The sequence below is a fragment of the Pseudomonas boreofloridensis genome (assembly GCF_030580795.1).
In the GTDB taxonomy this organism is placed as follows: domain Bacteria; phylum Pseudomonadota; class Gammaproteobacteria; order Pseudomonadales; family Pseudomonadaceae; genus Aquipseudomonas; species Aquipseudomonas boreofloridensis.
Genome location: NZ_JAUQOQ010000012.1, coordinates 1 through 56,373, shown reverse-complemented (window position 1 = coordinate 56,373; position 56,373 = coordinate 1). Strand labels below are relative to the sequence as shown.

The 56,373-nt window shown below is 63.8% G+C and carries 50 protein-coding genes, 1 rRNA gene and 4 pseudogenes (1 of these 55 only partly in view); 20 read left to right on the top strand and 35 right to left on the bottom strand.

Annotation, left to right across the window (positions count from 1 at the left end; translation table 11 throughout):
* The 4 genes from Q6A47_RS15505 to Q6A47_RS15490 all read left to right on the top strand — a co-directional run.
* A protein-coding gene (locus Q6A47_RS15505; protein WP_304484727.1) for an autotransporter outer membrane beta-barrel domain-containing protein crosses the window boundary here: on the top strand, positions 1–1,509 show its 3' portion. 735 nt of this gene lie to the left of the window's left edge; 1,509 of the gene's 2,244 nt are visible here — the last part of the coding sequence; its start codon lies beyond the left edge, outside the window; its stop codon occupies positions 1,507–1,509.
* 200 nt (positions 1,510–1,709) lie between these two features.
* Positions 1,710–2,609: a chemotaxis protein gene (locus tag Q6A47_RS15500; protein WP_039575360.1), complete on the top strand. Its 900-nt coding sequence runs from the start codon at positions 1,710–1,712 to the stop codon at positions 2,607–2,609.
* 88 nt (positions 2,610–2,697) lie between these two features.
* Positions 2,698–3,009, top strand: a complete 312-nt coding sequence (locus Q6A47_RS15495; protein ID WP_039575358.1) for a hypothetical protein — start codon at positions 2,698–2,700, stop codon at positions 3,007–3,009.
* Positions 3,006–3,740 carry a YkgJ family cysteine cluster protein gene (locus Q6A47_RS15490; RefSeq protein ID WP_029614605.1) on the top strand — a complete coding sequence of 245 codons (735 nt, stop codon included), beginning with the start codon at positions 3,006–3,008 and terminating at the stop codon, positions 3,738–3,740. The genes Q6A47_RS15495 and Q6A47_RS15490 overlap by 4 nt, the downstream gene beginning before the upstream one ends.
* 21 nt (positions 3,741–3,761) lie before the next feature.
* Here Q6A47_RS15490 and Q6A47_RS23035 read toward each other — a convergent pair.
* Positions 3,762–4,757, bottom strand: a pseudogene (locus Q6A47_RS23035) (methyl-accepting chemotaxis protein); the annotation flags it as partial.
* A gap of 306 nt (positions 4,758–5,063) precedes the next feature.
* Positions 5,064–5,345, bottom strand: a pseudogene (locus Q6A47_RS23030) (PAS domain-containing protein); the annotation flags it as partial.
* A gap of 305 nt (positions 5,346–5,650) precedes the next feature.
* Here Q6A47_RS23030 and Q6A47_RS15480 point away from each other — a divergent pair.
* The 3 genes from Q6A47_RS15480 to Q6A47_RS15470 all read left to right on the top strand — a co-directional run bounded on the left by Q6A47_RS15480 (position 5,651) and on the right by Q6A47_RS15470 (position 9,096).
* Positions 5,651–5,875: a hypothetical protein gene (locus tag Q6A47_RS15480; protein WP_029614603.1), complete on the top strand. Its 225-nt coding sequence runs from the start codon at positions 5,651–5,653 to the stop codon at positions 5,873–5,875.
* Positions 5,876–6,128: 253 nt separating this feature from the next.
* Positions 6,129–7,409: an OprD family porin gene (locus tag Q6A47_RS15475; RefSeq protein WP_369811515.1), complete on the top strand. Its 1,281-nt coding sequence runs from the start codon at positions 6,129–6,131 to the stop codon at positions 7,407–7,409.
* A gap of 187 nt (positions 7,410–7,596) precedes the next feature.
* On the top strand, positions 7,597–9,096 hold the full coding sequence (locus Q6A47_RS15470; protein WP_039575355.1) for a sensor domain-containing diguanylate cyclase: 1,500 nt from the start codon (positions 7,597–7,599) through the stop codon (positions 9,094–9,096).
* Here Q6A47_RS15470 and Q6A47_RS15465 read toward each other — a convergent pair.
* A complete protein-coding gene (locus tag Q6A47_RS15465; protein ID WP_029614600.1) occupies positions 9,093–9,569 on the bottom strand; it encodes a ferritin-like domain-containing protein in 477 nt (158 codons plus the stop codon). The two genes, Q6A47_RS15470 and Q6A47_RS15465, sit on opposite strands and share 4 nt — an antisense overlap.
* A gap of 218 nt (positions 9,570–9,787) precedes the next feature.
* Between Q6A47_RS15465 and Q6A47_RS15460 the strand changes: the two genes are divergently transcribed.
* Positions 9,788–10,009 (top strand): DUF3820 family protein, encoded by a 222-nt coding sequence (locus Q6A47_RS15460; RefSeq protein WP_039575351.1) that lies wholly within the window; start codon positions 9,788–9,790, stop codon positions 10,007–10,009.
* 7 nt (positions 10,010–10,016) lie between these two features.
* Here the strand turns inward: Q6A47_RS15460 and Q6A47_RS15455 are convergent, their stop codons facing one another.
* Genes Q6A47_RS15455 through ptsP form a run of 3 tightly spaced genes read right to left on the bottom strand, consistent with a single transcriptional unit; the run spans position 10,017 to position 15,556 of the window.
* Entirely contained in the window at positions 10,017–11,756 is a 1,740-nt protein-coding gene (locus Q6A47_RS15455; protein ID WP_304484724.1) for a PTS fructose-like transporter subunit IIB, read from the bottom strand.
* Positions 11,753–12,703, bottom strand: coding sequence for a 1-phosphofructokinase (pfkB, locus tag Q6A47_RS15450; RefSeq protein ID WP_304484723.1), 951 nt, complete (start codon positions 12,701–12,703; stop codon positions 11,753–11,755). Before pfkB ends, Q6A47_RS15455 begins: the two co-directional genes overlap by 4 nt.
* Positions 12,704–15,556, bottom strand: a complete 2,853-nt coding sequence (ptsP, locus tag Q6A47_RS15445; protein WP_304484722.1) for a phosphoenolpyruvate--protein phosphotransferase — start codon at positions 15,554–15,556, stop codon at positions 12,704–12,706.
* A gap of 278 nt (positions 15,557–15,834) precedes the next feature.
* Here ptsP and cra point away from each other — a divergent pair, with 278 nt between their 5' ends.
* Both cra and Q6A47_RS15435 read left to right on the top strand, forming a co-directional pair.
* Positions 15,835–16,827 (top strand): catabolite repressor/activator, encoded by a 993-nt coding sequence (cra, locus tag Q6A47_RS15440; RefSeq protein ID WP_295486535.1) that lies wholly within the window; start codon positions 15,835–15,837, stop codon positions 16,825–16,827.
* Between the two features lie 2 nt (positions 16,828–16,829).
* The gene (locus Q6A47_RS15435) at positions 16,830–17,618 is read left to right on the top strand and encodes a TatD family hydrolase (RefSeq protein ID WP_304484721.1); all 789 of its coding nucleotides are present in this window, start codon (positions 16,830–16,832) and stop codon (positions 17,616–17,618) included.
* Positions 17,619–17,636: 18 nt separating this feature from the next.
* Here the strand turns inward: Q6A47_RS15435 and ampE are convergent, their stop codons facing one another.
* The 3 genes from ampE to Q6A47_RS15420 form a co-directional block, all read right to left on the bottom strand.
* A complete protein-coding gene (gene ampE, locus Q6A47_RS15430) occupies positions 17,637–18,467 on the bottom strand; it encodes a regulatory signaling modulator protein AmpE (protein WP_304484720.1) in 831 nt (276 codons plus the stop codon).
* Positions 18,464–19,024, bottom strand: coding sequence for a 1,6-anhydro-N-acetylmuramyl-L-alanine amidase AmpD (gene ampD / locus Q6A47_RS15425; protein WP_029614597.1), 561 nt, complete (start codon positions 19,022–19,024; stop codon positions 18,464–18,466). Before ampD ends, ampE begins: the two co-directional genes overlap by 4 nt.
* 83 nt (positions 19,025–19,107) lie before the next feature.
* On the bottom strand, positions 19,108–21,249 hold the full coding sequence (locus tag Q6A47_RS15420) for a DUF1631 domain-containing protein (protein ID WP_304484719.1): 2,142 nt from the start codon (positions 21,247–21,249) through the stop codon (positions 19,108–19,110).
* A gap of 217 nt (positions 21,250–21,466) precedes the next feature.
* On the opposite strand from Q6A47_RS15420, the gene nadC reads away from it, so the two are divergent.
* Positions 21,467–22,315 carry a carboxylating nicotinate-nucleotide diphosphorylase gene (nadC, locus tag Q6A47_RS15415; RefSeq protein WP_304484718.1) on the top strand — a complete coding sequence of 283 codons (849 nt, stop codon included), beginning with the start codon at positions 21,467–21,469 and terminating at the stop codon, positions 22,313–22,315.
* Between the two features lie 83 nt (positions 22,316–22,398).
* On the opposite strand, the gene trxB is transcribed toward nadC, so the two are convergent.
* Positions 22,399–23,361, bottom strand: coding sequence for a thioredoxin-disulfide reductase (gene trxB, locus Q6A47_RS15410; RefSeq protein ID WP_039575324.1), 963 nt, complete (start codon positions 23,359–23,361; stop codon positions 22,399–22,401).
* A gap of 364 nt (positions 23,362–23,725) precedes the next feature.
* Between trxB and cysZ the strand changes: the two genes are divergently transcribed.
* Both cysZ and Q6A47_RS15400 read left to right on the top strand, forming a co-directional pair.
* On the top strand, positions 23,726–24,475 hold the full coding sequence (cysZ, locus tag Q6A47_RS15405) for a sulfate transporter CysZ (protein ID WP_304484717.1): 750 nt from the start codon (positions 23,726–23,728) through the stop codon (positions 24,473–24,475).
* A 116-nt stretch (positions 24,476–24,591) separates the two neighbouring features.
* Positions 24,592–25,017, top strand: a complete 426-nt coding sequence (locus Q6A47_RS15400) for a hypothetical protein (RefSeq protein ID WP_304484716.1) — start codon at positions 24,592–24,594, stop codon at positions 25,015–25,017.
* A gap of 72 nt (positions 25,018–25,089) precedes the next feature.
* On the opposite strand, the pseudogene Q6A47_RS23210 reads toward Q6A47_RS15400, so the two are convergent.
* Positions 25,090–25,521, bottom strand: a pseudogene (locus Q6A47_RS23210) (methyl-accepting chemotaxis protein); the annotation flags it as partial.
* Between the two features lie 114 nt (positions 25,522–25,635).
* Positions 25,636–26,316: pseudogene (locus Q6A47_RS23205) on the bottom strand (PAS domain-containing protein); the annotation flags it as partial.
* Positions 26,317–26,583: 267 nt separating this feature from the next.
* Between Q6A47_RS23205 and Q6A47_RS15390 the strand changes: the two are divergent.
* Positions 26,584–27,798, top strand: a complete 1,215-nt coding sequence (locus Q6A47_RS15390) for a glycosyltransferase family 4 protein (RefSeq protein WP_039575316.1) — start codon at positions 26,584–26,586, stop codon at positions 27,796–27,798.
* A gap of 23 nt (positions 27,799–27,821) precedes the next feature.
* Here Q6A47_RS15390 and Q6A47_RS15385 read toward each other — a convergent pair whose 3' ends face one another.
* The gene (locus tag Q6A47_RS15385; protein ID WP_304484714.1) at positions 27,822–28,304 is read right to left on the bottom strand and encodes a glutathione peroxidase; all 483 of its coding nucleotides are present in this window, start codon (positions 28,302–28,304) and stop codon (positions 27,822–27,824) included.
* 143 nt (positions 28,305–28,447) lie between these two features.
* Complete coding sequence (locus Q6A47_RS15380; RefSeq protein ID WP_039575313.1) at positions 28,448–28,933, bottom strand: FKBP-type peptidyl-prolyl cis-trans isomerase; 486 nt, start codon at positions 28,931–28,933, stop codon at positions 28,448–28,450.
* On the opposite strand from Q6A47_RS15380, the gene Q6A47_RS15375 reads away from it, so the two are divergent.
* Positions 28,932–29,234, top strand: coding sequence for a DUF3565 domain-containing protein (locus Q6A47_RS15375; RefSeq protein WP_304484767.1), 303 nt, complete (start codon positions 28,932–28,934; stop codon positions 29,232–29,234). The genes Q6A47_RS15380 and Q6A47_RS15375 overlap by 2 nt on opposite strands.
* A 31-nt stretch (positions 29,235–29,265) precedes the next feature.
* Positions 29,266–31,353, top strand: a complete 2,088-nt coding sequence (pta, locus tag Q6A47_RS15370) for a phosphate acetyltransferase (RefSeq protein ID WP_304484766.1) — start codon at positions 29,266–29,268, stop codon at positions 31,351–31,353.
* Positions 31,354–31,390: 37 nt separating this feature from the next.
* On the opposite strand, the gene Q6A47_RS15365 is transcribed toward pta, so the two are convergent.
* From Q6A47_RS15365 to rluD, 6 genes are all read right to left on the bottom strand, one after another.
* The gene (locus Q6A47_RS15365) at positions 31,391–32,128 is read right to left on the bottom strand and encodes a YiaD family glycine zipper/OmpA-like lipoprotein (RefSeq protein ID WP_039575305.1); all 738 of its coding nucleotides are present in this window, start codon (positions 32,126–32,128) and stop codon (positions 31,391–31,393) included.
* A 177-nt stretch (positions 32,129–32,305) separates the two neighbouring features.
* Positions 32,306–32,998, bottom strand: coding sequence for a sensor histidine kinase (locus Q6A47_RS15360; protein WP_304484713.1), 693 nt, complete (start codon positions 32,996–32,998; stop codon positions 32,306–32,308).
* Positions 32,995–34,602, bottom strand: a complete 1,608-nt coding sequence (locus tag Q6A47_RS15355) for a tetratricopeptide repeat-containing response regulator (RefSeq protein ID WP_304484712.1) — start codon at positions 34,600–34,602, stop codon at positions 32,995–32,997. The genes Q6A47_RS15360 and Q6A47_RS15355 overlap by 4 nt, the downstream gene beginning before the upstream one ends.
* A 133-nt stretch (positions 34,603–34,735) precedes the next feature.
* The gene (locus tag Q6A47_RS15350; protein ID WP_295488025.1) at positions 34,736–37,453 is read right to left on the bottom strand and encodes a winged helix-turn-helix domain-containing protein; all 2,718 of its coding nucleotides are present in this window, start codon (positions 37,451–37,453) and stop codon (positions 34,736–34,738) included.
* 186 nt (positions 37,454–37,639) lie between these two features.
* Positions 37,640–38,380, bottom strand: a complete 741-nt coding sequence (gene pgeF, locus Q6A47_RS15345; protein WP_039575297.1) for a peptidoglycan editing factor PgeF — start codon at positions 38,378–38,380, stop codon at positions 37,640–37,642.
* Positions 38,377–39,339 carry a 23S rRNA pseudouridine(1911/1915/1917) synthase RluD gene (rluD, locus tag Q6A47_RS15340; RefSeq protein WP_029614586.1) on the bottom strand — a complete coding sequence of 321 codons (963 nt, stop codon included), beginning with the start codon at positions 39,337–39,339 and terminating at the stop codon, positions 38,377–38,379. Before rluD ends, pgeF begins: the two co-directional genes overlap by 4 nt.
* 147 nt (positions 39,340–39,486) lie before the next feature.
* Here rluD and Q6A47_RS15335 point away from each other — a divergent pair, with 147 nt between their 5' ends.
* Both Q6A47_RS15335 and Q6A47_RS15330 read left to right on the top strand, forming a co-directional pair.
* Positions 39,487–40,506 carry an outer membrane protein assembly factor BamD gene (locus Q6A47_RS15335; RefSeq protein WP_029614585.1) on the top strand — a complete coding sequence of 340 codons (1,020 nt, stop codon included), beginning with the start codon at positions 39,487–39,489 and terminating at the stop codon, positions 40,504–40,506.
* Positions 40,507–40,605: 99 nt separating this feature from the next.
* The gene (locus Q6A47_RS15330) at positions 40,606–40,836 is read left to right on the top strand and encodes a PP0621 family protein (protein ID WP_304484711.1); all 231 of its coding nucleotides are present in this window, start codon (positions 40,606–40,608) and stop codon (positions 40,834–40,836) included.
* A 38-nt stretch (positions 40,837–40,874) separates the two neighbouring features.
* On the opposite strand, the gene thiO is transcribed toward Q6A47_RS15330, so the two are convergent.
* The 5 genes from thiO to Q6A47_RS15305 are packed head-to-tail and all read right to left on the bottom strand — an operon-like array spanning position 40,875 to position 43,900.
* The gene (gene thiO / locus Q6A47_RS15325; RefSeq protein WP_304484710.1) at positions 40,875–41,972 is read right to left on the bottom strand and encodes a glycine oxidase ThiO; all 1,098 of its coding nucleotides are present in this window, start codon (positions 41,970–41,972) and stop codon (positions 40,875–40,877) included.
* Positions 41,973–42,002: 30 nt separating this feature from the next.
* Complete coding sequence (locus Q6A47_RS15320) at positions 42,003–42,392, bottom strand: type IV pilin protein (protein WP_304484709.1); 390 nt, start codon at positions 42,390–42,392, stop codon at positions 42,003–42,005.
* Positions 42,376–42,876, bottom strand: coding sequence for a hypothetical protein (locus Q6A47_RS15315; protein WP_039575289.1), 501 nt, complete (start codon positions 42,874–42,876; stop codon positions 42,376–42,378). Before Q6A47_RS15315 ends, Q6A47_RS15320 begins: the two co-directional genes overlap by 17 nt.
* Positions 42,873–43,538 carry a prepilin-type N-terminal cleavage/methylation domain-containing protein gene (locus Q6A47_RS15310; protein ID WP_304484708.1) on the bottom strand — a complete coding sequence of 222 codons (666 nt, stop codon included), beginning with the start codon at positions 43,536–43,538 and terminating at the stop codon, positions 42,873–42,875. The genes Q6A47_RS15315 and Q6A47_RS15310 overlap by 4 nt, the downstream gene beginning before the upstream one ends.
* Positions 43,535–43,900: a prepilin-type N-terminal cleavage/methylation domain-containing protein gene (locus tag Q6A47_RS15305; protein WP_304484707.1), complete on the bottom strand. Its 366-nt coding sequence runs from the start codon at positions 43,898–43,900 to the stop codon at positions 43,535–43,537. The genes Q6A47_RS15310 and Q6A47_RS15305 overlap by 4 nt, the downstream gene beginning before the upstream one ends.
* A 130-nt stretch (positions 43,901–44,030) precedes the next feature.
* Here Q6A47_RS15305 and Q6A47_RS15300 point away from each other — a divergent pair, with 130 nt between their 5' ends.
* Positions 44,031–44,495, top strand: coding sequence for a GspH/FimT family protein (locus tag Q6A47_RS15300; protein WP_304484706.1), 465 nt, complete (start codon positions 44,031–44,033; stop codon positions 44,493–44,495).
* On the opposite strand, the gene ispH is transcribed toward Q6A47_RS15300, so the two are convergent.
* The 6 genes from ispH to murJ all read right to left on the bottom strand — a co-directional run bounded on the left by ispH (position 44,496) and on the right by murJ (position 51,837).
* Complete coding sequence (ispH, locus tag Q6A47_RS15295) at positions 44,496–45,443, bottom strand: 4-hydroxy-3-methylbut-2-enyl diphosphate reductase (RefSeq protein WP_039575282.1); 948 nt, start codon at positions 45,441–45,443, stop codon at positions 44,496–44,498.
* 14 nt (positions 45,444–45,457) lie between these two features.
* Positions 45,458–45,895, bottom strand: coding sequence for an FKBP-type peptidyl-prolyl cis-trans isomerase (locus Q6A47_RS15290; RefSeq protein ID WP_029614581.1), 438 nt, complete (start codon positions 45,893–45,895; stop codon positions 45,458–45,460).
* On the bottom strand, positions 45,888–46,403 hold the full coding sequence (gene lspA, locus Q6A47_RS15285) for a signal peptidase II (RefSeq protein WP_304484705.1): 516 nt from the start codon (positions 46,401–46,403) through the stop codon (positions 45,888–45,890). The genes Q6A47_RS15290 and lspA overlap by 8 nt, the downstream gene beginning before the upstream one ends.
* Positions 46,396–49,233 carry an isoleucine--tRNA ligase gene (gene ileS / locus Q6A47_RS15280; RefSeq protein ID WP_116887568.1) on the bottom strand — a complete coding sequence of 946 codons (2,838 nt, stop codon included), beginning with the start codon at positions 49,231–49,233 and terminating at the stop codon, positions 46,396–46,398. The genes lspA and ileS overlap by 8 nt, the downstream gene beginning before the upstream one ends.
* The gene (gene ribF, locus Q6A47_RS15275) at positions 49,230–50,180 is read right to left on the bottom strand and encodes a bifunctional riboflavin kinase/FAD synthetase (protein ID WP_116887567.1); all 951 of its coding nucleotides are present in this window, start codon (positions 50,178–50,180) and stop codon (positions 49,230–49,232) included. The genes ileS and ribF overlap by 4 nt, the downstream gene beginning before the upstream one ends.
* 118 nt (positions 50,181–50,298) lie before the next feature.
* A complete protein-coding gene (gene murJ, locus Q6A47_RS15270; RefSeq protein ID WP_039575272.1) occupies positions 50,299–51,837 on the bottom strand; it encodes a murein biosynthesis integral membrane protein MurJ in 1,539 nt (512 codons plus the stop codon).
* Positions 51,838–52,090: 253 nt separating this feature from the next.
* On the opposite strand from murJ, the gene rpsT reads away from it, so the two are divergent.
* Positions 52,091–52,369 carry a 30S ribosomal protein S20 gene (gene rpsT / locus Q6A47_RS15265; protein ID WP_029614579.1) on the top strand — a complete coding sequence of 93 codons (279 nt, stop codon included), beginning with the start codon at positions 52,091–52,093 and terminating at the stop codon, positions 52,367–52,369.
* 123 nt (positions 52,370–52,492) lie between these two features.
* On the opposite strand, the gene Q6A47_RS15260 is transcribed toward rpsT, so the two are convergent.
* The 4 genes from Q6A47_RS15260 to rrf all read right to left on the bottom strand — a co-directional run.
* A complete protein-coding gene (locus Q6A47_RS15260) occupies positions 52,493–54,793 on the bottom strand; it encodes a PqiB family protein (RefSeq protein WP_029614578.1) in 2,301 nt (766 codons plus the stop codon).
* Positions 54,786–55,409 (bottom strand): paraquat-inducible protein A, encoded by a 624-nt coding sequence (locus Q6A47_RS15255; protein ID WP_039575270.1) that lies wholly within the window; start codon positions 55,407–55,409, stop codon positions 54,786–54,788. The genes Q6A47_RS15260 and Q6A47_RS15255 overlap by 8 nt, the downstream gene beginning before the upstream one ends.
* Positions 55,396–56,055, bottom strand: coding sequence for a paraquat-inducible protein A (locus Q6A47_RS15250; protein ID WP_029614576.1), 660 nt, complete (start codon positions 56,053–56,055; stop codon positions 55,396–55,398). Before Q6A47_RS15250 ends, Q6A47_RS15255 begins: the two co-directional genes overlap by 14 nt.
* A gap of 217 nt (positions 56,056–56,272) precedes the next feature.
* Positions 56,273–56,373, bottom strand: a 5S ribosomal RNA gene (rrf, locus tag Q6A47_RS15245); the annotation flags it as partial.

Genomic DNA, 56,373 nt, shown 5'->3' with positions numbered 1-56,373 from the left:
AATGGATCGCGCCTGGTGGGCGGCAACGGCATCATTCTGGAAGTCCAGGACGATGCCAAGGTCGACTTCTCGGTGAGCGACAGCCGCCTGACTGGCGACATCGTGGCCAGCGAAGACGCCACGGTCGACTTGACCCTGGCGGACAACGCCAGCCTGACCGGCACCATCAGCAACGCCAGCTCGCTGAACATCGACGGCTCTTCGCTGTGGACCCTCACCGGCGACTCGAATCTGGACCGCCTGAATCTCGATCAGGGCACGGTGAGCCTGCGCGGTGAACCGGCCAACGCAGGCTTCACCCGCTTGCAACTGGGCGAACTGTCCGGCAGTGGCACCTTCATGCTCGGCGCCGACCTGACCACCGGACAGGGCGACTTCGTCGACGTCAGCGGCAAGGCCAGCGGCGATCACCGCCTGTTGGTGGAGAACACCGGTACCGATCCCAATGCGGCGGTATCCGCTCATCACGTGGTGCACACCGGCGAAGGCAGCAGTTCACGCTTCGACCTGGTCGGCGGGCAGGTCGACTTCGGCACCTATGCCTACGACCTCGAGCAGCGCGGCGACGACTGGTTCCTGGTGCGCAAAAGCAACACCACGACCCCCGGCACCCGCTCGGTGACGGGCCTGTTCAGCGCGGCGCCAACCGTCTGGTACGGCGAGTCCTCCACCCTGCGTACCCGCATGGGCGAGTTGCGCAACGGTCAGGACCAGGGCGGCGGCTGGCTGCGCAGCTACGGCAACAAGCACAAAGTCAGCGCCGGCGCCGGTGCCGCCTACGATCAGACCCAGCAAGGCATCGCCTTCGGTGCCGACATGCCGATCGCCAGCAGCGATGGCCAGTGGCTGATCGGCCTGATGGGCGGCTACAGCCGCTCGAACCTGGACCTGTCCGGCGGGACCTCGGGCAAGGTCGACAGCTTCCACGTGGGTGCCTACAGCACCTGGCTGGCCGATGACGGCCTGTACATCGATGCGTTGATCAAGGCCAACCGCTTCCAGAACAGCTCTGACGTGCGCATGAGCGATGGCCGCAAAGCCAAGGGCGACTACAGCAACAACGGGGTCGGTGCCACGGTTGAGGTGGGCAAGCACTTCAAGCTCAAGGACGGCTGGTTCGTCGAACCGTACACCCAACTTTCGACGCTGTGGATCGATGGCGCCGACTACACCCTGGACAACGGCATGCGCGCCAATGCCAACAGCGCCAGTTCAGTACTGGGCAAGGTCGGCAGTCATGTCGGGCGCAACTTCCCGCTCAAAGACGGTGGCTTCGTACAGCCTTACGTGAAGGTCGCCGCTGCCCATGAATTCGCCCGCGACAACCAGGTGCGGGTCAACGGCAACAAGTTTGCCAATGACCTCTCCGGCAGCCGCATCGAACTGGGCACCGGGATCTCGGCACAAGTGTCAGACACGCTGCAGGTTCAGGCCGGCTTCGACTACATGAAGGGCAAGCACATCGAGCAGCCCTGGGGCGTGAGTGTCGGCGTGCGCTACAACTGGTGACGCGCCAGTCCGAGGAGTGCGGGTTCACCCGCGCTCCCGATCCTCGGGCGCGGGCAACGCCACTTCGATACTGATTCATCGCGGGCCACCGCCTGGTCTTCAAGGCCGCGGCCCGCATTTATTTTTCGCCCCCTCAAGCCTGGCCGCGCCAGGCCGATAAGCTGGGTATCCTCCCGTTTCGATACTCCCGAAGGTTGCCCATGGCCACGCCCAATGCCCGCGCGGACGCATTGTCCCTGCTGCTGTTCACCCTGCGAAGCGGCAAGCTGATGGCGATCAATCTGCTCAAAGTGAGCGAAATCATCCCCTGCCCGTCGCTGACCAAGCTTCCCGAATCCCACCCCCACGTCAAAGGCGTGGCCACCCTGCGCGGGCAGTCGCTGTCGGTGATCGACCTGTCCCGGGCGATCGGCGAGCAACCGCTGGCCGACCCGGACGGCGGCTGCCTGATCGTCACCGACATCAGCCGCTCGCGCCAGGGGCTGCACGTCCAGGCGGTAAGCCGCATCGTGCATTGCCTGAGCACCGACATCAAACCGCCACCTTATGGTTCCGGCAACCGTTCCTACATCACCGGCGTCACCCGCGTGGACAACGCGCTGGTGCAGGTGCTCGATATCGAAAAGGTCATCCACGGCATCGCGCCACCGCCGCCCGAAGCCCCTTCCGGCCAGCTCGCCGAGGAAGATGCCAGCCTGCTCGCGGCGGCCAACATCCTGGTGGTGGACGACAGCCAGGTGGCCCTGCAACAGTCCGTGCACACCCTGCGCCACCTCGGGCTGGAATGCCACACCGCACGCAGCGCCAAGGACGCGATCAACGTGCTGCTGGAACAGCAGGGCACCGGGCAGGAAATCAACATCGTGGTGTCCGACATCGAGATGTCGGAAATGGATGGCTACGCCTTCACCCGGACGCTACGCGAGACACCCGACTTCCAGCACCTCTATGTCCTGCTGCACACCTCGCTGGACAGCGCGATGAGCGCCGAAAAGGCCAAGCTCGCCGGTGCCAACGCAATCCTCACCAAGTTTTCCTCGCCCGAGCTGACCGACTGCCTGGTGGTGGCGGCGCGCGCGGTGCATGCGGAAAAACGCTGATACAGTTGGCGGCCTAGTGCCTTCACTTGATGAAGGGTAGGACTCGGGCATACTTCCTACCCTTCCGAGTCTATTTGTCGGTATCGCCATGACACTTCTTCGTACTGCCCTGATCGCGCTGGCCATGACCGCCGGCGCGGCCCATGCCTCCAGTTCCGACGCCTGGAACCAGTACCGCCAGCAGATGGTCAAGAGTTGCCTGGCCGCCAGCCAGTTCAAGGATGCCCATGCCCTGGGCAAGCCTGCCGAGTTCGACGACCGTACCGCCTACAGCGCACTGCTGATCGAAGGGGTCTACAAACCCAAGCACATGAAAAACCGGGCCGGCACCGAACTGTGCCTGTACGATCGCGCCCAGCACCAGGCCTACGTCACCGAATGGAAGCCGGGCGCGAAGTGAGCGAGGGCCTGCGCTTCGCCTGCACCGGCTGTGGCAAGTGCTGCAGCGGTCACCATGTGCCGCTGACGCTTGCCGAATCGCACCAGTGGGCCCGTGACGGTGGCCAGGTGGTGGTGCTGATCGAAGGGTTCGTCGCCGATGGCCCCGGCATGCCGCCCGAACAGCGCGACCACGTGCTACGCCGCTCGCTGGCCGTGCCCTGCGGCAATGCACAACTGCACGTTTCGGTCACCTTCGCCGCCTTCAACCCCGGCCGCTGCCGTCATCTTGATGCCGACAACCTGTGCGGCATCTATGAAACTCGGCCGCTGGTGTGCCGTATCTACCCGGCGGAAATCAATCCGCACCTGCCGCTGCGCCCAGACGCCAAGGACTGCCCGCCCGAAGCCTGGCAGCAAGGCCCGCAACTGATCGTTGGCAATCGCCCTGCCGATCCACACCTCGCCGCCCTGATCGACGCATCGCGCCAGGCCGACCGCGACGACATCGCCGCCAAGGTCGCGGTCTGTCAGAGGCTGGGCATGACCACCAGCGCGCTCAAAGGCAATGGTTTCACCGCCTGGCTGCCTGACATGCCGGCCTTCCTGACGGCGCTGGAAAGCAGGCAGCAGGCACCCGCCGCCGCGTGGTCGGTGCACTTGGAAGACTCCGACCTGACGCAAGATCTGCAACAGCACGGGCTGCTGACCACCGCCCAAGCGCCGGTGTACTACGCCTTCATCGGGTTCTGACGCACCCACCCTGAAGGATCTTCAGCGGCTGCGGCGCCAGAACTCGTCGGCCAGCCGCCGCAGCTCCTGGGCCAGCGCGGCCACATCCGCGGCGCTACCGTGGCTGCGTTGACCCACCGTCACGGTCGCTTCGCTGGCTTGGCGGATGCTGACGATGTTGCGGTTGATGGCCTCGCTCACCTGGCTCTGCTGCTCCACCGCGGCCGCGATCTGCAGGCTCATCTCGTTGATCTGGTTGACCCGCACGCTGATGCCGTCCAGCGCCTCGCTAGCCAGACGCGCCTGCTCGACGCTGTGCCCGGCATGCGCACTACTCTGGCGCATCACCTGCACTGCCGCGCGAGTACCTCCCTGTACGGCGCCGATCATGCGCTGAATCTCATGGGTTGACTGAGCGGTGCGCTGGGCCAGCCCCCGCACCTCATCGGCCACCACTGCGAAACCGCGGCCCTGCTCACCGGCGCGGGCGGCCTCGATGGCGGCATTGAGCGCGAGCAGGTTGGTCTGTTCGGCGATGCCGCGAATTACATCGAGCACACTGGAGATCTCGCCGCTGTCGCTCTCCAGGCGCTGGATCACCTCGCTCGCCTCCACCAGCGAGCCGGCCAGGTCCTGGATCGCGCAGCGATTGCGCTCGACCATGCGATGCCCGCACTGGGTCTCGTCCTCGGCCTGATCGGCCGCCAGCGCTGCCATCTGCGCACTGCTGGCCACCTGGGCGACGCTGGCGCTCATCTGGTGGATGGCGGTCGCGACCTGATCCGCCTGGCTCTGCTGTTCAAGACTGTTGGCGTGGCTGGCCTCGGTGGCCTCGACCAACGAACCAGAGTGCCCAGCCAGGCGCGTCGACGTATCGCCAATGCGCCCAACCACCGCGCCCAGTTGCGCCTTGAGCATGCACAGGGCGAAGTCGATTTGACCGATGTCGTCACGCCGACCGGTGTACAACTGCTGGCTCAAGGGGTTGTTGGCCAGCGCTCGCGCTTGGCTGCGCAGGCGCTCGAAAGGGCGCAGCAGTGCCCAGGTCGCCAGGCTGGCCAACGCGACGGCCGCAGTCCATTGAAACAGCGCCTCGTACCAACGCAGTGACGTCCAGCCCTGGCCAACACCCATCACCAGCGCCAGCACCATCGCCATGCTCAGCGACAGCCGCGCTTGCAGCCCCGGTACCGGCAAGCGCTCCCACCAGCGCTGCCGCCCGTTGCGCAGACGCGCATAGCACTGCTCGGCGGCGGCGATCTGTTCGTCGGTGGGGCGTGTGCGTACCGACTGGTACTCGACCGTGCTTCCCGCGCTGCTGATCGGCGTGACGAAGGCACTGACCCAGTAATGGTCGCCATTACGGCAGCGGTTCTTCACCAAGCCCATCCACGAACGTCCAGACTTCAGCGCTCGCCACATCTGTTCGAACGCGCGCGCCGGCATGTCAGGATGGCGCACCACATGGTGCGGTTGGCCAAGCAGTTCGTCGCGGGAAAAACCACTGATGCGTACGAAGTCGTCATTGGCGTAGGTAATGACGCTGTCCAGGTCGGTGGTCGAAAGAATGTTGGCATCGGCCGGATAATCCACGGCTCGACCGGTTATGGGCACATTGCACTTCATCGCAGGCTCTCAGCATCGTGGGGACAATCGGCAGGGTGCTCGACTCTAGGGGCAACCGCTGCGGGAACATTGATCCACGGCAACCAACTGGCAAGTGGCCACCCACGGCATTGGCGCCTACGCGCAGGGAAATGAAGGCAGGCGCTCAACCAAGACGTTTTCAGCGATGTTGGCGAAGATATCGCGACTTATAGTTACGTTTAATACAAGAGTGATTCTCTTGTTGAGCGCTGTTTCAACGGCCTGCACAGGACTAACTTAGCGCTGTCCCAATTCACACTTGCCACGCAAGAAGGTAGTTTCAAATGTCCAACAGTATGGGTATTGCCAGCGTCTTCGTCCTGTCGTCCCTGTTGTTGTCGCCCCTGGCCATGGCTGAAGAATCGCCGGCCTTCGTCGCCCGTAACGCCGAGATCGCAGCGAGCCTGCAGCAGTCACAGGACGCCTACGCCGCGCAGCAGCATGACGCCGGAAAAGATGCGCAACAGACCGCTTCGAAGACGCTCGAAGGGGATCAGGCCGATAGCTGATCGGTCACTCAATAGGCGCTTGTGCCTTGATGGCTAGGTATTTAACAGTGCCCATGCCAGTGTGTTAGCCTCCATTAGCCGCTGCGCATCAGCGGCTTTTTTTTGCGCTTGAACATGACGTTGGCGCAGTACGTCCGATGTGTGGACGCTTTCAATTCGAACCTTGAAATGGCGCTCCACCGTTCAACCAAAGGAGCATTGACTGGTGTCCTTCGCTGTCCGTCTCACGCCGCTATTCGTTGCGCTTTCTGCAATGATGTCTTCCACAACCCATGCCGAAGAGAAGGCTGAGGGTTTCGTCGAGGGTTCATCGCTGAACCTGCACTTTCGCAATGCCTATTTCTACCGCAACCAACTCGCGCATGACGTACGCGACAACCGCGAGTGGGGACAGGGGGCGGTCGCGCGCTTCGAGTCCGGCTATACGCCCGGCGCACTCGGTGTGGGCATCGATGCCTACGGCATGCTAGGCCTGAAGCTCGACGGCGGCGGCGGACACGCCGGCACCAGCCTGCTGCCCACTCACCAGAAAAACGAAGATGCCCTGGGCGCAGCGCCCACTAGCTTCTCCAGCGCGGGTGCCGCCGTGAAACTCAAGGGCTTCGACACCGAACTCAAAGCAGGCGACCTGTTTCTCACCAACCCGGTAATCGCCGGCGGCGAGACCCGCATGCTGCCGCAGACCTTCCGGGGCGTAGCCCTGCGCAATACCCATTTCGACGGGTTGCTGCTCGAAGGCGGTCAGGTCAGCTTCACCAAGCCCTACAACCAGAGCGGCCATCGGCGTATCGATACCTACTACAGCCAGCGTACGGACGATCAGCGCAGCAAGCATTTGTCCTGGGCCGGCGCGGCCTGGAGCGGCTTGCCGAACATTACTGCCAACCTCTACGCCGCCGAGCTCAAGGACATCTGGAACCAGTACTACGCCGACTTCGACTACACCTATGTGGTCAACGACGGCCTCAGCCTGAACCCAGGCGTGCACGTCTATCACACTCAGGACACCGGCCAGGCCAAACTGGGCAAGATCGACAACAACACCTACAGCCTGCATTTCACCGTGGCGGCCGGCCACCACAGCGTCACCACCGCCTACCAGCGGGTCAACGGCAACACACCTTTCGACTACATCAACCTGGGCGACAGCATTTACCTGGACAACTCGCGCATGTACTCGGACTTCAACGGACCGGGCGAGCGGTCGTGGAAGCTGCAATATGGCTATGACTTTTCCGGGCTCGGCATCGCCGGATTGAGCACGTCCCTGTCGTACTCGCGGGGCAAACTTGACCTGACCCGAGCCGATCCAGACAGCGCCGGCTACGGTCAGTGGTACAGCGCCGGGGGCAAGGATGCGCGCCACTGGGAGCGCGACCTGGACGTGAAATACGTCTTCCAGGAAGGGCAGTTCAAGGACCTCTCGCTGCTGCTGCGCTATGCCAGCCACCGGGGCAGCCGAGGCTACTCGGCGGTGGACAACGACAACGACGAGATCCGTCTGATCGTCGATTACCCGCTCGCGGTGTTCTGAGCGGCAACCGTCCACTCTCCGAACGGGCAGCCTTCTGCCCGTTTGCCCAGCACCGCTCGCCTGGCGCGCATGAGGCGCGCATTTGCGACAGACTGTCTTGTCCGACAATAGCCACTTGCCTACACTGTCGCCGCCGCTTGATAGCCCGACCCTCACGGCAAGAGGGGCTTATGCAGTCGCGAGCCTGATGTCGCACACTCGAATCCCGCGCCCCACCCTCTCCAGGCCTCACCCCGAACTGATCCTCAATCTGGGCAGTTGCCTCGCCGTGCTCGCGATAGTCGGCATCGTCAGTTACCTGCTGGGCCGTGAACGGGACAACGTCGAGCAATCGTCGATCCGCGCGTCGAGCAACATCGTCCAGTTGATCGAGAGCGATATCCTCAATAACGCGGAGCTCTACGACCAGTCGCTCAAGGAGCTCATCTGGGCGGTGGGGCGCAAGGACCTGGCGCAAGTGCCGAGTACCATGCGGCATCGGCTGCTGTTCAACCCGGCGCTGGTCGATCAGAGCCGTGGCGATGTGCTGTGGCTGGACGGGCAAGGCAATGTGGTCGGAGACTCTACCAGCCTGGTCCCGCGCAAAGCCAATTTCGCTGATACCGGCGTGTTCAAGGCGCATCGCGACCACCCCAACCTCGGGCTGCTCATCGGGCCGCCGTTCAAGGCCAGGCTGGGCGATCTGGATTGGTGCATCAGTTTCAGCCGACGCATTTCAGGCGCCAATGGCGAGTTCGCGGGCCTGGCGACCGGCGCTCTGCGCCTGTCGTACTTCAGCGAATTGTTCCAGCGCCTGGACATCGGCGAGCACAGCAGCATCAACCTGCTCAACACCAGCGGCCACTTGCTTGCACGAGAGCCCCTGGGGCCTGGACAACCGGCCATCGGCGGCGACTTCAGCCAGCAACCGAATTTCCAGCGCATCCTGCAAGAGCACAGCGGCAGCTTCAGCGCCCATTCGGAATTGTTCGACGAACAGCGCATGTACACCTTCGCCCGTGTAGGCGATCTGCCCTTGATCGTACTGGTGGCGCACTCCTCCAGCGAAGTCTTCCAGGCCTGGCGACGTACGGCGATCATCGTCGGCTTGGCCACCGGCGTGCTGTGCCTGGGCATTCTCTGGCTCACGCTGCTGCTAGGACGCGAATTGCGCCGCCGCCATCATGCCGAGCAAGGCCTTGCTACCCTGGCCGCCACCGATAGCTTGACCGGCCTGGCCAACCGCAGGCGGCTGGATCAGGTGCTGCGTCAGGAATGGGCTCGTGCCCAGCGCAACCGCACGCCGTTGGCGGTGCTGATGGTCGATGTGGATCATTTCAAGGCGTTCAACCAGCGCCATGGTCACGCCGGTGGCGACCATGCCCTGCGTGAGGTGGCGCGCACTATAGAGTTGAGCATCCGCCGTCCGGCAGACCTGGCAGCACGGTATGGGGGTGAGGAGTTTCAGGTGGTGTTGCCGGAGACCGAGTTGGCCGGCGCTCGGCTGTTGGCAGAGCGTATCCGCCTGAGCGTCGAAGCATTGCCGCCGTTCGGAGGGGATGAGCGACCGATCACCGTGAGTATCGGCATCGGGCTGCATGAAGCAGGCACCCAGCACGACCTGACCAGGGTGCTGGGTGCCGCCGATGAAGCGCTCTACCGGGCCAAAGCCAACGGCCGTAACCGCGTAGAGGGACCCGCTATTTAAGACTTGGCGCGGGCAGCATTGCGCAGAGTCTTGACTTGGTCGTGGTTACGCTGCACGCCTTGCAACTGGCCGTCGACCAAAGTCAACGCATTGTGTGCGTTGGCATTGTTGAGCTTGACCAGCTTTTCACGGGCTTCTTTGTAAGCCTTGAGCGCATGGTCCTCGCCCTCTTCGACGGTGTTCAGCACGGCTTCTTCGTCTTTGCCGGTGAACATCGATTTCAGGTTCAGCCAGCCACGGTGAAGGTCGCCGCTGAAGCTGGTGGAGGTTTCCGGATCGCCGCCCAGATGGCGCACTTCAGCTTGCAGTTCACGTGCGGCTTGGGCGCAGTCGATTGCACGTTGCTCGAAGAATGCCTTCAGTTGAGGATTCTTGACATCATCGGCCGATTCCTTGAAACCCTTCTCGCCGTCTTTGCTGTACTCGATCAGGTTGTTCAGTACGTCGATCACGTCTTTGTTCGGGTTGCTCATGGCGTAACTCCTTGGCAGGTGATAGTCCCCCAAGAAGAGAGCAGCCTTCGTGCCAAGTCGAAGGATAAAAATAAATCCTTTAATTTCAATAAGTTGAAATTAGACGCTAATTGCATGACTGCAGCGTTCTGCATGATCGCCGCTTAGGGGCTCGTGCAGATTGCAGGGTGGACCGAATGCTGTATGGTCGGCTTTCAACGCAAAGGACCGTAAGAAAGATGAAACCCGAGCTCTTGCAACTGCTGGTCACTCGCTCCATGCCCTTCGGAAAGTATCAAGGCCGACTCATCGCCGACCTGCCGGGTGACTACCTGGCCTGGTTCGCCCGCAAAGGCTTCCCGCCCGGAGAACTGGGCGGGCTGCTGGCCTTGATGCACGAGATCGACCACAACGGCCTGGGCGATCTGTTGACGCCGTTGCGCGCCAAACGGCGCGGTTGAATGTCGGTCAGTTGACCGACGCAGGCGCCACCACCAACTCCGCTTGTTCACGCTTCTTGAGCAGTGCATAGACCACGGCCGTCACCACACTGCCGGCCACGATCGCCAGCAGGTACAGCAGGGCATGGTTAATGGCGTTGGGAATCAGCAGCACGAACAACCCGCCGTGCGGCGCCATGAGCTTGCAGCCGAAGTACATCGACAGCGCACCGGTCAGCGCGCCGCCGGCGATGCTCGCCGGGATCACCCGCAACGGGTCTTTGGCCGCGAACGGGATCGCCCCTTCGGAAATGAAGCACAACCCCAGAACCAACGCCGCCTTGCCCGCCTCGCGCTCGCTCTGGGCGAACTTGCGACGCGCCAGGAAGGTCGCCAGGCCCAGGCCGATCGGCGGCACCATGCCCGCCGCCATGGTCGCGGCCATTGGTGCGTAGCTGGACGACGCCAACAGCCCGACCGAGAAGGCATAGGCCGCTTTGTTGATCGGCCCGCCCAAGTCCACGCACATCATGCCGCCCAGCAGCAGGCCGAGCAGGATGGCATTGGTGGTGCCCATGCTGTCGAGAAAGCGCGTCAGCCCTTCGAGCATTGCCGCCACCGGATGACCGACCACGTAGATCATCACCAGGCCTGTGAACAGGCTGGCCAGCAACGGAATGATCAGAATCGGTTTGAGCGCTTCCAGGCTGCTGGGCAGGCGCGCCCAGCGACTGATCGCCTTGGCGCTGTAACCGGCCAGGAAGCCGGCGACGATACCGCCGATGAAGCCCGCGCCCAAGGTGCTGGCCAGCAGCCCACCGATCATGCCCGGCGCCAGGCCCGGACGGTCGGCGATGGACCAGGCAATGTAGCCGGCCAGCATCGGCACCATCAGCTTGAACGCCGCTTCGCCGCCGATCTGCATCAGCGCGGCAGGCAAGGTGCCTGCCTCTTTGTAGGCTTCGATGCCGAAGACGAACGACAAGGCGATCAACAGACCACCGGCCACCACCATCGGCAGCATGAACGACACGCCCGTCAGCAAGTGCTTGTACACCCCAGCCTTCTCGCCCTTGGCCGGCGCCTGGGCGCTGGCGGCGTCAGCCGTTTCGACACGTCCCTCGGCCAATGCTCTGTCCAGCGAGGCGCGTGCCTGCTTCAAGGCGATACCGGTGCCGCAGCGATAGATGCGCTTGCCGGCAAAGCGCGCGGTGGGCACTTCGATGTCGGCGGCCAACAGCACCACGTCGGCCTGGGCGATGGCCTCGGCCGACAGCGGATTGCGTGCACCGACCGAGCCCTGGGTCTCGACATCGAAGTCGTAGCCCAGGTCGCGCGCCGCTTGCTGCAGCGCTTCGGCGGCCATGAAGGTGTGCGCCACGCCAGTCGGGCAGGCGGTGACGGCGACGATACGCGGCACGGCATGGACGTGCGCAGGCTCGGCAGCGACGCTGTGCTCCAGCACCTGGGCCTTGGCCGCCGCGTCGTCGAGGAAGTTTTCCCGGTCGGCCAAGGCCTGGGCCGGCGTGCTCTGGAACAGGCGCTTGCCGACGAAGCGGCTGAGGTCCACGGTCCCGGTGCTGACCACCAGCACCCAGTCAGCCTCGGCGATCTGCGCCGCACTCAGGCGTCGCTCGGGATGGTCGGCATCCCACACCTCGACGCTGGTGCTCCAGCCTCGACGCTGCGCTGCCGCCGCCAGCAGGCGCGCACTCAATACACTCGACACCTGGCCATTCGGGCAGGCGGTGACGATCGCGATGTTCATCGGCGAGCCTCTTGTTGTTGTTCGGTCAGTTGCACGGCGGCCTCCAACTGCGCGAGTTGCTCGCGATCAGTGATCCCGAAGCCAACCTGGGTCACCGCCTGGGCGGCGATGGCGGTGGCGCGGCACAGGGTCTGGCCGGCGTCTTCGCCCAGTAACAGCCCGTGCACCATACCGGCGACCAGCGAGTCGCCCGCGCCCACGGTACTGGCGACGCTGACCTTGGGCGGCTGGGCATGCAGGGTGCGCTCGGCGCTGAACCAGTTCACGCCCTGGGCACCCTGGGACACCACCACATGGCCGACGCCGCTGTCGAGCAGACGCTGGGCCGCCGTCTGCTGAGCGGTGAAGTCTTCGACGCCGCTGCCCGTCAGTTCAGCCAGCTCGTCGGTGTTGGGCTTGATCAGCCAGGGCGCTGCCTGAAGACCAGCACGCAGTGCCTCGCCGCTGGTGTCCAGCACCACCTTCAGCCCTTGCGACTTCAGTTGCTCCAGCAGGTGAGTGAACCACTGCGGGCTGATACCGCGCGGCAGACTGCCCGCCACCACCACCAGCGCATGTTCGCCCGCCAGCGCAGCCAGTCGTTCGAGCAGCTCGGCCTGGGCAGCGGCATCCACCTGCGGTCCTTGCCCATTGACGTCGGTGACTTGCCCGTGCGCTTCGACCAACTTGAGGTTGGTGCGGGTTTCACCGTCCACGCGTACGAACGCGTCGACAAAACCGCGCTGGGCAATCAGCGCCTCGAAAGGCTGCGGATTGTCGCGCCCGAGAAAGCCGGCGACGGTGATCTGGTGGCCGAGATCAGCCAGCACCTGGGCCACGTTCAGGCCCTTGCCAGCGGCGTGGCAACGCTGCTCCACGGCGCGATTGACCGCACCGATACGCAGGCGCTCGACGCTGACGGTGAGGTCCAGCGCCGGGTTGAGGGTCAGGGTGAGAATCTTGGCCATTCAATAACGCTCCACCAGCGCCCGTACTGCCTCGGCGCTGTCTTGTTGCAAGGCCTCGCGCGCCAGGGCGCAGGCCGTCGAGTAATCGGCCTGGCGGACCAGGGCCTTGACTTCGGCGATGCTGCGCGGCGAAACGCTGAGTTCATCGACCGCCAGCCCCAGCAGCACCGACACCGCTTGCGGGTCGGCGGCCAGCTCGCCGCACACGCCCACCCACCTGCCTTCGGCATGGGCGGCGCGCACGGTCATGTCGATCAGTTGCAGCACGGCCGGGTGCAGGCCATCGGCCTGGGCCGACAGGCTCGAATGGCCACGGTCGATGGCCAGGGTGTACTGGGTCAGGTCGTTGGTGCCGATGCTGAAGAAGTCCACTTCGCGGGCCAGTTGCGGGGCCAGCAGCGCCGCCGAGGGCACTTCGATCATGATGCCCACCTGCAGGTCGGCCACTGGGATGTCCTGGCGCAGGCGCTCGACCATGGCCTTGGCCGCTCGCCATTCGTGCATCTGCCCGACCATCGGGAACATGATGCGCAGCGGTCGGTCGTCGGCGGCCTGCAGCAGTGCGCGCAACTGGTCTTCCATCACCTGCGGACGCTGCAGGGTCAAGCGCACCCCGCGCACGCCTAGAAACGGATTGTCCTCGGCGGCGATGGGCCAGTACGGCAGCGGCTTGTCGCCCCCCACATCGAGGGTGCGCACCACCAGGGGACGCCCTTGCAGGCCATCGAGCACACGGCGGTACTCGGCTTCCTGGGTGGCCACGTCCGGCACCTGCGGATGGGCCATGAAGATCAGTTCGGTGCGCAGCAGACCGACGCCTTCGGCGCCCTGTTCGACCACTTTGTCGATGCCGCTGCTGTCGCCGATGTTGGCGAACACTTCGAGGGCATGGCCGTCACGGGTCACGGCCGGCGCGTGACGCTGACTCCAGGCCGCCTGCAAGCGTTGTTCGCGCTGGTCGCGCTCGGCCAGCGCACGCTGCAACTCGTCGGCCGGCGGCGCCACGCTGACCTTGCCGCGCTGGCCATCGAGGAGCAACGCCGTGCCGGGCTCGAGCAACAGGATCGCTGCGCCCGCACCGACCACGGCGGGAATGCCCAAGGCGCGGGCGACAATGGCGCTGTGGGCGGTGGCGCCGCCATGGGCGGTGACGATACCGGCGACCCGCTGCGGGTCCAGGCGCGCCACGTCGGACGGCCCGACTTCGGCCATGACCAGCACGTAGGGCTGCTGCGGCTCAGCCTGCTCGGTCACGCCGCACAACTGGGCCAACACCCGCCGGCCGACATCGCGCAGGTCGGCAGCGCGCTCGGCCAGCAACGCATCGCGCAGCGCTTCCTGCTGGCTGGCGGCAGCCTCGATCACCGTCATCCAGGCCGCTGCGGCGCTTTCACCCTGGGTCAGGCGCTGATCCACTTCGTCGGTCAGGGCCGGATCGGCGAGCATTTCCTGGTGGGTGACGAAAATCTCCGCGATGGCCTTGTCGCTGCGCTGTACCAGCGCCTGCAACTCATCGTTAACCGCAGCCAAGGCAGCGCGCAGACGCGCGCGCTCCTGGGCGCAGGATTCGCCGCGCAGTGGGTAGTCGATCTCGCGTTCGACGCGCACGTGGGCCGGGCCACTGGCGATACCCGGCGCCGCACCGACACCCTGCACTTGAGTGCCCGGCAGCGGCGCCTGGAGGGTTTCGGGTACGGGCTGCGGGGCAAGCTCAGGCGTGCTCGGCAGCGGCTCGACGTCCTCACCCAGGCCTTGCTCGATGGCCGCCAGCAGCACCGGCAGCGCGTCGGCGGCAATGCTCGGCTCGGCGATCAGCTCCAGTTCCTGTCCCCGGCGGGCGCCCAGGGACAACAGGCGGCTCAGGCTCTTGACCGAAACGGCAGCCTGACCGCTGTCGGTCACACGGATACGGATCTCGCCGTCGAACCCTTTGGCCAACTGCGCCAGTACCTTGGCGGGGCGCGCATGCAAACCGTGAGGGTTGGCCAGCATGACCCGGACACTGGGCCAATCGGCTGGCACCTCGCCGCCCAGCACCTGAAGCACATCGCGGCTGCTGGTGGCCTGGTAGAGGGTCTGACCCCGACCTTCGATGAGCACCTGGCACAGGCGCTCGAGCAACGCCTGGTGTGCAGCGCCCAGGCTGGCCAGGCAGAACAGGCCATTGAGCGGCTGGTCGCGGTGGCGCAAGGGCTGCTGCGGGGTCACGAAGGCCAGCCCTGGTTGCAGCACCTCGCGCTCGCTGTGCAACCACCACAAGCCCTCGCCCAGCGGCAGCGGCTCGGCCTGTTGCAGCAGCGCGGCAAAGCCACTGTCCACACACCCTGCGCGTTGCAGCAGGCGAGCGCCGCGCCAGGCCAGTTCGTCGAAGTCGTCGGCGGGCAGGTTCAGGCTGATCAGTTGGGCGTCCAGTTCCAGTTCGCGTGGTGCGCCCTGCAACAGCTTGAGCAGCGCGTCGGCGGAACTGGCGCGTCGCAGCGCCTCGGCCAGGTCGGTTTCACCCAGGGCACGGGTGAGCAGTTGCAGCAGGCGCAAGTGCTCGTCCGAGCGCGCGGCGATGCCGATGGCAAGGTAGACGATCTGACCGTCGCCCCAGTCGACGCCGTCGGGGAACTGCAAGAGACGTACACCGGTGGCGAACACCAGGTCGCGGGTCTGCGGCGTGCCATGGGGAATGGCGATGCCCTGACCGAGAAAGGTGGAACCTTGCGCCTCGCGGGCCTGCAACCCGTCGAGGTATCCCTCGGCGACCAGACCATCGGCGACCAACCGGTCCGCGAGCAGGCGCAGCGCCGACGCTTTGTCGACGGCCACCTGGCCCATGGCTATCTGCTCATTGGCGAGCTCGAGCATGACCCTCTCCTTTTGCAGTACCCGCAGTCGGGAACTGAGGTTATTGTTGTGGGATTCAACGTATTTTTCATCCTGGGGCTTTCAGGGCAGACCCCAATTGATGGATGCTGAAACGTTTAATCTGACGAGGCCGCCACGTTACTCGATAATCTGCGTAGGAAAAAGCCCCAGTTTGTCGGAACAATTGCGACAATGGTCGCCTGCACTTGGACACAATTGCGGGTAAGACTCCCTCACCACGCGTCTCCGACTGCCTCGGTAATAACAAGGAAAATGCGGTGAAACTCAGCGATATCGCACGTCTGGCCGGTGTCTCCGTGACCACTGCCAGCTATGTCATCAACGGCAAGGCCGAACAGCAGCGCATCAGCAGCGCCACCGTCGAGCGGGTGCGCGCCGTCGTGGCAGCCCATGATTTCACACCCAATCCCCAGGCTGCCGGCCTGCGCAGCCGTCACACGCGGACCCTCGGCTTCATCTTGCCGGACCTGGAAAACCCCAGCTATGCGCGCATCGCCAAGCAACTGGAGCAAGGCGCGCGTGCCCGTGGCTATCAGTTGCTGATTGCCAGTAGCGACGACCAGCCCGAAAGCGAACGTCAGTTGCAGCAGTTGTTCCGCGCCCGCCGCTGCGACGCGCTGTTCGTCGCCAGTTGCCTGCCGGCCGAGGACGACAGCTACCGCGAGATGCAGGCCAAGGGCCTGCCGGTGATCGCCATCGACCGCTGCCTGGACCCCGAGCATTTCTGCTCGGTGATCAGCGACGACCACAATGCCAGCCGCCAGCTCACCGACAGCTTGCTGCTCACCGCGCCGCGCAGCATCGCGCTGATCGGCGCACGCCCGGAACTGTCGGTGAGTCAGGCCCGTGCGGCAGGCTTCGACGACGCCTTGCAGGGCTTCGCGGGCGAGGTGCGACGCCAAGAGGGCGAGGCGTTCAGCCGCGCCTGCGGTCAGCGACTGATGCAGGCGCTGCTGGACGAATTGGGCGGCCTGCCCGACGCCTTGATCACCACCTCGTACGTGCTGCTGCAGGGCGTGTTCGATGCCCTTCAGGCACGCGGCAGCGAAGCCCGGCAATTGCAGTTGGGCACCTTTGGCGACAACCAGTTGCTGGACTTCCTGCCGCTGCCGGTCAACGCCATGGCGCAGCAGCACGGGCAGATCGCCGCCACTGCCCTGGAACTGGCGCTGGCCGCCATCGAGCAGAAGCGCTATGCGCCAGGGGTGCACGCGGTGGCGCGGACCTTCAAGCAGCGCATTGCGGTCTGAGCATGCGCCTGATCGACACCCACACCCACCTGGACTTTCCCGACTTCGACGACGACCGCGAGCGCCTGCTGGCCACCGCGACGGCGCGCGGCGTCGAGCGCATGGTGGTACTGGGGGTTGATCAGCAAAACTGGCAACGGGTGTGGAACCTGGCCTGCCATGACACGCGCCTGCCCGCGGCGCTGGGTCTGCATCCGGTGTACCTCGCCCAGCATCGCCCGGAACACCTGACGCAACTGCGCCAATGGCTGGAGCGCCTGCACGGCGATCCGCGCCTGTGCGCCGTCGGCGAATTCGGGCTGGACTATTACCTTCCAGCGCTGGACAAGGCGCGCCAGCAGTCGCTGTTCGAAGCGCAGTTGCAGATGGCCTGCGATTTCGACCTGCCCGCCTTGCTGCACGTGCGCCGCAGCCACGCCCAGGTGATCGCCACCCTCAAACGCTACAGACCGTCACGCGCGGGCATCGTCCATGCCTTCGCCGGCAGCGCCGAGGAGGCGCGTGAGTACATCAAGCTCGGCTTCAAGCTGGGCCTCGGCGGCGCCGCCACCTGGCCCCAGGCGCTGCGCTTGCGCAAGACACTGATGCGTCTGCCGCTGGAGAGTCTGGTCCTGGAAACGGACGCGCCGGACATGGCACCGGCCATGCACCCAGGCGTGCGCAACAGCCCTGAGCACCTGCCGGACATCGCCCGCGCCTTGGCCGACATCATGGGCGTCGAGGCGCAGGTGCTGGCCGACGCTACCCGCCGCAACACCTGCGAGCTGTTCGGCTGGCCGCACGACGACTGACCGGCGTCGCCCCAGTGCTCACAGCAGCACCGTCCACAAGGCGAACCCGGCATACCACAACACCGCACTGCGCAGCAGCAGTTCCCACAGACTGTCCAGACGCGCCAGTGCGCTCTGCGCCTCTTCTTGCTCAGGAATATCGTCGGCCACCCTGCCTACGCGAGCGATCAGTTGCCCGGCACTGAGGTGCCAGTTGAGCAACTCGTGCAGCATCACCCGGGTCACCGCTACGAAGTTGCCGACCAGCGCGAAACTCAGCGCCAGCACCCGCACTGGTAGCCAGTCCATGAGGTGACGCAATTGCACCGCACGCGCTTTGAGCGCGGGCTGATGAGCGTGGGCGGCGCTCAGGGCGAGCAACCGGTAGCCGAGCGCCGCGGCCGGCCCCAGCAGGACATACCAGAAGATCACCGCGAAGAAGCTCTGGTAGGCCTGCCACAGCAGGTTGCCCTGCACCCGGACCAGAAGGTCGCGCGGGTCGTCCGCGGCCAGGCCCAGGTCGCGCTCGGCCACATGCAGGGCGGCCTGTTCGTCGCCGCGACGCCAGGCATCGCGAAACGGTCCGAGGGCCGCCTTGGCATCGCCGCGGCCGAGGCTGTAGAGCAGGACCAGCAGGTGCACTGGCAGCGCCAGCAAGCCATAGGCCACTGGCTGCAGCACATACAGCAGCAATGCCAGCAGCAGCACGGGCGCCAGCACCAGCAGCACCAGACTCCAGTCGGCCGACACGCGCCCTCGGCGCTCCAGACGCGCCAGCTCGGCGAGGAAAAAGCCGTCTCGCTGCAGACGATGGCGCCACGCCGAGAACTGCTCGACCCAGAGGATCAGGACCAATACCAGAAAACTCATACCGCATCCTCGTTCAGCGCGGCGCGGTAACGCCGCCAGTCGAAAGCCGGGCCGGGGTCGGTCTTGCGCCCCGGCGCAATGTCGCTGTGACCCTGGATGCGCTCCAGATCGATCGCCGGCCATTGCTGGCGGATCTGGCGCGAGAGCTGGACCAGAGCGTCGTACTGGGCATCGGTGTAGGCCAGCGCATCGGTGCCCTCCAGCTCGATGCCGATGGAAAAGTCGTTGCAGCCTTCACGGCCGTCGAAACGTGACACCCCGGCATGCCAGGCGCGGTCGAGCAGCGACACGAACTGGGTCACGGCGCCGTCGCGTTCGACGAACAGGTGTGCCGATACGGTCAGGTGCGCGATGCTGTCGAAATAAGGATGCTCGGCCGGATCGAGGCGATTCTGGAAGAACTGTTGGACTTTGCCGGTGCCGAAACAGGCTGGCGGCAAGCTGATGTTGTGAATCACCAGCAGGGAGATCGCCTCGCCGAGGGGACGGGCGTTGAAATTGGGCGAGGGGCAGTGAGTGACACCGCTGAACCAGCCGCTGGCGCGGTCCAATTGCATGAGGCAGATCCTGAAAGACGCCGGGAACAAGGCATCAGTATGCCCCGGCCAGATGACGCGTGCATGTGAATGATAGCCCCGGCTCAACGCACTTCGGCTGAACGCAGCTCCTCCAGCACGGCCTCCAATGCACGCTCGAACAGCAAGCCGTCATCCAGCACCCGCGCCTCGCCTCGGCGCAGCGCCAGGGCCAGGCCGGCGCTGCTCCATTCGCGCACTTTCATGCCGGTGCGATTGGCGAAGACCAGCCGATCGCTCCCTTCGACGCGTGCCACCAACTTGCAGCGCAGCGGCTCGTCTTCATCATGCAACTCGACCCACGTGCCCAGGCGCAGGCGCCTGACCTGCTGCAACTGCAGGCTGTGCGCCGCCAACGGCGATACGCAACTGCCGGCCGGCTCCTCGGCGATGGCCAGGATGATCGGCTCACGTATCCGGACCTCGTCGATCTCGCCCTGCCATTGATCGGGCTCGGCGCAAGCGCGCAGGTGCAGACGCTCCAACTCCATGAAGAACGCCCGTTGTACGGCCGAGTCCAGCACCACCCCAGCCAGGCCATCGCGCAAGGCCTTGAGCAGGCCGGGCAACTGCTCGATCAAACGTTGGCGCGCCGGGGGCTGGGGCCGCACGGTGATGCTCTCGAGCAAGGCGTCCAGTGTCGCCAGACCGTGCTCCCAGGCTTGCGAGCCTTCCCCATGCTTGAGCCAGGCGAGCAACAACACCTGACTCCAGCACTCCATCAGCATGCTCTGCACCACACGTGGCACCAGGCGCCCGCGCAAGCGGCGGTCGAGTTCCAACTGGACCTGCCGACGCGCCTGCAACGCACGCGCCCGCCCCTGCTCGGCGTCACGGGTGCGCTGCTCCAGCAACTCGCTGCGCCGACGCTCTTCTGCGCTGAACTGCAGGAACTCCTCGAGCACATCGTTAACGACCTGCAGGTCGTCGTCGAAATCGCTGAGCAGGCGCTGGATGACACGTTCCATCCGCGCATGCAGCGCCTCGCCGGCGCCCTCCCAGTCGATGGCCATGGCGGCGATTTCGTTGAGCAGCCGACGCGCGGGATGACTGGTGCGGCTGAACAGACTTTTGTCCAGCAAGGCCACCTTGAGCAGGGGAAGGTGCAGACGGACCAGCAGCGCCCGCAGGGCTTTGGGCAGGTTGTCGTCGCGACGGACATGATCGAACAACAGTCCGATGAGGTTGATCAAGTCTTCATCGTCCGTGGCCAGGCGCCGCCGGGTGCCACTGCGTACGCCAATGCGCAGCAGCAGTTGCTCCAGTTGCTGGCCGAGATCGAAATCGTCGGCCTCGACCGGTTCCGGCAGGTAGTGCTGCAAGTGCGTGATCAGGCGCAACAAGTCCGCAGTACCGATCGCCTGTGCCGCCGCCACGCTCTGTACGCGTGGGGCGAGGCGACCGCGACGGGGTGCCAGCAGGTCCTGCAGCGACGCGAAGAAGGCCTGTCCGGCGCGGTCGGCATCCAGGTCAGGCCCGCCAATCAAAGAGGTCGGACCGCAGCGTCCGACCAGCGCCCGATCCTCGACGCGCCGACGCGGCCCCGGCGCCAGATGCCCAAGCACGCCGGCGGCGGCCAGCAATTGGTTGGCCTGGGCGTACAGCACATCGACATCGCGCAGCACGTAACGCTCGAACAATTGCAGCAGGATCAGTTTGACCCGCTGGCCCACGCCCAGCTCGCGGCCCGCATCGAGAAAATAGCGGCACAGACAGGCAGGCCCGAGGGGATTGCCGTGCACCTGCACGGGCCGGTCGAGCAGCGCGGTGAAACGCTGGCTCAGTTGTTCCAGGGCGAACCCATCGCGCGCCAGCACGCGCTCGACCATCGCCCCCACTGCCAAGGTGCGCTCGCGCGAAGGTTTGCCGATGGCCAGGTCGAAGTTTCCCAGCGGGTCGATCTGACCGAGTTGCAGGAAGGTGTCGTGAAGGGTGTCGAGAAAGGCCCGCTCGATACTTTTACGCTTGAGCCGAAGATCGCGCATGGCTTCGAAATACAGGTGCTGCGGATCGCCACCGCCGGCCTTGTCGGCCATCTCGAAGAGGGTGTCGTCGGCGTTGTCGAACAACGCCTGGAGCCCCTGGCGCAAGTGCAACGCAGCTTTGTCACGCACTTGCAGGAGGACCATGGGAAGGCCAGGCAAGGGCGCTGGCCGCCTGCTGTCGAGGGTCACCCCGAAGGGGCCCACCCTGCCTTCATCGCGCATCCCGAACTCCTTGCTGGGTATTGATCGACAGTCGAATTCGATTCGTCAAAGCGATGACGTCAAATACAAGGCGTCATTATTGATGAAAAAGATGACAGCTGCCAACACGCCCTGCCGAGTACGCGACCCGGTGCACAGTTATCGACATCGGCTTGCACGGCTGTAAAGCGTGGTCCCCTGCCCTATAATCGGCGCCACTTTGCTTGTGGAGCCGACCATGCCGAACCTACGTCTCGCCGACCTCACCGCCGAAATCGAAGCCAACGTGCGCCGCGCACTGCTCGAAGACGTCGGCAGCGGCGACATCACCGCCCAGCTGATCCCTGCCGAGCGGTTGGCCAAGGCCACCGTCATCACCCGCGAGCGCTGCGTGATCGCCGGTACCGCCTGGGTCGACGCGGTGTTCCGCCAGCTCGATCCGCGCGTAGCCGTACACTGGCGCGTGGTCGACGGTGAGCAGGCTGAAGCCGACCAGGCGCTGTTTCACCTCGAAGGACCGGCGCGATCGCTGCTCACTGGCGAGCGTTCGGCGTTGAATTTCCTGCAAATGCTCTCAGGCGTGGCGACCCGCGCACGCTTTCTGGCCAACCTGGTCGAAGGCACCCAGGTGCGGCTGCTCGATACCCGCAAGACCCTGCCCGGCCTACGCCTGGCACAGAAATACGCCGTGACCTGCGGCGGTTGCGACAACCATCGCATCGGCCTGTTCGACGCCTTCCTGATCAAGGAGAACCACATTGCAGCCTGTGGCGGCGTGGCCGAAGCCGTTGCAGCCGCACGGCGCATTGCGCCCGGCAAGCCGGTGGAAATCGAGGTGGAAAGCCTGGACGAACTGCATCAGGCGCTGGCGGCGGGCGCAGATATCGTGATGCTCGACGAGCTGAGCCTGGACGAGATGCGTGAAGCCGTTCGCCTGAACGCAGGCAAAGCCAAGCTGGAGGCCAGCGGCGGGGTCAACGAAAGTACACTGCGGGTGATCGCTGAAACCGGCGTGGACTACATCTCCATCGGCGCGATGACCAAGGATGTGAAGGCGGTGGATCTGTCGATGCGATTGAGCCTGTAACTGCGGCCCGTTCAGGTGGATCGCCGGGCTGCTGTCGTGGCCCAGCGATCACAAACGCGGCGCGTTGCGCGCCGCGCCTTCTATCAGAACGACGCGTTGGCCAAGCCGTCCAGATAACGCTCCACATCCAGCGCGGCCATGCAGCCGGCACCCGCCGACGTGATGGCCTGACGGTACACATGGTCAGCCACGTCGCCCGCCGCGAACACACCGGCGACATTGGTGGCAGTGGCATTGCCTTCGCGACCGCCGCTGACCACCAGGTAACCATCCTTGAGCGTCAGTTGCCCTTCGAACAGCGACGTGTTCGGGGTATGACCGATGGCGATGAACACGCCATCGACCTTGATCTCGTCGCTGCTGCCATCGTTGTTCTTCAGGCGCGCGCCGGTCACGCCCATGTTGTCGCCGAGCACTTCGTCCAGGGTGGCGTTGAGCTTGAGTTCGATCTTGCCCTCGGCCACACGAGCGTGCAGCTTGTCGATCAGGATCTTCTCGGCGCGGAAGGTATCGCGGCGGTGCACCAGGGTTACTTTGCTGGCGATGTTGGCCAGGTACAGTGCCTCTTCCACCGCGGTGTTGCCGCCACCGACCACGGCGACCGGCTTGTTGCGATAGAAGAAACCGTCGCAGGTCGCGCAGGCCGACACGCCCTTGCCCATGAAGGTTTCTTCCGACGGCAGGCCCAGATAGCGCGCGCTGGCGCCGGTGGCGACGATCAGCGCGTCGCACGTGTAGGTGCCGCTGTCACCGCGCAGGGTGAACGGCTTGTTGGCCAGGTCGACGGCATTGATGTGATCGAAAACGATCTCGGTCTCGAAGCGTTCCGCGTGCTCCTGCATGCGCTGCATCAGCGCAGGGCCGGTCAGGCCATGGGGGTCGCCCGGCCAGTTGTCGACTTCGGTGGTGGTGGTCAGCTGGCCGCCGGCCTGCATGCCGGTGATCAGCAGCGGCTTGAGGTTGGCACGGGCCGCGTACACCGCAGCACTGTAACCGGCAGGACCGGAACCGAGGATGATGACGCGGGAATGACGAACTTCGGACATGGCGTGCTCCTGTCGAGCCGGCCTGAACAGGCCGACACCGCTGTGCCGGCAAAGCCGGCTGGAAATGAAAAAGGACCTGCGCAGCACTTGGGGAAGGCTACTACGCGCAGGTCCGAAAACCTGGGGGCCACCTCCCACAGAGGGCTCGCGGCGTTTCGTGGCGTAAAGAAAGTGAACGCACTGTAGCGAGGTGGCAAAGAGTAAGGAAATATCCTTCGACAATCCACCTCATAGGCAGGCTCTATCCGCACGCGCCGTCGTTGCCGGTACTGTCGCTCGGCTTTGTTACAGAGGGTGTCGCGTCTTTCGCCAACGCCGCAAACTCGGTAAGGTCAGCGCGTTTTCCCTTCCGTGGAGCCTTTCGATGCAAGCCCCCGTCCTGTCCGGCCCGCAGTACCTGCGCGAAGGCCTGAAGCTGGTCCTGAGCCCCAGCCTGCGCCTGTTCGTGCTGCTGCCGCTGGCGATCAACATCCTGCTGTTCGGCGGCCTGATCTACTTCGCCGGCCATCAGTTCAGCCTGTGGGTCGACACACTGATGCCGACCCTGCCCAGTTGGCTGAGCTTTCTCACCTACATTCTCTGGCCACTGTTCGTCGTGCTGGTGGTCCTGATGGTGTTCTTCACCTTCACCCTGCTGGCCAACATCATCGCTGCACCGTTCAACGGCTTCCTGGCCGAGAAGGTGGAAGTGGTGGTACGCGGCGAAGACCACTTTCCGGCGTTCAGTTGGGGCGAGCTAATGGCCATGGTGCCGCGCACGCTTGGCCGCGAGATGCGCAAGCTCGGCTACTTCCTGCCACGGGCCATCGGACTGTTCATCCTGTCGCTGATTCCAGTGGTAAACGTGGTCGCCGCGCCGCTGTGGCTGGTATTCGGTGTGTGGATGATGGCCATCCAGTACATCGACTACCCGGCGGACAACAACAAGATGAGCTGGCAGGACATGCTCGCCTGGTTGCGCCAGAAGCGCTGGCAGAGCCTGGGTTTTGGCGGCATCACCTACCTGGCGCTGTTGATTCCCGGGGTGAACGTGCTGATGATGCCGGCGGCGGTGGCGGGGGCGACGGTGTTCTGGGTGCGCGAGCGCGGTCCGAAGGCGGTGACTGGCGCTTGAGGGCAAACAGCACCCGCCGGGGCAGAATGATATCAATGAGCCACTTATCCGTGTAAAGTTGCGCGCCGCGACGCAGGTTGCGCGCTAGAAACGTACTTACACTCAGGAAAAGTTGGATGTCCACAGTTAGAAATTTGACCGCTGCCGCGCTGATTGCCATGACCACCGGCTGTGCATCGGGCCTGAACTCGGCCCAGGAAGCGGAGCTGGACGGCTATCGCGCCCGCAACCTTGCGGTCGAAGAAAAGAAACCCGGTCTTGCTGCCGGTCTGGGCCTGCTGCCAGGCGGGGGTTCATTCTACGGCCGGGCCTATGGTTATGGCGTGGTCAACCTGCTGTTCTGGCCTCTGTCGATTTTGTGGGACCCGGTCAGTGGCTACGATGCGGCAGAAGCCATCAACTACCAAGCGACCAAAACCCGTGTCTCGGCATTGAAAAAACAAGAGATGGAGCGGTTGGATGCTCAACTCGAGTCCGACGCCATCGACTTGAAGCAGTACACGCTCGACAAACGCAAAGTCGAAGACAAGTACAACCTCTGAAGCCAGCTCTTACCCGGCCGCTCGGCTGGGTGCCCGGCGCGGGGTCCGCCCCCGCGCCAGGCGGTCAGTGGGTCAGTGGCTCAACTGATTGGAAAACTGCCCCACCGCGCTGACCACTTGCCGCGCCCCATCCTGAATCTCCACGATCACCTGGCCGGTCTCATCGGCCAGTGTCAGGCCTTGCTCGGCCTGACGCTTGCTGGTGTCGATGATGTCCACCGCCGCCTGGGCCAACTGCTCGTTCTGCTGCACCACGCGGGCGATTTCCTCGGTGGCGCTGCTGGTACGCGAGGCCAGTTGGCGGACCTCGTCGGCGACCACGGCAAAGCCCCTGCCCTGCTCGCCAGCGCGCGCAGCTTCGATTGCCGCGTTGAGCGCCAACAGGTTGGTCTGCCCGGCGATGTCGCTGATGGTCTTGATGATCGAACCGATCACCTTCGACTGCTTGTCCAGCGCCTGAATGCCTTCGGCCGCCTCCTGCATGGAGCGCTCCAGGCCACGCATCACCTCGACGGTCTGGGTCACCACCTCGGTCGCCTTGCGCGCGGCGGCATCGGTGTCCTGGGAGGTGCCGTAGGCCATGTCGGCGGCCCGCGCCACGGCCATCTCCTGATTCACCTGATCGGTGATCACGGTGGCGAACTTGACCACCTTGTACAGCACATCATGGGCATCGATGATCGGGTTGTAAGACGCCTCCAGCCAGACCACCCGCCCGTGGGCGTCGATGCGCTTGAAGCGCTCGACCACGAATTCACCGCGGCGCAGCTTGTCCCAGAATTGCTGGTAGGCCGCCGAATTGGCTTCCTCGGGTTCGCAGAACAGGCGGTGATGCTTGCCGCGGATCTGCTCGAGGCTGTAGCCCATTGCGTGCAGGAAACGGTCGTTGGCAGTGAGCACGATGCCGTCGAGATTGAACTCGATCACTGCCGTGGAGCGCATCAATGCCTTGATCAGGCTTTCGTGCTCACGCGACGTCTTGATGGTACGCGTCAGGTCGCTCGAATGCAGGCTGAAGCACTGGATGCGCCCGTCAGTGCCCTTGACCGGTTGCAGGATCGAGCGCAGCCAGGCCTCCTCACCGTTGCCACGCAGCAGACGGAAGGCGCCGTTCAGGTGCTCGCCACGGGTGATGGCGGTCTTCATGCGCTGATAGAAATCCAGCGACTTCACATGCTCGGGAACGATGTCCTCGATGTTGCGGCCGATCAGGCGATCGCGGGTGTAGAGCATCTCCTTCTCGAAATTGCCGTTGGCCGACTCGATGCGCCCTTTGGGGTCGAGTTGCAGCACGAGCATTTCGCTGTCGAGGCTGTTCTTGATCTGCTCGACGGATTGCAGCTCCTCGCGCAGTTGCTGGATTTCTTGCTTCAGTTTGCTATTGAACATCACCGCTCTCCCCGAGCGTACCCACCCGTCGATGGCATCTTCATCGGCTGAAACCAAACAGTCTTGAACCGCCCAAAAATAAATAATGGTGGATGGAAAAGTGCCGGAAAACAGGCGTCATAAGGCCATCATTTTTGTGTCACATGACGGCAATCAAGCAGGCGGAAAATTTTTCACATGAATACACCGCCGCTACGCGTCACCCTGGTCAGCGAGACCTTTCCACCCGAGATAAACGGCGTGGCCAACACCCTGGGCCGGCTCAGCGATGGCCTGCGTCTGCGCGGGCATCTGGTCGAGGTGGTGCGTCCGCGCCAGGCCGGCGAAATGGCCACCAACGCCGACGATAGCCTGCTGCTGTGCCGTGGCTGGCCGCTACCGGGCTACCCGGGACTGCAATGGGGCGAAGTGTCGATGCACAAATTGTGGCGGCGCTGGCGGCGGCAGCGTCCGGACGTGCTGTACATCGCCACCGAAGGCCCACTGGGCCTTAGCGCCCTGCGTGCGGCCCGACGCCTGGGCATCGCCGTGGTCAGCGGCTTCCACACCAATTTCCCGCAGTATTCCGGACAATACGGCCTGGGCCTGCTGGCCCGCCTGCTCACGCATTACCTGCGCTGGTTCCATCGGCGCACGGCCACCACCCTGGTGCCCAGCGCCAGCCAGCGCCTGGAGCTGGAACGGCGCGGCTTCGAGCGTCTGTCCTTGATGGCTCGCGGCGTCGATGGACAATTGTTCAATCCGGCAAAGCGCGATCAAGCGCTGCGCGATCACTGGGGGTTAGCGGCGGACGATATCGCGGTGCTGCATGTCGGCCGGCTGGCGGCGGAAAAGAACCTGGCCCTGCTGCAACCCTGCCTGCGCGCCCTGCAACAGGCCCATCCACAGCGACGCCTGCGCCTGATCGTGGTGGGCGACGGGCCGCAGCGTGCGCAGTTGCAACAGCAGATGCCCGAGGCGATCTTCTGCGGCGCGCAACGCGGCGAAGTGCTGGCTCAGCATTACGCCAGTGGCGACCTGTTCCTGTTTCCCAGCCTGACTGAAACCTTCGGCAACGTGGTGCTCGAAGCGCTGGCCTCGGGCCTGGCGGTGGTTGCCTACGACGAAGCCGCCGCGGCTCAGCATATTCGACACGGTCATAGCGGCGCGCTGGCCATGCCAGGCGATCAACCGGCGTTCATCGACGCCGCCTGCTGGCTGCTCGAGGACGACGAAACCCTGCGACGCGTGCGCCTCAATGCGCGCCAGCACGCTAGCCGCCAAGGGTGGCAGACGATCGTCGAGCAATTCGAAGGTCATCTGTATGCCGCCTGCGCGGCGAGCACCACCCACGATGCCCAGGCAATCAAGCCGCTGGCAATAAAGCCGGGCTCGACTGCCTCGAACAACTGAGCGTCAACCTGGTCGGCGCGCGATCAGCCCAGCGCCTTCTCGATCGCCTGCAGCACGCTCGGCTCGTCCGGCGCGATGCGCGGGGCGAAACGCGCCAGCACACGGCCGTCCTTGCCGACCAGAAACTTCTCGAAATTCCAGGTGATGTCACCCGGAAACTCGGCGCCCTCGCCCGCCAGTAGCCGGTACAGCGGGTGACGCTCGGGCCCATTGACCTCAAGCTTGGCACTGAGCGGGAAACTGACCCCGTAGTTCAGGCTGCAGAACGCCTGGATCTCCTGCGCCGACCCTGGCTCCTGCCCGGCAAACTGGTTGCAGGGCAAGCCGAGCACAGCAAAGCCTCGATCCTTGAACTGCTGGTACAGCTTCTCCAGTGTCGCGTACTGGGGCGTCAGGCCGCACTTGGAGGCGACGTTCACCACCAGCACGACCTGCCCCTTGAACGGCGCCAGAGGCAAGTCCTCGCCGTCGAGCGACTCCAGCGTCAGGCCGTGAAATGCACTCATGTTGATTCCCCTCTCAGGTGACCGATGGTCGCTGGGGCGAATGGCGCCCACTAAAAAGGCGCTCGGCCAAGCCGTTCACCCTCCCTTGATGGGCGGGTCGGCTTGCCCGAGCGCCTGACGACTCTCAGAGCTTAGCTGAGAAATCAGTGCTGATGGCCACCTTCGCCATGCACGTGGCCATGGGCGAGTTCTTCCTCGCTGGCATCACGCACATTGACCACCTTGACCTTGAAGTTCAGGCGCTGGCCGGCCAGCGGGTGGTTGCCATCGACGGTGACGTCGTCGCCGTCGAGGTCACGGATGGTGACGATCTGCATCTGGCCATCCGGCGCCGAAGCGTGGAACTGCATGCCGACTTCCAGTTGGTCGACGCCTTCGAACATGCTGCGGTTCAGGGTGCTGACCAGCTCGGCCATGTACTCGCCGTAGGCCTCTTCCGGCTCGATGGCAACGGTGAGTTCATCACCAGCCTGCTTGCCTTCCAGCGCCTTTTCCAGGCCCGGAATGATGTTGGCGGCACCGTGCAGGTAGACCAGCGGCGCGCCACCGGCGGAGCTGTCGATGGTCTCCCCGGCGTCGTTGGTCAGGGTATAGTCGATGGAGACTGCCTTGTTGGCGGCGATCAGCATGGGGCAAGACCTTTTGCAAAAGAATGTAGAGCGGACAAGTGTAACGAAGGGTTCGCCCGAATGCGAACGCGCAGCCGAGGGGGAACCCCCCATCAGTCGGATCGTCGGCTTCCAGCAAGACGAGAACGGCCATTGGGTGGTGGCACTGTCCTGCGGCCATACCCAGCACCTGCGCCATCAGCCGCCCTGGCAGAACCGAGCCTGGGTGCTCGACCCAGAGCAGCGCGCCGCCCGTGTCGGCCAGGTCTTCACCTGCGGCTGGTGCGCGAGAGGGGCTGATGGCGCTACCCTTGACCGTTGATTCCTTGCACTGCTCATTCGAGACGCCACGCATGCAGACATTTTTCATCGCGCCGACCGACTTCGGGGTCGGCCTGACCTCCATCAGCCTGGGCCTGGTGCGCACGCTCGAGCGCGGCGGGCTCAAGGTCGGGTTCTTCAAGCCGATCGCCCAGCCCCACCCCGGGGACACCGGCCCGGAACGCTCCACCGAACTGGTTGCCCGCACCCACGGCATCAAGCCACCGACGCCGCTGAGCTTGGCCCAGGTCGAGCGTATGCTCGGCGACGGCCAGCTCGACGAACTGCTCGAGCAGATCATCCGCCTGTACCAGCAGGCTTGCGTCGGCAACGACGTGGTGGTGGTCGAAGGCATGGTGCCGACTCGCCACGCCAGCTACGCGGCGCGGGTCAACCTGCACTTGGCCAAGAGCCTGGACGCTGAGGTGATCCTGGTATCGGCTCCGGAAAACGAAGTGCTCAGCGAGCTCTCGGGGCGGGTCGAATTGCAGGCGCAGATGTACGGCGGCCCGCGCGACCCGAAAGTGCTCGGGGTCATTCTCAACAAGGTGCGTACCGACGAGAGCATGAGCGACTTCGCCACTCGCCTGCGCGAGCATTCGCCGCTGCTGCGCGGCGACGACTTCCGCCTGCTCGGCTGCATTCCCTATCAACCCGAGTTGAACGCGCCACGTACCCGTGACGTGGCCGAGCTGCTGGGTGCCCAGGTGCTCAATGCAGGCGACTACGAACAGCGGCGCATGAACAAGATCATTATCTGCGCGCGCACAGTGGCCAATACCGTGCCGCTGCTGACGTCCGGCACCTTGGTGGTGACCCCCGGCGATCGCGACGACATCATCCTCGCGGTGAGCCTGGCGGCGATCAATGGCGTGCCGCTGGCCGGGCTGCTGCTGACCAGCGACAGCAAACCGGACGCGCGCATTCTCGGCCTGTGCCGCGGTGCGCTGCAGGCCGGCCTGCCGATTCTGTCGGTGAGCACCGGCTCCTACGACACCGCCAACCTGCTGAACTCGCTGAACCGGGAAATCCCGGTGGACGATCGCGACCGCGCCGAGTTCATCACCGACTTCATCGCCAGTCGCCTGGACGCCGCCTGGCTGCACCAGCGCTGCGGCACGCCCCGTGAACTGCGGCTGTCGCCGGCGGTGTTCCGCTATCAGTTGATCCAGCGCGCACAGCAGGCCAACAAGCGCATCGTCCTGCCCGAAGGCGCCGAACCGTTGCTGGTGCAGGCTGCAGCCATCTGCCAGGCCCGTGGCATCGCCCGCTGCGTCCTGCTGGCCAAGCCCGAAGACGTCGAGGCCGTAGCCCGCGCCCAGGGCATCAGCCTGCCGGCAGACTTGGAAATACTCGATCCCGAGTTGATTCGCGCGCGCTACGTGCAGCCGATGGTCGACCTGCGCAAAAGCAAGAACCTCAATGCGCCGATGGCCGAGCAACAACTGGAAGATCCGGTGGTGATCGGCACCATGATGCTCGCCCTGGACGAGGTCGATGGCCTGGTGTCGGGCCTGGTGCACTCCACGGCCAACACCATTCGCCCGGCCCTGCAACTGATCAAGACCGCGCCCGGCGCCAGCCTGGTGTCCTCGGTGTTCTTCATGCTGTTTCCCGAGCAGGTGCTGGTGTACGGCGACTGCGTGATGAACCCGCACCCCAATGCCAGCGAGCTGGCCGAGATCGCCCGGCAGAGCGCCGAATCGGCGCAGGCCTTCGGCATCGCTCCACGGGTGGCGATGATCAGCTATTCGAGCGATTCGGCGAGCGATGAAGAAGTGGAGAAAGTGCGGGAGGCCACGCGCCTGGCCCAGGATACCGAACAGGGGCTGCTGATCGACGGCCCGCTGCAATACGACGCAGCGGCCAACCCGCAGGTCGCCCGCCAGCTCGCGCCCAACAGCGCGGTGGCCGGGCGCGCGACGGTGTTCGTGTTCCCCGACCTGAACACCGGCAACACCACCCACAAAGCCGTGCAGCGCAGCACGGACGGGGTCAGCCTGGGGCCCATGCTGCAGGGGTTGCGCAAGCCGGTGAACGATTTGCCGCGCGGCGCACAGGTGGATGACATCGTACACACCATCGCCCTGACCGCCATCCAGGCCAGTCAGGTGCGATGATCAGACATCGGGGCCGCAGTGCGGCCCCTTCCTGGGATCAGGGATACTGCTGGACAGTGCCCTGCTGGCCGGCGCCCTGTTGGTCATACTGCTGACCCGGAATCGGCTTGAGGTTGACCTCGACGCGACGGTTCTGCGCACGGCCATTGGCGTCGGCGTTGCTGGCAATCGGCTGGTCCGGGCCCATGCCACGCACGCTCACGCGCGAAGCATCCACGCCTTGGGACGTCAGGTAGGTGCTGACCGCTTGGGCACGACGCTGGGACAGGTCCATGTTGTGCTGGCGGCTGCCGGTGCTGTCGGTGAAGCCGACCACTTCGATGGTGTTCTGGTTGAACTGCTTGAACGAGTTGGCGAGGTTGTTCAGCGGGGTGTAGAAGCTAGGGGCGATGTTCGCGGAGTCGGTGGCGAAGGTGATGTTACCCGGCATGATCAGCTTGATCTGATCGCCCTGGCGCTGCACCTCGACGCCCGTATTGGCCATCTGCGCGCGCAGCTCGGCTTCCTGCTTGTCGGCATAGTAGCCATAGCCGGCGGCGGCGGCGCCCACGGCGGCAGCACCGATCAGCGCGCCCTTGCCACGGTGGTTGTGGTCGATGGCGGCACCGGCCAGCGCACCGGCCAAGGCGCCCAGACCACCATACTTGGCGGTCTTGCTCATCCCGGAACCGTCACCCTGGGCCTGCCCTTGGTTGTCGTAGGGGTTCTGCCCGGCACAGCCGGTCATCAGGGCAGCGGTAGTAGCGACGATAATCAGACGGCGCATGTTGAACATGGACAAGCTCCTGGTGAAGTTCGGAAAGTGCGGCGGATCGCAGGCAGGTTTCTGCTGGGATTGGATCACAGCGAAGCGCAAAGATTCCATGAAATGCCGTTCATAGAGCGGGCGCGACCGGATATCCAGAACGCGCCTACCTTCACTCAGGAAAGCACACTCACCGCAACAGACCACTCAGGGCAAGTACAAGCGGAACAAACCACCACCCAATGCACCGCCATTGGCCAACTCGATCCGCCCACCCACGCCGTCACGCTCATGCAGCGCGGCGATCCTGGCGGCGAAGTACAGGCCCAGTCCGGTACTGCCGCTGCGCCCATCGATGCCCTGGATGTAATCGTGCTGACGTTCGAGCATGTAGGGCGGGTATCCGGCGCCATCGTCGTTGACGCTGATCACCAGTTGTTCGCCCTGCTGCTCGACGCCGATCAGCAAGGCATGCCCGGCATGGCGAATGGCGTTGGTCAGCACGTTGCCCACCACCGAGGCGACCAGTTCGCGGTCGAAGAAACCCAACGGGCTTTCGCTGTCGATGCGCCAGGTGGCCAGCAGGTCGCGATGGCGAATGACCTCCTGCTGCTGCGCCAACTGCGCTTCGACGAAGTCCTCGAGCTCGTGATAGTCGGGACAGATCGGCAATTGGTTGATGCCCAATTTGTACAGCCCCAGCATCTGCACCAGCATGCCGTTCAGATGGCGGAACTCATGCTCGATCACCCCTTGTTCGCTCCCGCTGCGCGCCTCTTCGGGCAGGCGCGCCAGCCACTGGTCATGGGCCTGGATCAGCGCCGACAGCGAGTTCTTCATGTCATGGACGGTGGAGGCGATCACCGTCGAGAAGTCCAGCCCCTGTTCATCCTGGCTCATGCCCCGAACACCCGTACATGCAGTTTGCGGTAGCGATCGAAGCGGTTGTCGCTGGCCGGAATGCCGGCCACGCTGTTCAGGCAGTTGCGGCATTCCTGCATGATCGCCTCCGGCGGGCTTTCACCGCCCACGCGCAGCAGCGCCTGGGCGGTGTTGAGCGCGATACTGATGTTTTTCGGCTGCAGCGAGAGTGCCCTGCGGAACATCTCCAAGGCCTCGTTCAATTGACCGCCCTGGTAGCTGCGTACCCCTTGGCGGTTGAGATCGACGGCTTCGGTCACAGCGCCGAGCACAGTGGGATCGTCAGTGACCTTGGCCACGCTCTGCATCACCTTCGGATCGTCACCATAGGTTTCCACGCAGCCTTTGAGAATGGAGGTGCCGGCCGATGCCTGGCCCAGCGCATTGAGCTGGCTGGCCACGGTCAGCGCAGCATCGACCGAGAAGAATTGGTCCATCTTCTCCAGCCGCTGCATGGCCTGCTCGGTCAGCTTGGCGGCGGTCTGCGCATCGCCCGCCTGCTGCAGACTGGCGGCCTTCATCAGGCGCGCCCGCACCTGCAAGCCCTGGTCCTCGGTATTCTCTTTGGCCACTTCGCTGAGCACGCTGTTGATTTCCACGCGGGTGCGCGCATCCAGGCCATTACCGACGTTCTTGTTCATCAGCGCCTGGGCCAGGCCGAGGTTGCTCTCGGCATCCTTGTAGCGCGAGCTCTGCCCCTGACTGACCGCATGTCGGTAAGCCTTGGAGGCGCCTTCGAAGTCCTCGTTGTCCAGCGCCAGCTTGCCCAGCGCCGCCTGACGCCGAACAGCCAAGGGCGACAGGCGCACGGCTTCTTCAAGCATGGTCTGGGCACGCTTGGTCTCGCCCTTGGCCACCAGCACCTCGGCCATGCCGTCGTACAAGGCAGGCATGATCGGGAAGGCCTTCAGGGCCTGCTCGTACACGCCCTGGGCCTGGTCCTGCTGACCGCGCTTGTGCAGCAGACTGCCCAGGGCAGCATAGGCCCAGGGCTGCGGGCGGCTGGCCAGGATACTGGTGAGGAACTTCTCCAATTCTTCGAAGCGGTTGAGCTCGCGCAGCGCGTCTGCCCGATAGCGCAGGCACAGCGGGGCGAAGCGCGGATCCTGCTTGCACAACTGCGCACAGGCGGCCAGCACTTCGGCCGGCCGTCCCCGGTCCAGGGCCTGGAGGATCGGCTTGAGCAGCGTCTTGCGCTGAGTCAGTTTCTCCAGGCGCTGGGCCAGCCCCACACGGTTGAACGGTTTGGTCAGGTAAGCATCGGGCTCGTGCTCCAGCGCACTGAGCACAATGGACTGACTGCTCTCGGCCGTGACCATGATGAACACGCACTCATGGCTGATGAGCTTGTCCAGCAGCAGGTCTTCGAGCACTTGCTGGCCATTCTTCTTGCCATCGCCCAGGTGGAAGTCCTGGAGGACGAAGTCGTAGCGCTTCTGCGCGCACATGCGCAGGGCCTGCTCGCCACTGTCGGCGGTGTCCACCTCGCGCACGCCAAGTTCGCGCAGCATCGAGCGCGTGGAGGTACGAAAGTCGGTGTAGTCGTCGACGATCAGAAAGCTTTTTTGCCCGTACTGCAGCATCGACACGACCTGTATTGGGGAATGGGAAATTGACTGCGGCGCTTTGCTGTATCGGCCGTGCGTCGGAAAAGATGAGGCGAGGATGACGCCAACAGGATAGCTATTAGCCATCATCCTAACGGGCCGCGCGCACCTAGGCCAGCAAGCCCAGCGATTTGGCCCTGGCCACCGCCTGGGTACGCCGCTCCACGCCCAACTTGCTGTTGATGTGACTGGCGTGGGTTTTGACCGTGTGCAAGGAAATGAACAGGCGCTCGCTGATCTGCTGGTTGGAACAGCCCTGGGCGATCAGTTCCAGAACCGCCAATTCGCGACCGCTGAGGGTCTCGCTGGCGACCGCACCCAGAACAGGCGTCTGCGGCAGGCGCGCCAACAGCCCTCGCTGAACGGGGCATGCCGGCAGTTTATCGAGCAGCTCGCGCAGCCAGGCCGGGTGCTCGTCGAGCAGCGCCTGAAAGGGATAGAGCGCACCGCCGCGGGCCGCCAGCAGGGCGTGACCGGCCACCTCGGACGCCTCCTGCCCACGCCCTTGCCCCAATAACACGCTGATCAACTGGCACCCGGCACTGAGCACCAGCATCAAGCCGCCGGTGTCCTGACCTTGTCTCATCAGCGCCCGCAGGCGTTGCTCCGCCACATCGGTACGCCCAAGGGTGGCGTCGAGCAACGCCTGTTGCAGGTCGATGTGCAGCGCCAGCAAGGGGTGAAATTCCGGCGCTGCCGCCGCCTGTTCACCGCCGTAGGTCTGCCCCAGGCGTTGCAGCCAGGACTCGGCCAGGTCGGTGCGGCCCTGGGCCTGCCACAGCTCGCATTTGATCAGGGTGATCATCGCCAGGTAGAAGATCGGTGGGACGTCCCAGATATGCATCAGCCGCTCGGCCTCAGCCAGTTCGGCAAAGGCCTCGGTGAATCGACCCTCCCGCCCCTCAAGCGAAGCGATCATGCAATGGCCGATCAACACGCTGATATCGCGACAGGCGCGCGCCTCGGCGATCCCGGCGCGCAAGCGCACACGGCCCTGCTCAGGCTGCAGCCGCGATGCCTGCAGATAGCCCTCGTAGAGCACCAGTCGAGCACGCACCGCATACAGACGCTGACTCGACAACCCCTGCAGTCGCTTCAAGCCGCTCTGCACCTCGTCCAACGCCCGCAGCACCTGGCCGCGGGCATGCAGCACACGGGCGCGGTCGTAGTGCGCCAGCGCCTCGAACAAGGGATTGCCGACGCGCTGGGCCAGCTCCAACGCCTCACGGTTCCAGCCCCGCGCCCGCCAGAAGTCGCCATCGGCAATGGCCAGGTTGGACAACGTCGACAGGCACACCAGGCGCTGCCCATAGCGTTTGCAGGGCAGGCTGTGCAGCGCTTCTTCACAGTACGCCAGCGTGCGCTGACGATCTCCGCGACCACGCGCGATGACACCGCTGAGCGCCAGCCACTGGGCGAGCATGGACCGTTGCGCAGTGGCTGACGGCGCCGGCAGAAAACGACTGAGATGGGCTGCCAGCTCCTCGGCGGCATCGAGCTGGCAAGCCAGACCCAGCGCCCAGCTGTACAGCACGATCAGCCGCGGCGTGCTGATCAGCAGGCTGTCGGGCAGGTCCATCTTCCAGCGCAGCAACATACCGACGTTCTGCTCGGCCAGCAGTTGCTCCTCGGAAAGGCTCTGCACCAGCTCGGCGGCGGCCTCCAGCGACCCCGCACGCAGCGCCTGCTCCACGGCTTCGTCGAGCAGCCCCTGGCGCTCGAACCAGCGACAGGCGCGCAGGTGCGAGGCGCTCGAAGGGTCGCTGACCTGCCGGCTACGCAGCAGGTCGGAGAACAGGTGGTGGTAGCGAAACCAGCGTCCGTGCTCATCCAATGGCACCAGAAACACCTGGTGGGCCTGGAGGTAGCTGAGGATCTGGGCGCTGTCCTGGCGCTCGCGCAGGGCATCGCACAGGTCGCTGCAAAAGCGCTCCTGACACGCGGTGTCGTAGAGAAAGGCCTGAACCTGCGCAGGCAGAATCTCGATCACCTCCTCTAGCAGGTAGTCGCGAATCAGGCCCTGGGCGCCATGCAAGGCCTGGGGCAGCGCCTGTTCCTCGCCTGCCTCGCTGGCCGCCAGTTGCCAGAAGCGCAGGCCGGCGACCCAGCCATCGCTGCGCTGGATCAGGTTGTCCAAGGCTTGCCCGCGCAGACCGGTGGGCTGCCGCCCAATCACCGCCAGGGCTTCGTCAGGGGTCAGGCGCAGGTCCTGTTCGTTGAGTTCGACCAACTGCCGCGACAGGCGCAGCCGGGCCAGATGCCAATCCGGCCGCTGACGGCTGGTGACCAGCAGCGTCAAGCCCGACGGCAGATGATTGAGCAGAAATTGCAGGCAGCGGTCGAGCACCGGCCCTTGTGCCAGGTGATAGTCATCCAGCACCAGCAGCAACGGCGTCTCGGCATCGAGGTGCAAGGCCAGTTCGTCAAGCAGGCCGTCCAGCCACGCTTCATAGGCAAACGGCTGATGGCGCTGGCGCATGCGCAGCAGACCCATGGCCTGACCGCCGACCGCCGGACAGCACTGCTGCAGGCCTTCGAGCAGGCGCTCGAGAAACCGGCCAGGCTCGGCATCGCGCGCACTCAGACCCAGCCATAGACTGCGCCAGCGCTGCGGCAGGCGCTCGCAGAATTCGATCGCCAACGAGCTCTTGCCAAAACCGGCCGGCGCATTCACCAGCAGCAGACGCCCCTGCAACCCGGCCTGCAACCGCTGGCACAGACGGCCACGCAGCACATGCCCCTCCGGTAGCGGTGGGCGAAAGAAACGCCCATCCCGCAGACCCTGGGCCTCGCTGGCGACTCCATGCATGCGGGACAGATCTGTCATGGCCGACTCGTTCGAATGGGAAGGTAACGGCGCGGATGTGCTGCGAGACTAGCGACAATTCCCCCGCGTTTGAAGCAGACGAACGCGCTTGCTGGGAAAAAGACTACGACAAAAAGCAACAAGACTCACAGGCATCAGTGAGATCTATGGCGAGTCATAGAACAGCGGGTGCATGACTCAACGCAGTCAGCGAGCAGCCAACCAGACCAACGAAGCGAAACGCCCGCCTTGAGGGGTACGGCGATAGGAGAAGAAGCGGGGGTCGTTAACCGTGCAGAAACCACCGCCATATACGGCAGTGACGCCGCAGGCGGCCAAGCGAATGCGCGCCAGCGCGTAGATATCGGCCATCAGTTTGTCTGGGCGCTGGCCTGGCACGAAGGCACTGGCCGCGTGCGGATGGAGGTCGGTAAACGCATCGCGCACCTCCAGACCGACTTCGAAGGCGTGTGGACCGATTGCCGGCCCGAGCCACACCAGCACCTCCTCAGGCGCCAACCCCAGACGCTCGAGGGTGGCTTCCAGCACGCCGCCAGCCAAGCCACGCCAGCCGGCGTGGGCGGCGGCGACACGGGTACCGGCACGGTCGCAGAACAGCACCGGCAGACAGTCGGCAGTCATCACGCAGCAGGCGATGCCCGGCTGATCGGTCCAACTGGCATCGGCCTGCGCCACGTGAGCGGGGTCGGCGTCGGCCACGTGCGTACCGTGCACTTGCTGGAGCCAGGCGGGTTGGGTATCCAGCGTGTCGCGCAGACGCCGACGGTTTTCGGCAACCGCTGCCGGATCGTCACCGACGTGATCGCCCAGATTGAAGGTGGCATAGGGCGGCAGACTGACGCCGCCATCGCGGGTAGTGACGCAAGCGCGAACCGAGGCCGGGGCCGGCCAGTCGGGATTGATCAGCGAGTGCGTCAGCTCACTCATCCGATGAAGCTCTCGCGGTCCTGGTCCAGCAGCGACAGCAGCCACATGAAGTCATCCGGCAGTGGCGACTTCCACTCCATGCGCTCACCCGTGGCCGGATGGTCCAGCGCCAGGAAGCGCGCATGCAGGGCCTGGCGAGGGAAATGCTTGACCGCCTCGACCATCGCCACACTGGCCGCCGGCGGAATGCGGAAGCGACCGCCGTAAGTCTGGTCGCCCACCAACGGGAAACCGACATGGGCCATGTGCACGCGGATCTGGTGGGTACGCCCGGTTTCCAGCTTGACCCGCACATGGGTGTGCGAGCGGAAGCGCTTGAGCACGCGATAGTGGCTGACCGCCGGTTTGCCACCGTCGGTGACCGCCATGCGCTGGCGCATGCCGCCATGACGACCGATGGGGGCGTCGATCTTGCCGCCGGCGGTGACCACGCCGACCACGATGCATTCGTAGATGCGGCTCACCGAGCGCTTCTGCAACTGATCGACCAGGTTGGTCTGCGCCTGCAGGGTCTTGGCCACCACCATTAGACCGGTGGTGTCCTTGTCCAGACGATGAACGATGCCGGCGCGCGGCACATTGACGATGTCCGGCACGTGGTGCAGCAAGGCGTTGAGCAAGGTGCCACTGGCATGCCCGGCGGCCGGATGAACCACCAGCCCGGCCGGTTTGTTGATCACCAGGATCTGATCGTCTTCATAGACGATGTCCAGCGCAATGTCCTCGGCCTCCCACTCGCCCTGGGCTTCCTGTTCAGCCTCGAGCGCCAGGACCGAGCCACTGTGGACGGTGTCGCGCGGGCGCAGTACCGCACCATCGACGGTCAAGCGACCTTCCTTGATCCACGAAGTCAGGCGCGAACGCGAGTACTCGTCGAACAATTGGGCGGCGACTTGGTCGAGGCGTTGCCCCCCCAGTTCGGACGGGACCTCTGCACTTAATTGAATGATCTCGGACATGCTCGAATCGATGGGCTTACAGCCTTTGGTTTCGGCTGCGTGCTTGTGGTTAAATACGGCTTCTTTTGCCCCGGGGTTCGCCGGGGGCGCTCATCATAACAGGACGGCACCGCCCAAGACAGCGGCCGTCAAAGGACGCAAGCCGCCATGCAAGTGAAACACCTGCTGCTGATCGCCATCCTCGGGCTCACCGCTGCCTGTTCCTCGAACAAGGAAGTCATTGACGAGAACCTCAGCGAAGCCGAGTTGTACCAGCAGGCGCAGGCCGACCTGGACAACCACAGCTTCACCAGCGCCGTGAACAAGCTCAAGGCCCTGGAATCGCGCTACCCGTTCGGCCGTTACGCCGACCAGGCCCAGCTCGAACTGATCTACGCCAACTACAAGAACACCGAGCCGGAAGCCGCCAAGTCGGCCGCCGAGCGCTTCATTCGCCTGCACCCCCAGCACCCGAACGTCGACTACGCCTACTACCTCAAGGGCCTGACCTCGTTCGACCAGGATCGTGGCCTGCTGGCGCGCTTCCTGCCGCTGGACATGACCAAGCGTGACCCGGGCGCGGCCCGCGACTCCTACAACGAGTTCGCCCAGCTCACCAGCCGTTTCCCCAACAGCCGCTACGCCCCGGACGCCAAGCAGCGCATGATCTACCTGCGCAACCTGCTGGCCTCCTACGAGATCCATGTCGCCGACTACTACCTGAGCCGCGAGGCCTACGTCGCTGCCGCCAACCGTGGCCGCTACGTGGTGGAAAACTTCCAGGAAACCCCTTCCGTGGGCGATGGTCTGGCCGTGATGACCGAGGCCTACCAGAAGATGCACCTGGACGAGTTGGCTGCCACCAGCCTGGAAACCCTCAAGCTCAACTACCCGAATCACCCGAGCCTGGTCGATGGCCAGTTCGTGCCGCAGCAAAAAGACGATGACGACCGCTCCTGGCTGTCCAAGGCCACCCTGGGCCTGATCGAGACCGACACCCCGCTGCCGCCGGGCGAAACCCGCGCCAACCAGGATGTGGTGCGTCAGTTCAAGGACGCCCGTTCGGAAATGCCAGCCGAACTGCTGCCCAAGGACGAGAACGGCGACCCGATCCTGCCAGCAGGTCCGAAGGATGCCGACGAAGATCGCTCCTGGTTCAGCTATCTGACCTTCGGTCTGTTCGACTGACCGCTCGCGTAACGACAGAAAGGGAGACCCGCAGGTCTCCCTTTTTTCATGGCCGCAGCCTAGACTGTGGCCTCTTCAATTCACGACAAGCTGGACACCATGGTTCGTCTACTCTTCTGGTTCGCCCTGATCGCCGCCGCGTTCTGGCTGTGGCGCAAATTCAAGATCAGCCAGCAATCGCGCCCAGAGCAACGCCTCGAAGATCCCCTGACCATGGTGCGCTGCGCCCACTGCGGCGTGCACTTGCCTAACGACCGGGCGCTGCGCCTGGGCAGTGACTGGTACTGCAGCCAGGCGCATCTGGAGCAGGGGCCTGGTCGGCAAGGCTGACCTCGATCGTCATCGACCCCATTGCGCTGACGAAACGTTCAATCGACCCGTCCTGCTGGCGCATAGGGAGCAGGATCAATGAGCGGCCTGGCGCCGCTCATCAGGTCGACCAACAGCTTGCACGAGGCCGGAGCAAGCACCAGTCCATTGCGATAATGGCCACAGTTCAGCCATAGCCCTGCATGCCCCGGCACCGGTCCTATATAGGGAACGCCTTCTGGCGACCCAGGCCGCAGTCCCGCCCAATGCGCCACCACTGGCGCCTGCGCCAACTGCGGCAACAACTCGATCGCCGATGCCCGCAGGCTGTTCAGCGCCACCTCGGTCGGGGTCTTGTCGTAGCCTTCGTGCTCCAGGGTGCTACCCACCAGAATGTGCCCATCCCGACGCGGAATCGCATACCGCCCTTTGGCCAGCACCATACTCGGCAGAAAATCGGCGGCGCACTTGAACAGGATCATCTGCCCTTTAACCGGCTCCACTGGCAGCTCCAGACCCAGCGTGCGCAACAAGTCGCCGCTCCAGGCGCCAGCGCTGAGTACGACCTCGTCGGCACTGAGCACACCCTCCTGCGTGACCACACCGCTGATGCGCTCGTGCGTGCGCACAAAGCCGCTGATCTGGCAGTGTTCGCGCAAGCTCACATTCGGCAGCGCCAGCAATGCTGCTTTCAGCGACTTCACCAAGCGGGGATTACGCACATTGGCCACCCCAGGCATATACAGGGCTCGCTCGTAGCCAGGACCCAGCGCCGACACCGCCGCATAAGCGGCCGAAATGGCCACCTCACTCAGCGGCCGCTGCTCACGCGCGGCCCAGGCCAAGGCCTGATCCTGGTCCTCCAGGTCGAGCCAGTACAATCCAGTGGTGTGAACCTGCGGGTCGATACCCGTACGGGCGAACAGATGGTCGCCCAACTGTGGATAGAAATCCTGCGACCAGTGCGCCAGCGCAGTCACTGCCGGGCTGTAGCGCCACGGGTACAACGGCGAGACGATGCCCCCTCCTGCCCAGGACGACTCTCGCCCCACGGCCCCCTGATCGCACACCACCACCTGCTCGGCGTTCGCCGCCAAGTTGTAGGCCGTCAGCAGGCCGATCACGCCACCACCGACAATTACTACGCGCTTGCTCATCTGTCGTTCCACTGCCTGAAGGGAAATGCCTCACCAGCACGCTGTCGCGTCCTGAGCACCGGGGTTGTCGCGCACGCCTGCCTGATCGAGAAGATAATCACCGCAACGATCATCGGCCATCAGTCCACCGGGTAGACGTACAGCCAGCAAACGATAGCGATCCGCCTCTCGCCAGGCGTGCAGGCGATAGAACCGGCTGCCTTCTGGTAGCGTCGTGTGCAACGGGTCGTTGTCGGCATACTGGCCAGTGCGCGCATGATGATACTCCAGGCGCTGCGCAGCATCGTGCAATAGACCGACCACCTCACTACGAGCTGCACGCCGCAAGGAGTCGCTGTAGCTGGGATAGGCGACGCCCGCCAGGATGCCGAGCACCGCCAGCACAAGCAACAGCTCCATTAGGCTAAGGCCGCGCTGCATCGCTGCTCTCCCTGAAACGCTGGCGCCAGACGATACGCTGTGGCGGGTGGGCCTCGACGCTGTCCTGCGCATAGATCGCCTCGATCACTTGACGCGCACGCGCCTCGCGACTCACGGCGGTGACACGGTACAGCGTCACAGGCGTACCCTGCGGCACGTGTACCGCTCGGGTCGTGACGCCAAGACGCTGCACGAGAAAGAAGCCGTGCTCGCTGGCTTGCCAATCCCCTTGATCAGCGATCAGATTGTGAGGATCGGCAGGCGGCACACAGGCGCTGCACGCTTGCAGCGGTGTGTGTGCAAGCGCTTGGGCACCAGCCAGCAGACTCGCCTCCGCCTGCTCCAGCGCGCGGGCGGACGCCAGCACATTGCCGGCCAACGTGGACTGCAGCAAGGCTTCTCGCAGTGCCGAGGTTGCGAACAGTCCAAGCAACAGGCTCGACATCAGCGCCAGCAGCAGCACCATGCCTCGTTGACGACTCATGACGGGGGCAACCGATTGCGCAGGGCCACACTCAGGGCATAGGTGCGCTCCACCTGCCCCTCCAGGTCGTCCAGGATCAGCTGTAAATCGAGCCGTGTGCCCTGCCCGGCCTCAACGCGCGTCACCCGGAAATCACGCACGTTGTCGATCAGCGACGCATTGAATCCGCCGCTGGCAAGCATCAGGCTGCCGCCCTGGAGCCTATAGGTATGGCGGCGCAAGCCAATCGACAGCGGTGCACCCGGGAGCGAGTGACGCTTTCCATGCACTTGCGCCCATTCCAGGCAGTCGGTGTGCAAGGTCCAGTCCGGTGAGCTCGCCGTACCGGACAGCTCGGCCGTGACGAGACTGAGCCTGGCCAGGCGGCCATCGCTGAGGTGCTCAATGTGCAAGGGGTGGGCGAACGCCTGCCGCGCGCTGGCATCGTGGAACTCGACGGCCTCCGGGGACAGACAGCCAAAGCTTGCAGTCATGCGAATGTCCAGAGCCAGCCGTTGCAGCACCAGCATGGCATCCTCCTGCAGGCGCGCCAGAGCGCCTTGCACACGCCATAACTGCTGGCCCGAGAACAGCACCTGGCCCGCTGCGGCCAGTACCATCAAACCCAACGCCAGTGCCAGCAGAGCCTCCATGAGCCCGAAGCCGCGCTGCCGAGCGCTCATGGCAAGACCCAACCCTGCAACTGGATGGTCTGAGGCTGGGCACCGCGCGCATCCTGCCAGCAGGTTTCCAGACGCAGCCACTGACCCGCTACCACCGCCTGCCCCCGACCGGAACTCCCCAACAGCGCCTCCAGGCGCGCTCGCCAGTCATGCAACGCGGCGGGCTGAAGCTGCCCGGCACTACGCGTCTGCTCGATGAGGCTCTGCCCCAACTGCACCACCTGGGCATCACGCCGTGCGCCCTCGGCCGCGTGCAGCGCGCGCATCTGCAGCGACGCCGAGGTGAACAGCCCCACCCCCAGTACCAGTACCGCCACCACCACCTCCAGCAAGGTCATGCCCTGCTCCCTGAGCTTCATCATTCGCCTCCTGCGAAATTTCCCGCCTGACGTGATCGGTTCGGCCGATTGGACCTCCTGGCCCCAGACCTCGAAGCTACAGAGAAGCACTTCCAGGGAGGAATGCACGATGCGGCAACAGGGAGTAACACTGATGCAACTGCTGGGCGTCCTGGCCCTGCTCGGTGTTCTGACACAACTCGGCGCGCCGGCCTACGCCGACTGGCGCGAACGCGTCTATCAGGCTGCCGTCGCACGGGAGTTGGCACAGAGCCTGCGCAGCGCCCGCAGCCAGGCACTGCTGCACAGCCAGGCCATGGTTGTGCGACCTATCGAGCAAGAGTGGGGACGGGGGTGGCGCGCAGTGCTGGAAGCCAGCGGGCAGGTGGTGCGTGAACACCGATTGCGGCGTCAGTCGAGCATCGCCGCCAACCTGGCCGAAGTGAGGTTCGATGCCCTGGGGATACCGAGGCGCGACAACGGCGCTTTCGTCGAGGGAACGTTGCAGATCTGCACAGAGGCTCGAGGCCTCAGCCAGCACCGTGTGGTACTGGCGCCCAGCGGGCGTGTCAGTGTGCGCAGCGAGGCTATGCAGACACCACGCTGCGCAGAGCCCTGATCAGATCAGAGTACGCACGCGCAGCTCTTTGGGCATGGAGAAGGTGATGTTCTCCTCGCGCCCATCGAGTTCCTCGGCGCCACTCGCGCCCCAGGCCCTGAGCTGATCGATCACGCCACGCACCAGCACTTCGGGCGCCGATGCACCAGCGGTGATGCCGATTCGCTGAACACCGTCGAACCAGCTGCGCTGCAGGTCCTCGGCGCCGTCGATCAGATAAGCTGGCGTGCTCATGCGCTCGGCCAGCTCACGCAGGCGATTGGAGTTGGAACTGTTCGGGCTGCCGACCACCAGCACCACATCGCACTCGTCGGCCAGTTGCTTGACGGCATCCTGGCGATTCTGGGTGGCATAGCAGATATCGTCCTTGCGCGGCCCGCCAATGTTCGGAAAGCGTGCTCGCAAGGCGTCGATGACGCGACTGGTGTCATCCATCGACAAGGTGGTCTGGGTGACGAACGCCAGATGCTCCGGGTCGCGCACCTGCAAGGTGGCAACATCCTTCTCGTCCTCGACCAGGTAGATCGCACCGCCATTGCTGGCATCGTACTGACCCATGGTGCCTTCGACTTCCGGGTGCCCGGCATGGCCGATGAGAATGCACTCACGACCATCACGGCTGTACTTGGCCACCTCGATGTGCACCTTGGTCACCAACGGACAAGTGGCATCGAATACCTTCAGTCCGCGCCCCGCCGCTTCTTGACGCACAGCCTGGGACACGCCATGGGCGCTGAAGATGACGATGACATCGTCTGGCACCTGGTCCAGTTCTTCGACGAACACCGCACCACGGTTACGCAGGTCTTCCACCACGAACTTGTTGTGCACCACTTCATGACGCACATAGATCGGCGGACCGAAGACTTCCAGCGCACGGTTGACGATCTCGATCGCCCGGTCAACGCCCGCGCAAAAGCCGCGCGGGTTGGCGAGTTTGATTTGCATGCTCGGCTCCAGACTCACAGGGCCTTCACGTCGAGGATCTTGACCTCGAAGCTCAAGGTCTTGCCAGCCAGCGGATGGTTGAAATCGATGGTCACCTGGTTATCGTCGAAGGCCTTGACCACGCCCGGAAGCTCGGTATTGGCAGCATCGTTGAAAATCACCAGCAGACCGTCGGACAGTTCCATACCTTCGAATTGCGTACGCGGCATCACCTGGACATTCTGTGGGTTCGGCTGACCAAAGGCGTTTTCCGGGGCAATGCTCAAGGTGCGCTCGTCGCCGGCCTTGAAGCCGAACAGCGCATTCTCGAAGCCCGGCAACAGGTTGCCATCACCTACCTTGAACGTGGCCGGCGCCTTGTCGAAGGTACTGTCGACTGTGTCGCCGTTTTCCAGATGCAACGCGAAGTGCAGGGTGACTTCGGTGTTCTGGCCGATACGGGTGTCAGTCATGCACGGCCTCCTCGGACTTCTTGCTCTTGAACATGTCCAGCGCCAACATTACCGCACCCACCGTAATTGCGCTGTCGGCCAGGTTGAAGGCGGGGAAATGGTGCGTATTGCGCCAGTGGACCAGGATGAAGTCGACCACATGGCCAAGCACTACCCGGTCCCACAGGTTGCCGATGGCGCCGCCCAGCACCAAGGCCAGCGCGACAGCCAGCCAGGTCTCGTTGCGCCCCAGGCGCTTGAGCCAGACCACCAGCACGGCGCTGACCACGACCGCGATCAGCGCGAACAGCCAGCGCTGCCAGCCCGAGCTGTCGGCCAGGAAACTGAAGGCCGCGCCTGTGTTGTAGGCCAGCGTCCAGCTGAAATAGTCGGGAATCACCACGATCTGCTGGTACATGGTCAGGGCGTTGTCGAAGTACAGCTTGGTGGCCTGGTCGAGGACCAGGACCAGCAAGCTCAGCCATAGCCAGGCCAGCCGGCCGAAGCGCCCTGCGGCAGGATTAGGCATAGTGGCGCACCTCGCCCTTGCCGCTGATGTTGTCGACGCAACGCCCGCAGATCTCCGGGTGCTCCGGATGGCTGCCGACGTCGGCGCGGAAGTGCCAGCAACGACCGCACTTGGCGTGACCGGACTTGACCACCTTGAGCTTCAGGCCCTCCACTTCGGTTGCCACCGCCTCGGCCGGGGCCTGGGCGAATGGGGCCAAACTGGCGGCCGACGTGATGAGCACGAAGCGCAGTTCGTCGCCCAGTTTGGCCAGGTCGGCGCTCAGGCCCTCTTCAGCGAACAGACTCACTTCGGCCTGCAGGTTGCCGCCGATGACCTTGGCTGTGCGCTGGTTCTCCAGCTCTTTGTTGACCGCCGCCTTGACCGCCATGATGCGGTCCCAGTACGCGCGATCCAGCTCACTGTCCTGCGGCAGCTCGGTCAGGCCCTGATACCACTCGTTGAGCATCACCGACTCATTGCGCTCACCGGGCAGGTACTGCCAAATCTCATCGGCGGTGAAGGACAGGATCGGCGCAATCCAGCGCACCAAGGCCTCGCTGATGTGGTACAGCGCGGTCTGGCAGGAGCGGCGGGCGACGCTGTTGGCGCCAGTGGTGTACTGACGGTCCTTGATGATGTCGAGGTAGAAGCCGCCCAACTCCTGCACGCAGAAGTTGTGCACCTTGGAATAGACGTTCCAGAAGCGATACTCGCCGTAGTGCTCCTGCAGCTCGCGTTGCAGCAGCAACGTGCGGTCGACCGCCCAGCGGTCGAGCGCCAGCATGTCTTCGGCCGGCAGCAGATCGCGGGCCGGGTCGAAACCGGACAGGTTGGAAAGCAGGAAGCGTGCAGTGTTGCGGATGCGCCGGTAGGCATCGGCGCTGCGCTGCAGGATCTGCTCGGAAACGGCCATCTCGCCGGAGTAGTCGGTCGCGGCCACCCAAAGACGCAGGATATCGGCGCCCAGGGAGTTGTTGACCTTTTCAGGCTCAATGGTGTTGCCCAGCGACTTGGACATCTTGCGGCCGTTCTCGTCGACGGTGAAGCCGTGGGTCAGCAGCTCCCGGTAGGGGGCATGACCATCGATGGCGCAGCCGGTGAGCAACGAGGAATGGAACCAGCCGCGGTGCTGGTCGGAGCCTTCCAGATACAGGTCGGCGCGAGGCCCCGTGGCATGACCGATGTCATGCGAGCCGCGCAGCACGTGCCAATGAGTGGTGCCAGAGTCGAACCAGACGTCCAGGGTGTCGGCGATCTTCTCGTACTGCGCGGCCTCATCACCCAGCAGTTCGGCAGCGTCGAGCTTGAACCAGGCTTCGATACCCTGCTGCTCGACGCGTTTGGCTACCGCCTCCATCAATTCGACGGTGCGCGGATGCAATTCACCGGTCTGTTTGTCGAGGAAGAACGGGATTGGCACGCCCCAGTTGCGTTGACGCGAGATGCACCAGTCCGGACGGGTGGCGATCATCGCATGCAGGCGCGCCTGGCCCCACGCCGGGACGAACTGGGTGTCCTCGATGGCCTTGAGCGCGCGCTCACGCAGGTTCTCACCGCTGGCAGGCTGCTTGTCCATGCCGACGAACCATTGCGCCGTGGCGCGATAGATCAGCGGGGACTTGTGGCGCCAGCAATGCATGTAGCTGTGGGTGATGGTTTCTGTGTGCAGCAGCGCGTCGACTTCCTGCAGCTTCTCGACGATGGCCGGATTGGCCTTCCAGATGAACTGGCCACCGAAGAATTCCAGTGAAGGCGCGTACACGCCGTTGCTTTGCACAGGCGTGAGAATTTCATCGTTTTGCATGCCGTAGCGCTTGCAGGTGATGAAGTCGTCCTCACCATAGGACGGCGCAGTATGGACGATACCAGTGCCCGCGCTGAGCTCCACGTAGTCGGCCAGATAGATCGGCGAGTTACGGTCGTAGAAGGGATGACGGAAGTTGATCAGTTCCAGGGCCGCACCCGGCGTGCGCGCGATGATCTGACCCTCACGGCCGTAACGATCGAGACAGGCTGCCACCAGCTCCTCAGCCAGCACGAGCAGGCGGTCGCCCACATCCACCAAGGCGTAGCTGAAATCGGCATGGACACTCAACGCCTGGTTGGCAGGAATCGTCCAGGCCGTTGTGGTCCAGATCACGATGGAAGCAGGCTTGGGCAGCGTGTCCATGCCGAACGCTGCCGCCAGCTTGCCGGTGTCGGAAGGGCTGATGGGGAACGCGACGTCCAGCGTCTGGGACTTCTTGTCCGCATACTCGACCTCGGCCTCAGCCAATGCCGAGCCGCAATCGAAGCACCAGTTCACTGGTTTGAGGCCCTTGAACACGAACCCTTGCTTGACCATCTCGGCCAGCGCGCGGATTTCACCGGCTTCGTTGGCGAAGTCCATGGTCTTGTAGGGATTGTCCCAGTCGCCCAGCACACCCAGGCGAATGAACTCGGCCTTCTGCCCTTCGATCTGCTCGGCGGCGTAGGCGCGGCACAGCTCGCGGGTCTGGTCGGGGCTCAGGTGCTTGCCGTGGGTGACCTCGATCTTGTGCTCGATCGGCAGGCCGTGGCAGTCCCAGCCTGGCACATACGGCGCGTCGAAGCCGGACAGGGTCTTCGAACGCACGATCATGTCCTTCAGGATCTTGTTCAGTGCATGACCGATGTGGATCTTGCCGTTGGCATAGGGCGGGCCGTCGTGCAGGACGAACTTCGGACGGTCCTTGCCAATCTCGCGCAACTTCCGGTACAGGCCAATGCTGTCCCAGCGCTGCAGGATCTGCGGTTCGCGCTGAGGCAGGCCGGCCTTCATGGGGAAGGCGGTGTCCGGGAGGTTAAGCGTGGCTTTGTAGTCGGTCATTTCAGGCTCTTGGTTAGCGGTTGAGCGTGCCAGTGGGCACGTGCGGCGGCGATGTCCGCGTCGATCGCCGACTTCAGCGCCTCCAGGGAGGCGAATCGCTGCTCCTCGCGCAGCTTGTGGTGGAATTCCACCGTCAGGCGCCGGCCATACAGATCGCCGGCGTAATCCAGCAGATGAATCTCCAGGTGGGGACGGCCGTCACCGGCGACGGTGGGCCGAACCCCGATATTGGCGATGCCTGGCCAAACCTTGCCGTCGATCTCGGCGCTGGTCAGGTACACGCCGGACAACGGTATACGGCGACGCTTGAGCTGGACGTTGGCGGTCGGCGTGCCCAGCTGGCGAGCCAGTTTCTGACCGTGCAGGACGCGTCCGCTGATGGTGTAGGGACGGCCCAGCAGGTGCGCAGCCAAGGCGAAGTCAGCATTGGCCAAGGCCGTGCGCACTTGCGTGCTGCTGACCCGCAGACCGTCCTGAACCACGGTTTGCGCGGCCTCGACGGTAAATCCATGGCGCTTGCCAGCCTCGACCAGAAAGGCGAAGTCGCCGGCGCGATCGCAGCCGAAGCGGAAATCGTCGCCCACTTCGAGATGACGCACACCGAGGCCGTCGACCAGGATCGTCTCGACGAACCGCTCGGCACTCAGCTCGCTCAAGCGCTGGTTGAACGCCATGCACAGCACTCGGTCGATGCCCTCGGCGGCCAGCAACTCGACCTTGTCGCGCAAACGCGCCAGGCGGGCCGGCGCGGTATCCGGCGCGAAGTACTCGCGCGGCTGGGGCTCGAAGATCACCACGCACGTCGGCAGCCCGAGCGCTTGTCCGCGCTCGCGCAGGCGCGCCAGGATGGCCTGGTGGCCCCGGTGCACTCCGTCGAAGTTGCCAATGGTGGCGACACAGCCCCGGTACTCGGGGCGCAGGTTGTGAAGACCTCGAACCAGCTGCATAACGCGCTTCTTGCTCATAAAGTGGTCGATTATAACCACACCAGGGCGCTGGTGACAGGCAGCAACGCCTTGGCGGGCCATGGAGTTGGAAAAATCGATGCCAGGGCGACGGCGGGCCTCAGTGCAGCGCCTTGCGGGCAAAATGCCGTGGCCGGAAGCCGCACAGCAGCAGGCAGCCGAAGTAAGTCACCACGCCAGCGACGATCAACGCCCCCAGGCGCAGGAAGCGCGCGGGCATGTTGCCCTGCTCCCAGGCCGGCATAACGTGCATGCCCAGCAACAGTACCGCCGACATCAGCGTCACCGCCAGCACCAGTTTGGCGAGGAACAGCATCCAGCCAGGCTGTGGCTGGAACAACTGATGGCTGCGCAGCTTCCAGAACAGCAGTCCGGCATTCAGGCACGCGCCCAGACTGATGGCCAGGGCCAGGCCCGCATGCTGCAGCGGGCCGACCAGCGCCAGGTTGAACAACTGGGTGCAGACCAGCGTGAAGATCGCGATCCTGACCGGGGTACGAATGTTCTGCTGGGCATAGAAGCCTGGAGCCAGCACCTTGACCAGAATGATCGCCAGCAGTCCCACGGAGTAGGCGATCAGTGCTCTCTGGGTCATCGCGGCATCGGTCGCGGTGAACTTGCCATACTGGAACAGCGCTACCGTCAGGGGTTCGGCGAGGATCGCCAGGGCCAAGGTGCAGGGCAATACCAGCAGGAAGCACAGGCGCAGGCCCCAGTCGAGAATTCGCGAGTACTCTTCACGATCCCGATTGGCGTAGGTCTTGGCCAGCGTAGGCAACAGAATGGTTCCCAGCGCCACGCCCAGCACCCCCGAGGGTAACTCCATGAGACGGTCGGCGTAGTACATCCAGGACACCGACCCGGCGACCAGGAACGAGGCGAAGATGGTGTTGATGATCAACGAGATCTGGCTCACCGACACCCCGAGGATTGCCGGCAGCATCTGCTTGAGCACGCGCCATACACCTGTATCGCGCAAATTCAGGCGCGGGAGTACGAGCATGCCGATTTTCTTCAACGCGGGCAGTTGGTAGAGCAACTGCGCAAGGCCGCCGGCCAGCACACCCCAGGCCAACGCCATGATCGGCGGGTCGAAATAAGGCGTGAGAAACACGGCGAAGCCGATCATCGCCACGTTCAACAGCGTGGGCGTGAACGCCGGTACCGTGAAGCGGTTCCAGGTGTTGAGAATCGCCCCTACCAGGGACGACAGCGAGATCAGCAATATATAAGGAAAGGTCACTCGCAGCAGCGCAGTGGTGAGCGCGTATTTCTCGGTACTGTCGACGAAACCTGGCGCGGTGACCCACACCACCCAGGGCGCAGCCAGTATCCCCAGTGCCGTGACCAACGCCAGCACCAATGTCAGCAGGCCGCTGACGTAAGCGATGAACGTTCGCGTCGCCTCCTCGCCTTGTTGGGATTTGTACTCGGCCAGAATAGGCACGAATGCTTGGGAAAACGCGCCTTCGGCAAAAATACGTCGCAGCAGATTGGGCAGTTTGAAGGCGATGAAGAAGGCGTCGGTGGCCACGCCAGCGCCGAAAATGCGCGCCAGTATGGTGTCGCGCACAAAGCCGAGCACTCGGGAAATCATGGTGATCGAACTGACGGCAGCCAGGGATTTGAGCAGGTTCATCGAAAAGTTTTACGCCTGAGACTTGAGAGCGCTGCCAGATGGCGCTGGAGTATGCGATAATCCCGCTTCTCTGCAGGGGTGCAATAAACTTCCGAGTTTACAGGTCGTTGCGCAGAAAGGAATCTCTCCTTCCGCGCTCGCATGCCACTCGGCAGATCCTTGCAACTGGCCTTGACATCCGTCCGAGTCATCGGCATGATTCGCGGCCTTATTTGTTTGCTATTTACCCAAAAGTCTTTCGAGGAGCTCGACGGTGGCCAACACACCTTCCGCCAAGAAACGTGCAAAACAGGCTGAGAAGCGTCGCAGCCACAACGCCAGCCTGCGTTCCATGGTCCGTACCTACATCAAGAACGTAGTCAAGGCCATCGACGCTAAAGACGCCGAAAAAGCGCAAGCTGCCTACACTCTGGCTGTGCCTGTCATCGACCGTATGGCCGACAAAGGCATCATCCACAAGAACAAGGCTGCTCGCCACAAAGGCCGTCTGAATGGCCACATCAAGGCGCTGAAAGAAGCTGCAGCTGCCTAAGCGACGCGCTTGAACAAAAAAACCGACCTTAGGGTCGGTTTTTTGTTGCCTGAAATTTGAGCATGCCTTGTAGTCAACGTGCGTTCACAAGAACGGGCTGCGCTTGGCAGCCCGGCAGTTGTTCTATTTGCCCAGCGGAATCTTGGGCGCCCACACTAACCAGGCGTCGTCTGGCTTGTCGAACAGCGGGAAAGTCTGCTGCGCACGTGCAGGATTGCCCATCTGCTCCCCGTCTGGCGTCGCGAAAGCGATACCACCGTCAATGAGAGTTTCCAACGATTCGGTACGCACTGTGGCGCCCTTGAACAGGCCCCAGTCGAAACCAAAGCCGCTGCTGTTCCAGAAACGACTACCGCCGCGCACCAAAGCCGCATAACGAGGCTCGATGAGTATGTGGATCAACACACGATCGGCACTCTGGCCCAGCTCATAGCCGGTGACCTTGCCTACTTGCACCTCTCGATAAGTGACCGGTACGCCAGGCTTGATGGAGCCGCGCCTCGGTGCGCTAAGTGTCAGCGGCAGGCCAAGTTCAGGACCTTTCACTTCAGGGGCCTCGCTCAAGGCGATGAAATCGCGCTGCGGCCCTCGATTGTTCGAGGCAGGCTGCACCTCCAGGTACTGCCCACTGACCAAGGTATCCAGGTTCTCGGTGCGAACCAGCCCGAGCGCCGGCTTCACCACCCAGAATTGAGTCCCTACACGAGCGATACGGTCTGCCGACTCGGTAATCCGCGCACGCAGCAGCACAGCCTGCAGGTCGGCAGTGAGGTCGACGCTTTCGAGGCTGCCAACTTCAAGACCACGGAAGCGGATCGGCGTACCGGGCTTCAGACCATCGGCGCGATCCACGCGAATGGTAATCAGGCTGCCAGCTCGATTGGCGGCCTCCTCGTTCTCCAGCAGACGGAAGCGCGGGATATGGCGTTTCAAAGGCACGTTTGGCTGCGGCGTATCGAATGCGATACCCCCAGCCATCAGCGTTTGCAGCGACTCACTCTTGATCTTGATACCCGATAGACCGCCGGTGAGCGTGATGCCGCTGGCATTCCAGAAACGTGTAGAACCATTGACCAGATTGGCGTACTCCTTCTCGATATGAACGCCAATCAGAATACGCTTGCTGTTGCGAGCGAACTGATAGCTCTGCACGCTGCCGACCCGGACCTGACGGTAGGTCACCGGACTGCCCACTTCCAGCGAACCTAGCGTATCGGCGAACAGCACCAAGTGCAGGCCGGGTGCCTTGAGATCGAGTGGCGGCGCCTTGGGGCGGGCTTCAAACTCGCGCTGCGGACGCGCCCCTTTCTCGCCCGGCCGAATGGCGATGTAGTTACCTTTGACCAGCGCCTCGATACCGGTGATACCGGCCAGGGAAATGGACGGTTTGACCACCCAGAACTGCGTACCCTCGACCAGGTAGTCCTCGGCCAACGGATCGAGCGTCAGTTCTGCCATTGCACCGGTGAGGTCGTCGTCGATCTTCAGGGTCTTCATCGAGCCGACCTGAATCCCCTTGTACATCACAGGCGTACGGCCAGCCTGCAAACCGTCATAGTCGGTCAGGTGCACCTTGACCCGGATACCGGCTTGAGCAGCATCGAAATCTTCGTACAGCCGAAACGGGAGATTCGGGTCGGTGGGCGGGCTGTCCTTGCGATGCTCAGGCGTGGCGAAGGCGATACCGCCGGCGATGATGCTCGACAGCGACTCACTGCGCACCTTCACGCCGGACAGGTTGGCGTCGATGCTGATACCGCTGGCATTCCAGAAGCGCGTGTGTTTGCGCACTAGGTTCGCGTATTCAGGTTCGATGAACAGCTTGATCTCGACCGTATCGTGATCATCGGACAGTTTGTAGCTCTTCACCTTGCCGACTTGGATCTGTTTATAGAACACCGGACTGTCACGGTTCAGCGACCCCAGACGGTCAGCCTTGAGGGTCAGGTGCAAGCCTGGCTCCTTATCGGACAGCGGCGGCGCCTCGGCCAAGGCCTTGAACCGCTTGGTAGGCTCACCCTGTCCCGGATCGACTGCAATGTAGTTGCCGGAGACCAGCGTTTCGAGTCCCGATATGCCAGCAAGGCTCACGCTCGGTTTGACCAGCCAAAAGCGCGTGCCTGTGGTCAGGTGTACTTCGGCTGCCTTATTCATCTCGATGGTCGCGATCACGCCTTTATTGCTGCCTTCGGCATCCAGCACCAATGACTTGACCTTACCGACCGACATCCCTTTGAAGATGACCTCAGTCTTGTTGGCGACGATCCCCTCACCCGTTTCGAAGCGCACCTGGATCTCCACACCCGCCTCACGATAAGCCTGCCAGGCAAGCCAACCGCCGATAAGTAGCGCAATCAAAGGAAGGATCCAGATGGCCGACCAATTGGAAGCTGGGCGGGTTTTTGCCGTTGGCAGATCACTCATGGTCGTCATCCGACTCCGTGTTGTCCCAGATCAGTCGGGGATCGAAGGTTAAGGCAGCAAGCATCGTCAAAATCACTACGGCAGCGAAAGCAACGGCGCCGAGATTGGGTTCGACACTGGCAATACGGCCGAATTTCACCACGGCCACCAAGATGGCGATGACGAAGATATCCAGCATCGACCAGCGACCGATGAACTCAATGAACCGGTACATCAGAATCCGCTGCCGTGCGGAAAGAGGCTGGTGACGCTGAACCGAGTACAGCAACAGCCCTATACCGATCAGCTTGAAGGTAGGCACCAGAATACTGGCGGTGAAGACCACGGCGGCAATCGGCAACATGCCATGCTTCATCAATGTAATGACCCCGGACATGATGGTGTCCGGACTGCCCTGGCCCAGTGTGCTGACGGTCATGATCGGCAGCAGATTGGCCGGAATGTAGAGAATCATCGCCGTGATGAGCAAAGCCCAGGTGTAGACGATGCTATTAGGCCGCCGGGCATGCACCACAGCGCCACAACGGCTACAGGCCTGCGAGTCGTGGCCATGACGCTGACGGTTTAACGCATGACATTCGTTGCACACCAGAATACCGGCATCAATCGCCCGCATGGGTGTCCTCCCCCGACAGCGCGACCCAGATCTGATGTGGGGACATCACCACCTCGAGCCATACTTGGACCAGTAACAGGCTGATAAAGCAAAACAGCCCCAGGCCCAGCGTCAATTGCGCAAGATCGACCAGTTTGACGATCGCCACCAGTACGCCCATGAAATAGACCTCAAGCATGCCCCACTCACGCAGGTGGTGATAAATGCGATAGACCAGCAGGCCATGACTGCGACCGACATTCAGCCGAATACTCAACAGTACCAGCAACTGACACAGCAGCTTGAGCAGCGGAATGGCCATGCTGCAGAGGAACACCACCACGGCGACTCCTCGCATATCGGAATGATACAGACCTAGCACGCCGCTCCAGACGGTGTCGTCGGAGGTCTGGCCGAACAGGTGAAGCTGCATGATGGGTAGGAAGTTGGCCGGAACGTAGAGCAACAGGGCGGTCAGGACCAATGCCAGACTTCGATTGACCACATTGTGTCGATGCGCGTAGAGCTCATAGCCGCAACGCGGGCATAGGGCTTTCTCATCGTTTTTCAAAACGGGCCTGCGTAATAGCAGGTCGCACTCATGACAAGCCACGAGGTCATCCAGCGGCAGATCGGCCAGCGCTTCAGGGTCGGCGACGTTAGGCATAGGGAGGTCTGGTAGGAAAGTCGGCTCTATTCTAGTGTTCCGACCGAAAATGTGGGAGATGGTGCGTTACAGGCGCAGTTACCATTGATTGCAGAGGAAAGGCGCGTCTGAGCTCGTCGTGAGATCCGTCTTCGATCCTATCCTGTCAGAAATTATCACCCACTAGAAAAGACAAAACCCCTACCTGCTCGCGCAGATAGGGGTTTTGCGAAATGAATCTTGACGATGACCTACTCTCACATGGGGAAACCCCACACTACCATCGGCGATGCATCGTTTCACTGCTGAGTTCGGGATGGGATCAGGTGGTTCCAATGC

Coding starts and splice junctions, on each gene's coding strand:
- Q6A47_RS15500 (WP_039575360.1), top strand. CDS start 1,710: ATGGCCACGCCCAATGCCCGCGCGGACGCATTGTCCCTGCTGCTGTTC.
- Q6A47_RS15495 (WP_039575358.1), top strand. CDS start 2,698: ATGACACTTCTTCGTACTGCCCTGATCGCGCTGGCCATGACCGCCGGC.
- Q6A47_RS15480 (WP_029614603.1), top strand. CDS start 5,651: ATGTCCAACAGTATGGGTATTGCCAGCGTCTTCGTCCTGTCGTCCCTG.
- Q6A47_RS15475 (WP_369811515.1), top strand. CDS start 6,129: ATGATGTCTTCCACAACCCATGCCGAAGAGAAGGCTGAGGGTTTCGTC.
- Q6A47_RS15470 (WP_039575355.1), top strand. CDS start 7,597: ATGTCGCACACTCGAATCCCGCGCCCCACCCTCTCCAGGCCTCACCCC.
- Q6A47_RS15465 (WP_029614600.1), bottom strand. CDS start 9,569: ATGAGCAACCCGAACAAAGACGTGATCGACGTACTGAACAACCTGATC.
- Q6A47_RS15460 (WP_039575351.1), top strand. CDS start 9,788: ATGAAACCCGAGCTCTTGCAACTGCTGGTCACTCGCTCCATGCCCTTC.
- Q6A47_RS15455 (WP_304484724.1), bottom strand. CDS start 11,756: ATGAACATCGCGATCGTCACCGCCTGCCCGAATGGCCAGGTGTCGAGT.
- pfkB (WP_304484723.1), bottom strand. CDS start 12,703: ATGGCCAAGATTCTCACCCTGACCCTCAACCCGGCGCTGGACCTCACC.
- ptsP (WP_304484722.1), bottom strand. CDS start 15,556: ATGCTCGAGCTCGCCAATGAGCAGATAGCCATGGGCCAGGTGGCCGTC.
- Q6A47_RS15435 (WP_304484721.1), top strand. CDS start 16,830: ATGCGCCTGATCGACACCCACACCCACCTGGACTTTCCCGACTTCGAC.
- ampE (WP_304484720.1), bottom strand. CDS start 18,467: ATGAGTTTTCTGGTATTGGTCCTGATCCTCTGGGTCGAGCAGTTCTCG.
- ampD (WP_029614597.1), bottom strand. CDS start 19,024: ATGCAATTGGACCGCGCCAGCGGCTGGTTCAGCGGTGTCACTCACTGC.
- Q6A47_RS15420 (WP_304484719.1), bottom strand. CDS start 21,249: ATGCGCGATGAAGGCAGGGTGGGCCCCTTCGGGGTGACCCTCGACAGC.
- nadC (WP_304484718.1), top strand. CDS start 21,467: ATGCCGAACCTACGTCTCGCCGACCTCACCGCCGAAATCGAAGCCAAC.
- trxB (WP_039575324.1), bottom strand. CDS start 23,361: ATGTCCGAAGTTCGTCATTCCCGCGTCATCATCCTCGGTTCCGGTCCT.
- cysZ (WP_304484717.1), top strand. CDS start 23,726: ATGCAAGCCCCCGTCCTGTCCGGCCCGCAGTACCTGCGCGAAGGCCTG.
- Q6A47_RS15400 (WP_304484716.1), top strand. CDS start 24,592: ATGTCCACAGTTAGAAATTTGACCGCTGCCGCGCTGATTGCCATGACC.
- Q6A47_RS15390 (WP_039575316.1), top strand. CDS start 26,584: ATGAATACACCGCCGCTACGCGTCACCCTGGTCAGCGAGACCTTTCCA.
- Q6A47_RS15385 (WP_304484714.1), bottom strand. CDS start 28,304: ATGAGTGCATTTCACGGCCTGACGCTGGAGTCGCTCGACGGCGAGGAC.
- Q6A47_RS15375 (WP_304484767.1), top strand. CDS start 28,932: ATGGGGCAAGACCTTTTGCAAAAGAATGTAGAGCGGACAAGTGTAACG.
- Q6A47_RS15380 (WP_039575313.1), bottom strand. CDS start 28,933: ATGCTGATCGCCGCCAACAAGGCAGTCTCCATCGACTATACCCTGACC.
- pta (WP_304484766.1), top strand. CDS start 29,266: ATGCAGACATTTTTCATCGCGCCGACCGACTTCGGGGTCGGCCTGACC.
- Q6A47_RS15365 (WP_039575305.1), bottom strand. CDS start 32,128: ATGTTCAACATGCGCCGTCTGATTATCGTCGCTACTACCGCTGCCCTG.
- Q6A47_RS15360 (WP_304484713.1), bottom strand. CDS start 32,998: ATGAGCCAGGATGAACAGGGGCTGGACTTCTCGACGGTGATCGCCTCC.
- Q6A47_RS15355 (WP_304484712.1), bottom strand. CDS start 34,602: ATGCTGCAGTACGGGCAAAAAAGCTTTCTGATCGTCGACGACTACACC.
- Q6A47_RS15350 (WP_295488025.1), bottom strand. CDS start 37,453: ATGACAGATCTGTCCCGCATGCATGGAGTCGCCAGCGAGGCCCAGGGT.
- pgeF (WP_039575297.1), bottom strand. CDS start 38,380: ATGAGTGAGCTGACGCACTCGCTGATCAATCCCGACTGGCCGGCCCCG.
- rluD (WP_029614586.1), bottom strand. CDS start 39,339: ATGTCCGAGATCATTCAATTAAGTGCAGAGGTCCCGTCCGAACTGGGG.
- Q6A47_RS15335 (WP_029614585.1), top strand. CDS start 39,487: ATGCAAGTGAAACACCTGCTGCTGATCGCCATCCTCGGGCTCACCGCT.
- Q6A47_RS15330 (WP_304484711.1), top strand. CDS start 40,606: ATGGTTCGTCTACTCTTCTGGTTCGCCCTGATCGCCGCCGCGTTCTGG.
- thiO (WP_304484710.1), bottom strand. CDS start 41,972: ATGAGCAAGCGCGTAGTAATTGTCGGTGGTGGCGTGATCGGCCTGCTG.
- Q6A47_RS15320 (WP_304484709.1), bottom strand. CDS start 42,392: ATGCAGCGCGGCCTTAGCCTAATGGAGCTGTTGCTTGTGCTGGCGGTG.
- Q6A47_RS15315 (WP_039575289.1), bottom strand. CDS start 42,876: ATGAGTCGTCAACGAGGCATGGTGCTGCTGCTGGCGCTGATGTCGAGC.
- Q6A47_RS15310 (WP_304484708.1), bottom strand. CDS start 43,538: ATGAGCGCTCGGCAGCGCGGCTTCGGGCTCATGGAGGCTCTGCTGGCA.
- Q6A47_RS15305 (WP_304484707.1), bottom strand. CDS start 43,900: ATGATGAAGCTCAGGGAGCAGGGCATGACCTTGCTGGAGGTGGTGGTG.
- Q6A47_RS15300 (WP_304484706.1), top strand. CDS start 44,031: ATGCAACTGCTGGGCGTCCTGGCCCTGCTCGGTGTTCTGACACAACTC.
- ispH (WP_039575282.1), bottom strand. CDS start 45,443: ATGCAAATCAAACTCGCCAACCCGCGCGGCTTTTGCGCGGGCGTTGAC.
- Q6A47_RS15290 (WP_029614581.1), bottom strand. CDS start 45,895: ATGACTGACACCCGTATCGGCCAGAACACCGAAGTCACCCTGCACTTC.
- lspA (WP_304484705.1), bottom strand. CDS start 46,403: ATGCCTAATCCTGCCGCAGGGCGCTTCGGCCGGCTGGCCTGGCTATGG.
- ileS (WP_116887568.1), bottom strand. CDS start 49,233: ATGACCGACTACAAAGCCACGCTTAACCTCCCGGACACCGCCTTCCCC.
- ribF (WP_116887567.1), bottom strand. CDS start 50,180: ATGCAGCTGGTTCGAGGTCTTCACAACCTGCGCCCCGAGTACCGGGGC.
- murJ (WP_039575272.1), bottom strand. CDS start 51,837: ATGAACCTGCTCAAATCCCTGGCTGCCGTCAGTTCGATCACCATGATT.
- Q6A47_RS15260 (WP_029614578.1), bottom strand. CDS start 54,793: ATGAGTGATCTGCCAACGGCAAAAACCCGCCCAGCTTCCAATTGGTCG.
- Q6A47_RS15255 (WP_039575270.1), bottom strand. CDS start 55,409: ATGCGGGCGATTGATGCCGGTATTCTGGTGTGCAACGAATGTCATGCG.
- Q6A47_RS15250 (WP_029614576.1), bottom strand. CDS start 56,055: ATGCCTAACGTCGCCGACCCTGAAGCGCTGGCCGATCTGCCGCTGGAT.